At 47.7% G+C, this 57671-nt stretch carries 53 protein-coding genes, 1 pseudogene and 1 riboswitch (1 of these 55 running past the window's edge); of the genes and pseudogenes, 39 read left to right on the top strand and 15 right to left on the bottom strand.

The window, feature by feature from the left end; genetic code table 11:
• Positions 1–262 carry the 3' portion of a hypothetical protein gene (locus tag D829_RS0121630; RefSeq protein WP_017691024.1) on the top strand. Its footprint begins 11 nt before the window's first position, so only the last 262 of its 273 coding nucleotides appear in the window; its start codon lies off the left edge, out of view; the stop codon is at positions 260–262.
• Positions 263–488: 226 nt separating this feature from the next.
• On the opposite strand, the gene D829_RS0121625 is transcribed toward D829_RS0121630, so the two are convergent.
• The 4 genes from D829_RS0121625 to D829_RS0121610 all read right to left on the bottom strand — a co-directional run bounded on the left by D829_RS0121625 (position 489) and on the right by D829_RS0121610 (position 5181).
• Positions 489–1265: a YcnI family protein gene (locus D829_RS0121625; RefSeq protein WP_017691023.1), complete on the bottom strand. Its 777-nt coding sequence runs from the start codon at positions 1263–1265 to the stop codon at positions 489–491.
• Between the two features lie 503 nt (positions 1266–1768).
• Positions 1769–3484: a copper resistance protein CopC gene (locus tag D829_RS0121620; RefSeq protein ID WP_017691022.1), complete on the bottom strand. Its 1716-nt coding sequence runs from the start codon at positions 3482–3484 to the stop codon at positions 1769–1771.
• Between the two features lie 208 nt (positions 3485–3692).
• Positions 3693–4349, bottom strand: coding sequence for a response regulator transcription factor (locus D829_RS0121615; protein ID WP_017691021.1), 657 nt, complete (start codon positions 4347–4349; stop codon positions 3693–3695).
• A gap of 1 nt (position 4350) precedes the next feature.
• Positions 4351–5181 (bottom strand): histidine kinase, encoded by an 831-nt coding sequence (locus D829_RS0121610; protein WP_017691020.1) that lies wholly within the window; start codon positions 5179–5181, stop codon positions 4351–4353.
• 305 nt (positions 5182–5486) lie between these two features.
• Between D829_RS0121610 and D829_RS33805 the strand changes: the two genes are divergently transcribed.
• On the top strand, positions 5487–5654 hold the full coding sequence (locus D829_RS33805) for a hypothetical protein (RefSeq protein ID WP_017691019.1): 168 nt from the start codon (positions 5487–5489) through the stop codon (positions 5652–5654).
• 137 nt (positions 5655–5791) lie between these two features.
• Here D829_RS33805 and D829_RS0121600 read toward each other — a convergent pair whose 3' ends face one another.
• The 3 genes from D829_RS0121600 to D829_RS0121585 form a co-directional block, all read right to left on the bottom strand.
• Complete coding sequence (locus D829_RS0121600) at positions 5792–7624, bottom strand: diguanylate cyclase (RefSeq protein ID WP_017691018.1); 1833 nt, start codon at positions 7622–7624, stop codon at positions 5792–5794.
• Between the two features lie 494 nt (positions 7625–8118).
• On the bottom strand, positions 8119–8709 hold the full coding sequence (locus D829_RS0121590) for a DUF5317 domain-containing protein (RefSeq protein ID WP_017691016.1): 591 nt from the start codon (positions 8707–8709) through the stop codon (positions 8119–8121).
• A gap of 243 nt (positions 8710–8952) precedes the next feature.
• On the bottom strand, positions 8953–10374 hold the full coding sequence (locus D829_RS0121585; RefSeq protein ID WP_017691015.1) for a hypothetical protein: 1422 nt from the start codon (positions 10372–10374) through the stop codon (positions 8953–8955).
• A 277-nt stretch (positions 10375–10651) separates the two neighbouring features.
• On the opposite strand from D829_RS0121585, the gene D829_RS0121580 reads away from it, so the two are divergent.
• From D829_RS0121580 to nfsA, 14 genes are all read left to right on the top strand, one after another.
• Positions 10652–11683, top strand: a complete 1032-nt coding sequence (locus D829_RS0121580) for a BMP family protein (RefSeq protein WP_017691014.1) — start codon at positions 10652–10654, stop codon at positions 11681–11683.
• A 114-nt stretch (positions 11684–11797) separates the two neighbouring features.
• Positions 11798–13297 carry an ABC transporter ATP-binding protein gene (locus tag D829_RS0121575; RefSeq protein WP_017691013.1) on the top strand — a complete coding sequence of 500 codons (1500 nt, stop codon included), beginning with the start codon at positions 11798–11800 and terminating at the stop codon, positions 13295–13297.
• The gene (locus tag D829_RS0121570) at positions 13294–14361 is read left to right on the top strand and encodes an ABC transporter permease (RefSeq protein WP_017691012.1); all 1068 of its coding nucleotides are present in this window, start codon (positions 13294–13296) and stop codon (positions 14359–14361) included. Before D829_RS0121575 ends, D829_RS0121570 begins: the two co-directional genes overlap by 4 nt.
• Entirely contained in the window at positions 14345–15268 is a 924-nt protein-coding gene (locus tag D829_RS0121565) for an ABC transporter permease (RefSeq protein ID WP_017691011.1), read from the top strand. The genes D829_RS0121570 and D829_RS0121565 overlap by 17 nt, the downstream gene beginning before the upstream one ends.
• Positions 15269–15315: 47 nt before the next feature.
• The gene (locus D829_RS0121560) at positions 15316–15987 is read left to right on the top strand and encodes a sulfite oxidase-like oxidoreductase (RefSeq protein ID WP_017691010.1); all 672 of its coding nucleotides are present in this window, start codon (positions 15316–15318) and stop codon (positions 15985–15987) included.
• Between the two features lies 1 nt (position 15988).
• Positions 15989–16747 (top strand): nucleoside phosphorylase, encoded by a 759-nt coding sequence (locus tag D829_RS0121555; protein ID WP_017691009.1) that lies wholly within the window; start codon positions 15989–15991, stop codon positions 16745–16747.
• A 580-nt stretch (positions 16748–17327) separates the two neighbouring features.
• A complete protein-coding gene (locus D829_RS0121545; protein ID WP_017691007.1) occupies positions 17328–17513 on the top strand; it encodes a hypothetical protein in 186 nt (61 codons plus the stop codon).
• 123 nt (positions 17514–17636) lie between these two features.
• A complete protein-coding gene (locus D829_RS0121540) occupies positions 17637–18125 on the top strand; it encodes a GNAT family N-acetyltransferase (protein WP_017691006.1) in 489 nt (162 codons plus the stop codon).
• A 120-nt stretch (positions 18126–18245) separates the two neighbouring features.
• Positions 18246–18647 (top strand): metal-sensitive transcriptional regulator, encoded by a 402-nt coding sequence (locus D829_RS34300; protein WP_277422761.1) that lies wholly within the window; start codon positions 18246–18248, stop codon positions 18645–18647.
• Positions 18648–18706: 59 nt separating this feature from the next.
• Entirely contained in the window at positions 18707–18907 is a 201-nt protein-coding gene (locus D829_RS0121530) for a copper ion binding protein (protein WP_017691004.1), read from the top strand.
• A gap of 236 nt (positions 18908–19143) precedes the next feature.
• Positions 19144–21621, top strand: coding sequence for a heavy metal translocating P-type ATPase (locus D829_RS0121525; protein WP_026081333.1), 2478 nt, complete (start codon positions 19144–19146; stop codon positions 21619–21621).
• A gap of 351 nt (positions 21622–21972) precedes the next feature.
• Entirely contained in the window at positions 21973–23142 is a 1170-nt protein-coding gene (locus D829_RS0121520) for an ABC transporter permease (RefSeq protein WP_017691002.1), read from the top strand.
• 164 nt (positions 23143–23306) lie between these two features.
• Positions 23307–23906: a TetR family transcriptional regulator gene (locus D829_RS0121515; protein WP_017691001.1), complete on the top strand. Its 600-nt coding sequence runs from the start codon at positions 23307–23309 to the stop codon at positions 23904–23906.
• Positions 23899–24642, top strand: coding sequence for an oxygen-insensitive NADPH nitroreductase (gene nfsA, locus D829_RS0121510; protein WP_017691000.1), 744 nt, complete (start codon positions 23899–23901; stop codon positions 24640–24642). Before D829_RS0121515 ends, nfsA begins: the two co-directional genes overlap by 8 nt.
• Positions 24643–24759: 117 nt before the next feature.
• Here nfsA and D829_RS0121505 read toward each other — a convergent pair whose 3' ends face one another.
• The 7 genes from D829_RS0121505 to D829_RS0121475 all read right to left on the bottom strand — a co-directional run bounded on the left by D829_RS0121505 (position 24760) and on the right by D829_RS0121475 (position 30691).
• On the bottom strand, positions 24760–25590 hold the full coding sequence (locus D829_RS0121505) for a TatD family hydrolase (RefSeq protein ID WP_026081332.1): 831 nt from the start codon (positions 25588–25590) through the stop codon (positions 24760–24762).
• 81 nt (positions 25591–25671) lie between these two features.
• Positions 25672–26580 (bottom strand): ABC transporter ATP-binding protein, encoded by a 909-nt coding sequence (locus D829_RS0121500; RefSeq protein WP_017690998.1) that lies wholly within the window; start codon positions 26578–26580, stop codon positions 25672–25674.
• A gap of 38 nt (positions 26581–26618) precedes the next feature.
• The gene (locus tag D829_RS0121495) at positions 26619–27377 is read right to left on the bottom strand and encodes an ABC transporter permease (protein WP_017690997.1); all 759 of its coding nucleotides are present in this window, start codon (positions 27375–27377) and stop codon (positions 26619–26621) included.
• Positions 27377–27667: a thiamine-binding protein gene (locus tag D829_RS0121490; RefSeq protein ID WP_017690996.1), complete on the bottom strand. Its 291-nt coding sequence runs from the start codon at positions 27665–27667 to the stop codon at positions 27377–27379. Before D829_RS0121490 ends, D829_RS0121495 begins: the two co-directional genes overlap by 1 nt.
• Positions 27668–27927: 260 nt before the next feature.
• Positions 27928–28968: an ABC transporter substrate-binding protein gene (locus D829_RS0121485; protein ID WP_017690995.1), complete on the bottom strand. Its 1041-nt coding sequence runs from the start codon at positions 28966–28968 to the stop codon at positions 27928–27930.
• Positions 28969–29275: 307 nt separating this feature from the next.
• Positions 29276–29388, bottom strand: a riboswitch (TPP riboswitch).
• A 144-nt stretch (positions 29389–29532) separates the two neighbouring features.
• Entirely contained in the window at positions 29533–30288 is a 756-nt protein-coding gene (locus tag D829_RS0121480; protein WP_017690994.1) for an NAD(P)-dependent oxidoreductase, read from the bottom strand.
• Between the two features lie 16 nt (positions 30289–30304).
• Positions 30305–30691, bottom strand: coding sequence for a VOC family protein (locus D829_RS0121475; RefSeq protein WP_017690993.1), 387 nt, complete (start codon positions 30689–30691; stop codon positions 30305–30307).
• Between the two features lie 173 nt (positions 30692–30864).
• Here D829_RS0121475 and D829_RS0121470 point away from each other — a divergent pair, with 173 nt between their 5' ends.
• Positions 30865–31374, top strand: coding sequence for a hypothetical protein (locus D829_RS0121470; protein ID WP_346773284.1), 510 nt, complete (start codon positions 30865–30867; stop codon positions 31372–31374).
• Between the two features lie 423 nt (positions 31375–31797).
• Here the strand turns inward: D829_RS0121470 and D829_RS0121465 are convergent, their stop codons facing one another.
• Entirely contained in the window at positions 31798–33033 is a 1236-nt protein-coding gene (locus D829_RS0121465) for an MFS transporter (RefSeq protein WP_017690991.1), read from the bottom strand.
• A gap of 388 nt (positions 33034–33421) precedes the next feature.
• Here D829_RS0121465 and serS point away from each other — a divergent pair, with 388 nt between their 5' ends.
• The 22 genes and pseudogenes from serS to D829_RS31680 all read left to right on the top strand — a co-directional run.
• Positions 33422–34720: a serine--tRNA ligase gene (serS, locus tag D829_RS0121460; RefSeq protein ID WP_017690990.1), complete on the top strand. Its 1299-nt coding sequence runs from the start codon at positions 33422–33424 to the stop codon at positions 34718–34720.
• 419 nt (positions 34721–35139) lie between these two features.
• A complete protein-coding gene (locus D829_RS0121455) occupies positions 35140–36246 on the top strand; it encodes an Ig-like domain-containing protein (RefSeq protein ID WP_017690989.1) in 1107 nt (368 codons plus the stop codon).
• Between the two features lie 329 nt (positions 36247–36575).
• A complete protein-coding gene (locus D829_RS0121450; RefSeq protein ID WP_017690988.1) occupies positions 36576–37127 on the top strand; it encodes a GrpB family protein in 552 nt (183 codons plus the stop codon).
• A 4-nt stretch (positions 37128–37131) separates the two neighbouring features.
• Entirely contained in the window at positions 37132–37539 is a 408-nt protein-coding gene (locus D829_RS0121445; RefSeq protein WP_017690987.1) for a DUF2809 domain-containing protein, read from the top strand.
• Between the two features lie 28 nt (positions 37540–37567).
• Positions 37568–38125, top strand: a complete 558-nt coding sequence (locus D829_RS0121440) for a GNAT family N-acetyltransferase (RefSeq protein ID WP_017690986.1) — start codon at positions 37568–37570, stop codon at positions 38123–38125.
• Positions 38126–38176: 51 nt separating this feature from the next.
• On the top strand, positions 38177–38506 hold the full coding sequence (locus D829_RS0121435) for a DUF952 domain-containing protein (protein ID WP_017690985.1): 330 nt from the start codon (positions 38177–38179) through the stop codon (positions 38504–38506).
• A 71-nt stretch (positions 38507–38577) separates the two neighbouring features.
• A complete protein-coding gene (locus tag D829_RS0121430) occupies positions 38578–39168 on the top strand; it encodes a DUF1572 family protein (protein WP_017690984.1) in 591 nt (196 codons plus the stop codon).
• On the top strand, positions 39165–39755 hold the full coding sequence (locus D829_RS0121425) for a histidine phosphatase family protein (RefSeq protein WP_017690983.1): 591 nt from the start codon (positions 39165–39167) through the stop codon (positions 39753–39755). Before D829_RS0121430 ends, D829_RS0121425 begins: the two co-directional genes overlap by 4 nt.
• Positions 39756–39816: 61 nt before the next feature.
• A complete protein-coding gene (gene pxpB, locus D829_RS0121420; RefSeq protein ID WP_017690982.1) occupies positions 39817–40533 on the top strand; it encodes a 5-oxoprolinase subunit PxpB in 717 nt (238 codons plus the stop codon).
• A complete protein-coding gene (locus D829_RS0121415; RefSeq protein ID WP_017690981.1) occupies positions 40530–41561 on the top strand; it encodes a biotin-dependent carboxyltransferase family protein in 1032 nt (343 codons plus the stop codon). The genes pxpB and D829_RS0121415 overlap by 4 nt, the downstream gene beginning before the upstream one ends.
• Entirely contained in the window at positions 41561–42334 is a 774-nt protein-coding gene (locus D829_RS0121410) for a 5-oxoprolinase subunit PxpA (protein WP_017690980.1), read from the top strand. Before D829_RS0121415 ends, D829_RS0121410 begins: the two co-directional genes overlap by 1 nt.
• 86 nt (positions 42335–42420) lie before the next feature.
• Entirely contained in the window at positions 42421–42879 is a 459-nt protein-coding gene (locus tag D829_RS0121405) for an NUDIX domain-containing protein (protein WP_017690979.1), read from the top strand.
• Between the two features lie 462 nt (positions 42880–43341).
• Complete coding sequence (locus tag D829_RS0121400) at positions 43342–43758, top strand: pyridoxamine 5'-phosphate oxidase family protein (protein WP_017690978.1); 417 nt, start codon at positions 43342–43344, stop codon at positions 43756–43758.
• Between the two features lie 483 nt (positions 43759–44241).
• Positions 44242–46509: a bifunctional 2',3'-cyclic-nucleotide 2'-phosphodiesterase/3'-nucleotidase gene (locus D829_RS0121395; protein ID WP_036661885.1), complete on the top strand. Its 2268-nt coding sequence runs from the start codon at positions 44242–44244 to the stop codon at positions 46507–46509.
• 216 nt (positions 46510–46725) lie between these two features.
• Positions 46726–47784, top strand: a complete 1059-nt coding sequence (locus D829_RS0121390) for an EAL domain-containing protein (RefSeq protein ID WP_017690976.1) — start codon at positions 46726–46728, stop codon at positions 47782–47784.
• 173 nt (positions 47785–47957) lie between these two features.
• Entirely contained in the window at positions 47958–50045 is a 2088-nt protein-coding gene (locus D829_RS0121385) for a methyl-accepting chemotaxis protein (protein WP_017690975.1), read from the top strand.
• A gap of 185 nt (positions 50046–50230) precedes the next feature.
• Positions 50231–51523 (top strand): arsenic transporter, encoded by a 1293-nt coding sequence (locus D829_RS0121380; protein WP_017690974.1) that lies wholly within the window; start codon positions 50231–50233, stop codon positions 51521–51523.
• A 560-nt stretch (positions 51524–52083) separates the two neighbouring features.
• A complete protein-coding gene (locus tag D829_RS0121375) occupies positions 52084–53010 on the top strand; it encodes a phosphate ABC transporter substrate-binding protein (RefSeq protein WP_017690973.1) in 927 nt (308 codons plus the stop codon).
• A gap of 142 nt (positions 53011–53152) precedes the next feature.
• Positions 53153–54061: a phosphate ABC transporter permease subunit PstC gene (gene pstC / locus D829_RS0121370; protein WP_100528178.1), complete on the top strand. Its 909-nt coding sequence runs from the start codon at positions 53153–53155 to the stop codon at positions 54059–54061.
• A gap of 2 nt (positions 54062–54063) precedes the next feature.
• Positions 54064–54951: a phosphate ABC transporter permease PstA gene (gene pstA, locus D829_RS0121365; RefSeq protein ID WP_026081329.1), complete on the top strand. Its 888-nt coding sequence runs from the start codon at positions 54064–54066 to the stop codon at positions 54949–54951.
• Between the two features lie 12 nt (positions 54952–54963).
• Positions 54964–55719, top strand: a complete 756-nt coding sequence (gene pstB / locus D829_RS0121360; RefSeq protein WP_017690970.1) for a phosphate ABC transporter ATP-binding protein PstB — start codon at positions 54964–54966, stop codon at positions 55717–55719.
• Positions 55720–56061: 342 nt separating this feature from the next.
• Positions 56062–57671: pseudogene (locus D829_RS31680) on the top strand (collagen-like triple helix repeat-containing protein); the annotation flags it as partial.

The following is a 57671-nucleotide window of genomic DNA, read 5'->3' as shown; positions in this document are numbered from 1 at the left end:
ATTGCTGGTGGAATTGAATGATCTTCGGATTGCTGAAAAAGAACTTACACAGCTTCTTGCCCGTCTGCAAGCCGATGAGCAAGAAGCGCGGGCGCTATACAGTCGCCTGAACGATTGGAAAGGGCAGTCCGCAGATCATACAAGACAGCAGATTGAAGAGTTTTTTGCGGGCCTGTCTAGACGTATTCAATCCATTGAACAGCAGAAGAAAAGCTTGCTGCAATATATTGAGATCATGATCCAGACGGATCAGGAACGCTAAAGAGTGGTAAGGCTGATGCCATATTGCGGATGGCAATCAGCGTTAATATGAGTGTGACCGTGGAGCGGCATGATTAGTCCTAAACCACGGATTGTAAAGAACATGGGTAGCCAATCAAAATGATGATAGCTAAAAAGCCTACGGCACATCGGGTTTGAACCCGTATGCCATAGGCTTTTTGTTATCTGAATTTTCCTCAGGTTTTCGTAGAACTGTAAGTTAGTTCTTAACGTTTTTTGCGACGTGTAGCCAATGCAATCCCCAAGAAGGACAGGATCAGGGCCAGAATGGATACGATCAATGTTGCTTGTTGAAGTTTCAGCGTACCCGGGTCTGTATCCGTGTTGTTTGGTTCACCTGTAACGGTGTCATTGAGTGCATCACCCAACGTGGTGTCATCGTTTGCTTTGCTATCGTCGGTAGCTGCATTATCCCCAGTGGCTCCTTCTGTACCTGCACTATCATGTCCATCGTTGGCATGACCTCCACCTGCCGCAGCATTACCAGCAGCAGCCGGATCTTCGCTAATCGTTGTGATACTGTGCGGGTTGGCATCACTTGGTTGGCCTGTCCATTCTACGATGCTGCCATCACTGTAGTATTGGAACGCATCCCAAGCTACTTCAGCTTCCGCCTTAGGATTCTGTACAACGAAGTTGAACTGCTGGAATTGTCCTGCGATAATACCCTCGTTATCGCCGTCAATTTCCCATGTGATCGATGTTACTTCATTGGAATCGTTCTTCTCTGTGGTGATTTTCCAGCCTGCCAGTGGTTGATATTGCTTGAATGCAACACCTTCTGGAACTTTCATTGTGATTTTGGTTGTAGGCAGTTCTTTCTCAGATGGAACCTTAATCGTGTACGTCTGCCATGCGCTTGTCTGTGCAACGGATGGGCTAACGGTAACGTGAGCGCTCGCGAATCCGGCGAATAACATGAAGGCTGCGGTACCTGTTGCGATAGTGGATGTTAGTTTGGAAATCCATGATGTTTTCTTCAAAATAAATAACCCCTCTCAGTTCTTATCATATATGATGCGGCCCATTTTCTTAAATGAGTGTCTACGTTCTGCAAAGGCCGTTTCGGTTACGAATGGTTCTTTCGATCACCGTTATTCCCGGATTTTTTTGATTCAACTATATAAATTGAACTAAAGATGGTTTACACATGCACTCCGATGACAGAATAACCTTCCAATCGCTGTTATCCCCAGATTTTTCGATTCCCTTTTCTCAAAGGGGAAAATCCGGTGATAGCATATGCTTCCGAAGCAGCTTTCTTTCAGAAAGCTTTTAGGCCAACGCTTCGCTTCTTCACGCTATTTCTGTCCTCTCCGTTTCAGTGTAAATAATAGTTCAATTTATATAGTAATGAGTTGAAATCCGGGAATAAAGGCGAGTGCTTCGCTTCTCCAGAATCAATTTCATTCCCTTCACTACATTTGCAGTTTGTAGAAACACTAATTTTAGATTGGGTCACTTTTCAATATAAATCGTTGTGTAACTATGGCTTGGCGGTGTCGATCTCGAATTCGGCATCCAGTGCATCCAACGTTTTGGTCAGAAGATGTACCTTGATATTCCATCGTCCAGGCATGGAGATATAATCTTCAGCCTTGTACACACCGGTGTCATTTTTCGGAATGGTGATCTCATAGATCCCCATATCCATGTCCAGATGTGTAAGTGACAGGGTGATCTGTTCCAGATCATTGACGATACTTCCATCTGCACGTTTGACATCGACTTCGAAATGGTTCTCTCCCGTCACATTAGGACTCACCTGAAGTGTGATCGCCGAGCCATCGTCCGTAGTCTTTGTCTCCTGATACGGTCCGGCCGCAGCGGGTTGTCCCGGAGACAGATGTGTCAGCACGGCAGCCAGAGCGAGAATCACAGCGCCAGTAGCAAGCTCGGCTTTCAGGCTGCCGGATAATCTGCTTCCCGTTGCTGCTCTTGCCAATCTGGCATGACGCCACGCGAAGACAAGCATCACAATAAGCAGGACGATCTTGCCGATCAGGACAAGGCCATAGGCTGTAGTGAACAAGGAAGTCAGCACAGGTGCTGGTAGAATAAGCAGACTGCTGTATATCCCTGTAGCGACCAGAGCGGCTACGGCGCCAATCCCCCAAGCGGTAAACCTGCGAATGGCAGTCCAGTAGACTTCTCCTCGTACCTTCGAAGGCAGCTTATCTGCCAGTGGGGGCAGACATATCGCCATGGCAGTCAATGCACCAATCCAGAAAGCAGCACCGATCAGATGCACGAAGTCCATGGCAATCGCGAGAGCACGTTGATCCGCCGCAGCTGGATGTCCCGTCATGGCATGAGTGAACAGCCATCCAAGCACGAGCATGAGTGACCCGTAAGAAGACCAGATGCGAGCACGGATGGATCGATCGCGATCATATCCGGAGAGAATCGTGACGGCCAGCAGCATTACAATGAGTATCTGTAACATCCAGATCTGGCCAAAAGACGTCAGCTTGAGCGCACTTCCGATTAGTGCCCAGCTTAGTTCGCTCAGAGCCACACCAGATTCATATAACGTATTCAGTGGCAGGCTGACCAGAGCGGCAAAGGAAGCAGCAGCATAGCTGATCCATAACAATCTGTAGCTACCCGGAACGTCCATAGGTTCTCTTGTCATGGATGTCGGTGCGATTCGCAGCAGCAAGAATGCAAGTGTCCCCAGAATGACAGACAATCCGAGATACTGAATCCAGTCTGTCAAGGATACAATCCATTTCAGCGGCCCACCTGTTGAACCCGAACCAGATGTAAGATCACTTAGTCCGGCAGGAGAACCGGATGGTTCACCGATATGGAAAACATAAGTCCCTTGAATCGGATGCCCATCGGCAGATACAGCTTTCCAGTTGACGGCATATGTTCCGTTGCCAAGTCCGGCCTGCAGGCCAGTCTCCAGAATATGAGGGCGATCCGCATCAACATGCACATTTCCGTCGTCTATCTGAGTGCCGTCAGGCCTGGTAATTTTGATATCATAAAAGGCCGTTTGCAAGGATTCGTTGAACTCCAGCGTCAGCCGCTCCGGAGCAGCTACGAGGATCTCATTTTCTCCTGGCGAAGCCTTAACAATATAAGCATGGGCAGATGCCCACTGTGGCATAACAAGGCAACATACGAGCAACAGACAGGTGACCAATGCCCAGTGCCGTTTGCCCCATTTCATGGTAAAGCTTGTCAAAATCAAAAAATCATCACCCTCAGGTTATAGATTTGTAGTCATTCATGGTCCTTTAAACACAATCTAACCCATTATAACTTTGTCCAAAATGTCTGCGTATGACTACATTGGGCTATAAAAAAACGATTTGGTCTACATAATTGTGACAAAAGCATGAATGCTATGTCATTTCTCACCTATGTCTGACGCATCCGTGAATCCGAAGCAACAATGTTTATTTGCGAAGTTTACGTCCTGCAAGCCCGCTCTCTAACGCGTAGCGGGTGAGTTGTACCCGGTTTTCAAGCTGGAGTTTCTGTAAAATGTTTTTCAGATGATTCTTCACCGTCTGGTCTGAAATACCGAGTTGATCGGCGATCTCCCGATTGGTATATCCCGCGGATACCCATTGTAATATCTCAAGCTCCCGCGCGGTTAGCGGGTTATCTTGCACATCTTCACTGCGTGGTGCGGGAAACTCCTGCAAAATCCGGTAGGCCAGTTCCTTACTGAGCGGTGCGTCGTCACTGACGATAGCGCGGAGGTATTCAAGCCAGGTGGAAGGCGTTAGATTTTTGAGCAAATAGCCTTGAGCGCCTTGTTTCAATGCTTCGAACAGAAACGTCACATCATCCGATACCGTGACCATAACAACAATAACATAAGGGAATCGCAGCTTGATCTGACGGGTGGCTTCCAACCCATCCATGTCCGGCATCTGCACGTCCATCAGGATTAGGTCAGGCATCCATTGTCCGGTGAGCTCCAGCGCTTCCTGTCCATTCGAAGCTGTACCAATCACTTCAAACAGGCTGTCCTCGGATAAAATGCTACAGATCGCTTCCCGCGCATGCGCATGATCATCAACAACCAATACACGTACATGTTCCATATTAAGTATGCTCCTTTCCAATCGTCATTCGTGTATGCTCAGGTCTTGAATCGAGGGTAAAAGACCACCCCATCTCGGTAGCACGCTCCTTCGTAATTCGCAGTCCGTACCGATCCTTCAGATGAAGAGGATCTCCACGTAGTCCAATCCCATTATCCTGAATATAAATGAACCAGGCAATTGGGTTACCCTCCGCGTGAACCTGAACTTGGGTAGCCTGCGCATGTTTGCGTACATTCAATAGACCCTCCCGGATACAGGCGAGCAGTTCCACTTGTTCCTTGGCAGAGAACGTTACACCCCTGAGGTCCCAATGAATCTGTGCACCAGGTACCGTTTCCTTGACGAGCACTTCGACCTGCGCATGCAGTGAAATAATTTCTGATGTTACCGTAGACGAGGGAACATAACGCAACTGGGCAATAGCTTGCCTTACATATGTATTGACTTCATGCACGGTTTTTTGAATCTCCTGGATCTCATGCTCATGTCCGCTTCCTGCCAGACTACGGCCCGCTTTATCCGTCTTCACTGAGAGCAGGAAAAGAGACTGAGATATGCCATCGTGAAGTTCACGGGCCAATTGGTCACGAGCTTCCAGAGCTGCTTTTGCTGCACGTTCCTGCTCCAGAGCAGCCCTGGCACCTTCAAGCATGTGGAACAATCTGCTGAGCAGTGTCACGCTGACGAGGTAAACGATGACCGGTGTTAACCAGTTACCAGCATCCATCGAAAGGTACGGCATCAGAAACTGATGGCGAATATATTCCCAGATGCCAACCGTGAATGTGGGGATCAGCAGAATCATCCATTTAATTTGTTTATAGGACATGAATGCAGAACTCCTTTGATCTAGGATTAGCTTAATTAGGTACTTTATTTATACAGGGATGGGACCATTATAACGCAAGTTTGTCCAAGACCCTATTCTGTGTCTTTAGAGAAAGCTGGGGAGGATCAGGGAGTATTTAGAAGGATATCTAAGAACAACAAGGGGTGAAATGTTGTCACGCTAGGTGAGGGTTGGTGTGACCAGCTGAGGAAGGCTGAGTCCGTTTTCCCTATCGGAGAAGGTCCTCTATACTTAATATAGAAAGTGAATTCATTACAAAACATGTTAAGGAGTGACGCAACAACATGAGTCAAGAAGTATTGGAACGTCGCAGTGAATTGCTCAAAAAGAACATTCATCAAATGCTTGTTCAAGACAATCAGCACGGTATCAGTCGCCAAGACAACATGTTTTTGCAGCAGATGATTAAAGAGCTGCATCAGACTTCACATGAGCTGAATACCAAATCTTAATGTAGAATCTGCACGAGAATGAAGTTGTCTGGTGTACGATTCATTCCATGATGAAAATGAAAAATGGCGCTATCTCCGATCAGACCGGGGATAGCGCTTTGACTTTTTAAGAGAATATAGAAGAAGCTCCGTTCATCTTACTGCAACTGTTGCTGAGCGGTTCTTTTCTCAATATATTGAATGAACAACTCGGCAAGCTCCGGATCGAACTGTGAACCCGAACATGCGCGTAGCTCCCGAATGGCTTCTTCCACGTTCTTGGTTTCCTGATACGGCCGCTCTGTTGTCATGGCATCAAAGGAGTCAATCACGGTCAGCATCCGGCAGAGCCGGGGAATCTCGTTACCCTTCAGGCCGTAAGGATAGCCCTTGCCATCATAGCGCTCGTGGTGCAGTTCAATATACGGAATCAGATCGGCGAAGCGATCGTTCGTGATCACCATTTTTTTGCCCCAGGTGACGTGTCCTTTGATCGTTTCCCATTCTTCTGCCGTGAGCTTATCCTTTTTGTTCAGAATGGACCAGGGAATCTCCAGTTTGCCGATGTCATGAATCAGTGCTCCCAGCACAAAACGACGTTTTTCCGCATTGTCCAGTGTGAGCAATTCACTGATATCGAGTGCATATTTGTAGACCCGTTTGGAATGTTTAAACGTATCCATATCCTTGTATCTGAACAGATTGAGCTGCTGCTCGATGTCACGAACATCCTGTACCAGATCAATCTCGTGTTCCATGCCATCATTGCTGCCGTGGCGGTGCACGTTGTTCTTGCCCTGTTTCTTCGCATAATACAGTGCTTTATCGGCCTGATCTACGAGCTGGGATTTGTTATACATATCCACCTGATAGGGGGCGACGCCACCCGAGAAGGAGAGACAACCGTGCGGAAACACTTCAACGCCTTCAAACGGCGTGTCGTTAAGTTGTTTGCGCAGTTTATTCATAAACTTGTAGGATTCGTCCAGTTCCATTCCTGGCATGAGCAGAGTGAACTCCTCCCCTCCATAACGAAAGGCGGTAACAGGTGTACCTTCCGTCTTTCGCATCAGAAAATCCCCCAGCAGGGACAACAGACTGTCACCTTGAAGGTGACCAAACCGGTCATTATACTTTTTGAAATCATCGATATCAATAAGTCCCAGACAGAGTGGGGTTCCCTGAGTACGTGCCACAGTAAGTTCACTTTCTAACATGCTTTCGAAATAGCTATGGTTAAACAGACCTGTACGTTGATCCGTGTTGGCCTTCTCTTCAATGGTCTGATACATGATAAACAACTGCCTGAAGGCATGAGAGAGCAGAATACTGAGACTCAGATATAGCAACAAGCCGAGTACGCCGTTGTGCACCACCAGAATCGTCAGGACAAGCGCGAGAATCAGCGTACATAAATAAACCAGCAGGGATTCGGTAACAAATGCCCGCTTCATCTGCTGTAATGCATCCTTCGTCGAGAAATGAAAGAATAAGCCAAGTGTGATCGTGTTGATGATGAAGTAGGCTGCGAGTGCTGCAAAATAAGGAATCAGGTTATAGTCGTCCAGAGTTCCCGATTGCCCACCAGTCCACTCAAACACGGCAGCTGCTCCCGTAATCATGATACTGTAGATGCTGAAATTGACAATGTGTTTCCACCAGGTGAGCTTGCGCTCTTTGATTAACAAGATGATGGAGACAGGTAGCAGTACAGATAAACTGAAAGCTCCGCCAAACATGAATATACAGGCAAGGTATACCGATGAATCCATGGATTGCTGATTACCTTTGGGCGGAATCTGGAACGTGAAATAATCCAGAATTAACGCCGCACCCAGCATGGTGTAGACCATAACCCAATCCGCCGTGGTTAGATGAAGGTAAGACCACTTATTCATGTATAGAAAAACACCGATCCCGGTACAACTAAGCAAAATAACATACATACTGCTTCGATCTGCCTTATGGATAAGGTTACGAATAAAGTTCATAAAAAATCTCCTGCTTGGGTTTAGTCTAATCTTGATGTGTATATAAATTGAGCTGATGGGTATTAACACTTACACTTCGATGACAGAACAACCTTCCGATCGCTGTTATCCCCAGATTTTTTGATTTCTTTTCCAAAAGGGAAAATCCCGGGATAAAGGCGAACACTTCGCTTCTTCAGGTTATTTCTGTCCTCTCCGTTCTCGTGTAAATGTTCAGTTCAATATATGATTGGTGTTCTTGTAAAGGGATATACTATATGGATATATAACATACCAAGTTGCCTGGCAAAAATCCAGAAAGAAAAAACAGGCCGCTGGCAGCCTGTTTGTCTTGTTGGGTGGTATGGATACTAGCCGCCCAGCTTGTATCCCGAAGTTAATGCTACAACGACAGAAGCCACGATGATTGCGTTGATGACAATGCGGGAATATTTCACACCTTCAAATTTTTTCATGGAGAAGACCTCCCTTCCTTGGAGTCTACCTACTTCTCTTCAAGCCTGATGAGTTTTAGCAGGTTGCACAGCCTTGTTGTCCCGATTCACCATCATGTACTGGATAAAAAGGAATATGCCAACGTTCATGACCACATCACCGATGCTGATGACCTGAGTCCGTGGATAAGGGCTGGAGAGTGGGATGATATCACCGAGAAAAGGCAAACGTGTAGATGCATCCATCATAAAATGCTTCGATACGGCGCCGCCTTCCCGGAGCATGTCTACATAGTAGGGTCCCAGTACAGCAGAAGCTTCCACAGAAACTGGCATGCGCCCACCGTTGACAGCCATCACGGCAAAATTGAGAAACACCCCAATCCAGATGAGCATGAAACCGGTGTGGTGTCTGTTGAGCCACAAAAATGCGAGTCCTGTAATGTAGACGGCAGCAAAGAGGTAACCATTAATGGATGCCACCCATTCGAATCGTTCCTGGAGATAGAAAATAAAGAACTGGATTAGCAGCAATACAGGGAAAATCCAGCCACTTCGTAGCCTGAGTGCTGCAAACTGGTTGAGCCCATATCGCAACCCGCCCCGAAAAAATCCAACGATCAAGCCGAGTAGAATACCGTCATATACCATGGAGTAGCTCCTGTTCGTGCGGAGATGCGCAATGAAATTGCGTGTTTGTGTACATAGAAGGATTCGACCTTATATTGGTAATTCCTGCATGAGAAAAATGATTTTTTAGAAGAAATTTGCAAAATGCTGAACAAAAAACCGCCCTTACGAATCTAGGGGTCGAAACCCTTGTAAGATTCGCTAAAGACGGTTACTTATAATGGCAAAATACGAGCTTTAATTCGGTTGGAGACGGAATTTATTTTATTCAGATCCACCGTTCAGATAGTTGAAGAAAGGCTGGTCCACCCAGAAGTCATACGTCGTAATGTCCGCATCAGGTGCCAGTTTCAGGAAACCTTCCCGAATGGCTTTGGCATTCTCTTTCAGAGAGAAGGACTGAGCATAGTAATTACCAAGCGCGATCTTATTATTGGAAATGACAGGGTAGTTCGCCAATGCGGTTGGTGAATAATACAGCGGTTGCCACCAGGAATTGAGAATCAATGGAGATGTATTGTCACTGTTCTTTTTGGCATATTTCAGCACAATATCATTGAAGCGGACTTTGTCTGCCACATTGTTGAACTCGAACTGAATATCATATTCCTTCGCAGAAGCAATATAGTTACCGTTCTCGATCTGTGTCACTTTATAGTCTGGTGTTTCCTTCGGCTCGCCCCATTCCTTCAAATAAATGAAGGCAGATGTCTTGGGTTGGAATTGCACATCAGCATCAATACCTTCGCTACGCAACAAACCAACCAATTGCACAGCATGTTGAATATTATCGTGGCCGTAGGTAAGTGTCAGTTCATCGATAAAGTTGGAATCAAAGCGGCTATCCTTCAGATTGTAACCTGTTACGAGATCATCTCGCAGGGCCTGATCCACAATCTTTCTCAGCTCAGGTGATTCGATCAGATCCGCTGTGCGATATGCAGCATATAGTTTGGAATAGATGTCCGCATCGCCGGAACGCCCAATCTCATGTTTGTATTTCCCTTGACTGACCAGTACGCGTCCAAGCAAAGTATTAGCGAAATCTTTACTTGCTACGCCACCCTTAAGGAGAGCAGGGTATAGGCTTTCAGGAATCAGGCCTGTATCGATCGCAGCAGCCAGCTCCTGTGCGGCTTGTCCCTGAACACGGTTTGGGTTAATGCCAACTTTGGCAAGCGCTTTGGCTGTTTTCTCTGCAGGATAAGTATAAGCCAGTTCCTTGAATCCGGCTGCTTTTACCGCGATGAAGACCGCTGCATAAGTGCTCAGTTGATCCTTGGCACGTACTTCTGTACCCGTAAGAACCCCATTATTGTATAAGGATACGGCAGCATCATAAGAAGAATCACCAGAGGATAGATCGGTAAAGACAGGAGCTTTGGCTTCACTGTCACTTGCTTGAGTTGCTTCCGTGATGGCTGCAATGGCTTGAATGAAATCACCTTTGGTAATCTGTTGCGGCAATTGAATGTTGTATTTCGCTTGCAAGAATTGAGCAAAATCCGCTGCGCTTTCCGTGTAAGCAACTGGAGCCTGAGCTACCGGTCCTTTGACACTTTGTGAGGTGGTTGGTTTAGCCGGAGTTGCAGATGCTGCAGAAGCAGAAGCGGGCAAGCTAAGGCTGCCGAGTGTTACCGGAGCGGCGAGTAGGGCCGCCAACGTGATCTGGGTGATTTTTTTCAAATGAATAGCCTCCTTAAAAATGGGTTGGAAAATAATGAGCTTTGGGTCATAATTCTGACAATTCCTATCAGAATATAATAATTGGATTGACTTTAGCACGGAGACGCGCTGGATGTCAACGAAAAAAAGCTTGATACAGAACGGTTTCCAAAGCTTGGTAGAAAGCGAATCGTCAATTATATTCTATTTGAGTGTATACGCTCAAAGATTTATTGACAAGGATCGACAGTATCCGCTAGGATAAGAAAAAAGAATGTTGAAAAGGGGTATTTTCAAAATGAAAAGAGGTTTATCGTTCGTCTTATCGATCATCATGTTGGCTATTTTGTTGGCAGCTTGTGGGAATTCGGCTTCCAAAGACGAACAATCCGCCCAAGGCAGTGATTCGGAGAAATCTCTTCGGATGGCCCTCGTACTTCCCGAAAAAATAGGGGTTAACCCTTTCTTTGTACAGATGGATGAAGGTTTCAAAAAAGCAGGCGAAGAATTCAAAGTAGATACCAAGACGATTGAATCGACAGATCCGGCAGCATTTGAACAAAATCTGCGTGCTGCGGTTGCCGAGAATTATGATCTGATTATTACAGCCACTTTCCAGGCAGAAGATGCATTGAAGAAAGTCGCTGCAGAAAATCCGGACAAGTCCTTTGCGATTGTAGATACAACCGTTGATCTGCCTAACGTACGTAGCGTTGGTTTCCGTGAATATGAAGGGGCGTACCTGCTCGGTGCAGCTGCTGGATTGTCCACCAAAACAGATAAAGTCGGCATGATCGCAGCAATGGATGTACCATTGATCAAGAAATATACGGAAGGTTTCAAAGCTGGATTGGAATCCGTGAATCCGGATGCAGAATTCCTCGTGAACTATGTAGGTGGATTTAACGACCCGGCCAAAGCAAAAGAATTGGCGCTGGTACAATTCGGCAAAGGCGCTGACTTCATCGCTGGCGCATCAGCTGTAGGTGATCTTGGCGTGTTCGAAGCAGCCAAAGAAAAAGGCTTCTACACTTCCGGTCAGGATACGGACCGTACTGTTGAAGACCCGGAACATATCGTATTGTCTCAATTGAAGTCAACCGATACGGTTGCTTATGAGACCGTGAAAGATTTCGTAGAAGGCAACTTCAAAGCAGGTGCAGTAAACTACGGCCTGAAAGAAGACGGTGTAGGCCTGACTTACGTTACACGTGATAGCGAATCTCCGCTGAATGCTTTTGTTGGACAAGAAGTGATCGACAAGGTTAAAGCAATCAAAGATGATATCGTATCTGGCAAAATCGTAGTCAAAGATCCATTGCAACAATAGTTTTGAATGTTCTTTTCAATGAATGAGTGATGGAATGGATCAGCCGGCTGCCCGATCAGGCAGCCGGTTTTGCTGCTATTAAATGACCGAGACCGAGAGGAGCGAACGCGAGATATGCTGTTGGAGATGGAGCACATTACGAAGAAGTACGGCGGCTTCACCGCTAACCGTGACATCCGTTTTAATTTGCGTGAGGGAGAGATTCATGCCCTGGTAGGTGAGAATGGAGCCGGTAAAACAACCTTGATGCGTATGCTGTACGGTATGGAACAGCCTACGTCAGGCACAATCAAAGTCCGTGGACGCGAGGTGAGCTTTGCCACACCGTCCCAGGCGATGGCAAGCGGCATCGGTATGGTGCACCAGCATTTCATGCTGTTCCCTTCCTTTACGGTAGCGGAGAACATCGTGATCGGACGCGAACCGGCTAAGGCAGGCGCATTTGACCGCAAAAAAGCAGCGGCTCAGGTGAACGAGCTTGGCAGACAATACGGCATGCCGGTTGACCCGTGGAAAAAAGTGTCCGAGTGCCCACTGGGCATGCAACAGCGTGTTGAAATTCTCAAGGTGCTGCATCAGGGCGCAGACATCATTATATTGGATGAACCTTCGGCGGTACTGACACCGCTTGAAGTGAAGGAATTGCTGGCGAACATGAAATCGCTCGCCAAGCTGGGCAAAACCTTTGTACTGATTACACACAAGCTGCAAGAAGTTATGGATGTAGCCGACCGGATCACGGTGCTTCGGGATGGTCAGGTGACAGGTACGTTGGAAGCCAAAGATACACATGTGGAGGAATTGTCTCGTCTGATGGTTGGTCGTGAACTTGTGCGTATAGACAAGCAACCATCGGTTCCGGCCGAAGCCGTGCTTGAGGTCGAAGGGGTCAATCTGTCCGGAGCTAAGGATCGTTCGCCGCTCAAGGACATTCATATGGAGGTTCGAAAAGGCGAGGTCGTTGGCATAGCGGGTATCTCCGGTAACGGACAGTCGGAACTGATTCAGGTGATTGCAGGACTGCGTAAGGCGGACAGTGGTCGTGTCTTGCTGTCCGGGCAGGATACAACGAACTGGCCTGTACGGCGCATCCGGGAGTATGGACTTGCTCATATCCCGGAAGATCGCTACATGTGGGGAGCGGCCAAGGACGCGAGTGTTCGTGAGAATGGACTGATGGGACATCATCATCGCTTGCAATCACGCGGTATTATCAAAGCCAAAGCAGCAAGAACGATGGTTGAGAGCTGGATCAAACAGTTCAGCATCAAGACAGGTTCTGCGGAGACCAAGGCACAGTTTCTGTCCGGAGGAAACTTGCAGAAGCTGATTGCTGCCCGTGAATTTGCACAGGATACACCGTTTCTAATTGCAGCCGAACCGACTCGTGGTGTGGATATCGGAGCGATGGAGACGATTCATGCTGAATTGCTGCGCAAACGTAGCGAGGGTGCGGGTATTCTGCTCATTTCATCGGAGTTGTCCGAGATCTTGCAATTATCTGATCGGATTATTGTCATGTATGAAGGTGAGATTGCCGGAGAATTGAGAGCAGAGGAAGCGACTGAGGAACAGATCAGCTTGTTAATGGCAGGAGGGAAAGAGCGGATATGAATCGGGTAAAAGAAACACTTCGCGGACTCGTACAGCCGCTGCTTGCCGTATTCATCGGTCTGATTGCAGGGGCTGTGGCGATTCTGATCGTTGGCGGTAATGTGGTGGATACGTATGCGGAGATGTGGAAAGGGGCCTTCGGCAACTTCTACTTCTTCACCAATACGTTGGCTCGTTCCACACCAATCATCTTGGCGGGGCTTGGCGTAGCATTGGCATTCCGTGCCGGATTCTTCAACATGGGAGCCGAAGGCCAGATGATTCTTGGCGGGCTCAGTGCTGCGCTCACGGCGCTCTATCTGCCAGGCCCAGGCTGGTTTGTGTGTATTGCTGCGATTGTGGCAGGTATTGTTGCCGGGGGAATCTGGTCCCTGTTTGCAGGCTGGCTGGATGCACGCTTCGGGATGAACCTGTTGATCACAACCTTACTACTTAACTATATTGCCATTTATTTTGGCGGCTACATGGTCTCCTATCCATTCAAGGATCGGACTGGATCAGCAGCGATGGCCCAGACACCCATGATTGACCAGAGTATCTGGTTACCGAAGTTGTTCCAAGGCATGGGGCTGCATGCCGGCTTCATTATTGCCATTGTAGCGGCCATTCTGATCTACTGGTTCACACATAAAACGGTGACCGGTTACGAGATCCGCATGCTCGGCAGCAACCCGTCTTTTGCAACCTACGGCGGTGTTCGTCGCATTCGCATGATGATGCTGTCCATGGTCATCAGTGGTGGACTTGCTGGACTCGCGGGTGCGGGGGAAGTGCTCGGTACACAGTACCGTTTCCTTGATGGCTCATTGTCATCGGCGAGTTACGCATGGAGTGGCATTATGGCAACGTTGCTTGCCCGCTCGCATCCACTGGGTACAGCTGTGGCAGCTATTTTGCTGGCTGCGTTACAGACAGGTGCCATGGGGATGGAACGGAACACGGATGTACCGCTGGAAGTTGGCAGTGTCATCCAGGCTGTATTGACGTTATTTGTATCAGCTCAGATCGGTTATTCATTCCTGAAGCGGAGAAAGGAGAAAAAGTCCAATGCAACAACTGTTTGATGCAGCCATGTTTGGCTCAACCTTGCGGATTATGACTCCAATCCTGCTTGCAGCGCTCGGTGGGGCTTTATGTTCTCGTGTCGGTCTGTTTAACGTGGGTCTTGAAGGACTGGTTCTGATCGGTGCGTTCTCCGCCATTGTCGGCAATTATTTGTTTGGCAATGTGCTGCTGGCTGTACTCTTTTCCATTATTATTGTGATGTTATTCTCGGCGCTCTTTGCCTTTATAAGCATTAATCTCAAGGCCAACGCCATCGTGGTCGGGATCTCGCTCAACTTCCTGGCTGCGGGGGTGACGACCTTTGCACTACGTGCGATTTTTGATGTAAAAGGTGCATACTACGACAAAGACATGGTGGGACTTCCCAAGTGGGATATTCCGCTGATTAAGGACATTCCGTGGGTCGGCGATGTAATATCTGGACATAGTCCCCTGGTCTATCTCGGCATTGTGCTCGTGATTGCATTACAATTTTATCTGTTCAAAAGTGTATCCGGCTTCCGTCTGCGCTCCGTCGGTGAGAACCCGATTGCAGCACAGAGCATCGGGATCAAGGTACGTGGCATCCAGTATGGTGCCGTTCTGATGTGCGGTGTGTTGTGTGCTCTGGCTGGAGCACAGTTGTCTCTCGGTCAGGTGACGATGTTTACCGAAGGCATGACTGCTGGTCGTGGTTTTATCGCTCTAGTCGCAACGATGCTGGGACAAGCGAATCCGCTTGGCGTCATGGGGTCCAGTGTTCTGTTTGGCTTCATGGAAGCATTGAGTATTCGTCTGCAAGGATTCTCACTGCCAACGCATTTCACGTTGATGCTGCCGTATATTGTGACGCTGGTCGCAATGTTCTTTTTCAAAGACCGTACCTATGCACAGGATGCACTGAAAGCGGGCGGAAGCTCGCGTTAATTCCTGAATGTCTATGTTAGAGACAGTAAAAGAAGGAGGAATTCCACTTGCATAACAAGGCTGAACGTTTGAAAAAAAGTAAAACCCCGGCACCCAAAACAGGTAACGATCACGGAGATCGGCTGCCGCCAGGACAGATGCTGACGGAGAAATTCCCGATTCTGCATGAAGGGGAAGTGCCGGAATATGACCTGTCCACCTGGGACTTGAAGGTATTCGGCGAAGTGGAAGAAGAGAAGGTGTTCTCCCTAGCTGAGTTGCAGGCGATGCCTCAGGTGAACACGGTGAGTGATATTCACTGTGTTACACGCTGGTCGAAATTTGATACGCCGTGGGAAGGTATTCGCTTCTCTGATTTTGTGAAACTTCTGGGGGTTAAGCCGGAGGCAAAATACGTCATGATCCATGCGGATCATGATTATGAGACAAATGTACCGCTCGAAGAATTGATGCATGATGATGTACTGCTTGCATTCAAATATAACGGTGAGCCACTAACACCCAAGCATGGTTTTCCACTGCGTATGGTTGTGCCACAACTTTACTTCTGGAAGAGTGCGAAGTGGATACGTGGACTGGAGTTTATGACAGAAGATCGGAACGGATTCTGGGAAGTGAATGGTTTCCACCATTTTGCCGATCCGTTCAAGGAACAACGTTTCTCGGGTGAAGATCTGCCGATTCCGGAAGACGAGTGGACGAAGAAGGAGTTTGATTGATATGTTGATGCCTATTTTGCAGATTCATTCGGAAGACATGCCGGCATATGCCATCGTCTGTGGTGATCCGGCACGTGCGGAGAAGATTTCCCGTAAGCTGGAGCATGCGAGAGAACTGGCGTTCAGTCGGGAGTATCGCACATTTGTTGGCTTGTATGAAGGGGTACAGATCGCTGTGGTCAGCCATGGTGTAGGTTCACCTGGAGCAGCTGTGTGTTTCGAGGAATTGATTCGCGCGGGTGTAACAACTCTGATTCGTGTAGGTACAGCGGGATCATATACAGCCGATTATCCGGCAGGCAGCGTGATTGTGAGTACAGCCGCTGTTCGTACGGACGGGTTGACTCGCCAACTGGTGCCGGATGGTTTCCCAGCGGTAGCGGACATTGGGGTGACACAAGCGTTGATCGAAGCTGCTCGTGAGCAAGAAAGCGCGGATGCTGCAACCTTTGCAGGCAAAGTGGGCGTTGGTATCACCGTAACGCTGGATGCGTTCTTTGCAGGCGTGGAAGAGATTCCACACCGCAAGTACAAGCAGGCTGGAGCACTTGCGGCCGAGATGGAAATTGCGGCGCTCTACATCGTCAGCACCTTGCGTGGTGCTCGCGCCGGAGCGATTGTCGCGATCGATGGATTCGCGGACAGCGACCTGGCAGCCGAGTATGATCCGCATACGGATGCGGTTGGACAAGCGGTGGAGCGCGAGATTAATGCAGCGCTACGTGCGCTAGCCGCGCTTGCTCGTCAGGATCAGGCTTAATACGAAAACCGAAATAAATCGAAATCGGTTAAGCGTCCACCTGAGTTGGACTATAAGGAAAGAGGGCATCCCGTAAGGTCAGGAAAATGACCAGTGGGATGCCTTTTTTTGACCGTAGGAGTGCTTGGAACATTACAGTTAAGGTTTTTAGGTGGATATGGAATTTCCTGAAAAAGCGAGAGTTTAAGGAAGAGTGGGACATAAATGATGTGTTGTATCCACTTGGTTATGATGAACTGATAAACAGTGTCAAACAAGCGATACAGCTATCTGTATTTTATATTTTCTAACGAACTCAGCACGTCTTATTCGGGCGGAAATCGCAAGTGTGAAATTCTAACGAATCGTAGGCACGCTAATGACTGTAAAGGTCCCTTTTTTCCACCCATTTAGATGAATTACTGTGATATAACGTGTCTGAGATTCATTACATTTTCATTCCCCCTATATTTGCCCTTATAAGGTGTGTACGATTCGTTAGATCTCCCGGCCTGATCCTCGAAGGGAATGATAATGCAGAAAGTGGGCACGTTATATAAAGGAACATCAACATGAATACGAAAAAAGGGAGGACTCTACGATGACACAGAACAATCAACCTCAGGATGAGGCGGAAATTCGTAACAAGCTGGATGAAGACGGGGATTCCTTAATGGAGAAAAAGAAGATTCTAAGCGGAGTAGACATTGAGCCGCAGGCGGACGAATGGGCAGCGAAGCCATCACCTGTTGCTTTTAATGAAGGAAATGCTTCTTCGAAAAAATAAACAACATGAGCATCCTATGGGATTGATGGAATGAAGATAAATTTAGCGAAGCAGGTACCCTTATGGTATCTGTTTTTTGGTTGTATAATAATTTAAAATTCAGTAGACGAAAGAGTGATGGGGATGAGTACAGGTACGATTAACATCCGAAAGGCAGAAATGAGGGACTACTCTGGCGTGTCATTGTTGATGGATGAGCTGCACCAGATGCATGTCGAGGCGCGGCCGGATCTATACAGAGCGTTAGAGACCAGAATGGAGGAAAAGGAGTTCACCGAACTGCTGGAAACGGACAAGCGTTACCTGTATGTTGCCGAGTCTTCCGAAACGGGCTTGATTCTGGGTTACGGGAGCGCGCAGTTAAGTGTAATTCAGGATAACCCATTGATGGTGGATCGCAAGATGCTGTACATCCATGAACTTGTAGTGGATACCAAGCATCGGGGCCAAGGAACAGGTAAACAGGTACTACAAGCATTCATCGAGCTAGGGAGAGAACTTCAGGCAGACAGCTTGGAATTATCCGTGTCGACGTTTAACTCTGGTGCACAGGCTTTCTATGAACAGATGAGTCTGGTCGTCCGCAGCAGCAGGATGGAGTATACCTTGTAAGATACATCGCCCTATTTAATTAGCAGGGATTCATCCATTTTTATCAAAATATCAGAATACTCTTGAATACCCCCATGGGGTATGTTACTCTTAGAAAAGAACGAAAGAAAAGGGGTGTTCATGATGGATCATCAGAGCCATCCCGAGGAACCTTTGCAATCCTCCAAGTCAGATTCAACGGAAGCTTTGGCTACAGTCCAAGAAGCAGTATCCTGTCATGCCGAGGGCAGTGATGGGAAGCATGTGCGCAAGAGTCACCATTCGCAGGAGATGAAGAGTAACCTGGTTTCTCGTTTGAACCGTGTGGAAGGTCAGATTCGCGGGATCAAGGGATTGATCGAGAAGGATACGTATTGTGATGATGTGCTGACGCAGATTGCGGCGGCTCAGTCTGCTCTTAATTCAGTAGGCAAACTTTTGCTTGAAGGCCATATGAAGAGCTGTATCGTTGAGCGCATTCAGGCTGGTGAACATGAGGTTGTGGATGAACTGTTGGTTACGATGCGGAAGTTAATGAAGTAAGCTGAATCAATTCACCTATTTAATTTATCATTTTAATATACTCCAAGGAGGAATTTACAATGTCTAATGTTACGTTGAACGTTACAGGAATGTCTTGCAATCACTGTGTGAAATCAGTTGAAGAAGCTGTGAAGAATACCGGTGCGAGTGGTAAGGTTGATCTGGCAGCGGGAACAGTAGCAGTGGAATATGATGAGCAGACGGTGAACGTGGATCAGATCAAAGCTGCCATTGAAGATCAGGGATACGATGTAGTCTAACTGCATCACAGGCTTAAACCCAACATGCTCATGGGTGAAAAAGAGGTCAAACCCTTTTCCCACGAGTCAGGTTTAAGCCTAATTTTCTGTCTGATATATACCCCTTGGGGGTATGCTGAGTGATGTAATATACAATAAATTGAATCGATATGAAAGGAGCTGACATGATGGATAACTCAATGAACTCAACGAATAAACCAATGGATAGATCATCCGAACCAACCCCAATACCACCTATGGCAGACGCACCAGGACTGAAGGCAACACTGCACATCACGGGAATGACCTGTGCTGCATGTTCGATACGAGTGGAGAAGGGCTTGTCTCGCATGGAAGGGGTGCATCAGGCCAATGTGAACCTTGCCATCGAACAGGCAACCGTATCTTATGATCCAAAGACAACTAACGTGAACGCGTTGCGGGATAAAGTAGAGGCACTTGGCTACGGTACGGTGTCCGAATCGGTTGATCTGAACATCACGGGTATGACGTGTGCTGCCTGTTCTGCCCGGATTGAAAAGGGTCTTTCCCGACTACCTGGGGTATCTCAGGCGAATGTGAATCTGGCGCTGGAAACAGGGCATATCGAATATGCGGCTGGCACATTGAAACCTTCTGATATTACCGCCAAGATCAAGCAGATGGGCTACGGTGCCGAACTGCAATTGACGCAAGAAGAGACCACATCGGTTCGTGAACGTGAGCTGCAACGCAAAAAGTGGAAATGGATGATATCTGCGTTGTTATCGATTCCTTTGCTGTGGGCAATGGTCGGGCATTTCTCGTTCACATCCGGAATCTATGTCCCAGATCTGTTCATGAACCCGTGGTTCCAGCTGATTCTGGCAACGCCAGTACAGTTCGTGATTGGATGGCAATTCTATGTGGGGGCATACAAAGCCCTACGTAACCGCAGTGCCAATATGGACGTTCTCGTCGCACTGGGTACCAGTGCAGCGTTTTTCTACAGTCTCTATCTGACGTTATCCAGTGGGTACTTACCTTCTACAACCATGGATCACGGGGCAATGGGAACGAGCACAGCCGCCATGCCTTCGGTAGAACTCTATTATGAGACAAGTGCAATTCTGATTACGTTAATTTTACTGGGAAAATGGTTCGAAGCTGTGGCGAAAGGTCGCTCTTCACAGGCAATCAAAAGCCTGATTGAACTGGCTCCACGTGAAGCCCGTGTCATTCGTGATGGACAGGAAGTTATGGTTCCTGCCGCATATGTTGCGGTGGGTGATCTGATCCTGGTGAAGCCGGGGGACAGCATCCCGGTGGATGGTATCGTTGAAGAGGGGCAATCCTCTGTGGATGAATCCATGCTGAGCGGGGAGAGTCTTCCCGTGGATAAAAAGCCAGGAGATCCCGTTACAGGTGCTACGCTGAACAAAAACGGGGTATTACGACTGCGTGCGACCCGAGTGGGCTCGGACACGGCTTTGTCCCAGATTATTAAAGTAGTCGAGCAAGCTCAGGGCTCCAAAGCACCGATCCAGCGGATCGCAGATGTCATTTCAGGCATTTTTGTTCCGATTGTTGTCGGCATAGCTGCGCTGACATTCCTGATCTGGTATCTGTTTGCAAGTCCAGGTGACTTCGCTGGTTCCCTTGAAAAAGCGATTGCCGTGCTTGTCATTGCTTGTCCATGTGCACTAGGGCTGGCAACGCCGACTTCTGTCATGGCTGGATCAGGACGTGCGGCTGAATATGGCATTCTGTTCAAGGGCGGCGAACATCTGGAATCGGCACAACAGATTCAGACCGTAGTGCTCGACAAAACAGGTACAGTAACCCAAGGTAAACCGGTCCTTACCGATGTTATCACGGCTCCGAATTGGACGGAATCTGATCTGCTTGAGCGAGTGGGAGCGGCCGAACAGAGTTCCGAGCATCCGCTGGCAGAGGCGATTGTTGCAGGTATTCGTGGCAAGGGTCTGGAGCTGACCCCAACAGAGAAGTTCGAGAACATACCGGGATACGGCGTGCGAGCTTCAGCAAAAGGGCAGGAAATTCTGGTTGGCACGCGGCGTTTGCTTGCGGATGAACAGGTGAATGTCTCTGAGGAAACCGTTCAGCAGATGAACCGTCTGGAGGAACAAGGGCGTACAGCGATGCTGGTAGCGGTGGATGGTCAGTGGGCAGGGATCGTGGCTGTGGCTGACACCATCAAGGATACCTCTCGAGAAGCCATTGGTCGTCTTCAGGCGATGGGGATTGATGTCATCATGATCACGGGAGACAATGAGCGAACAGCTCGCGCTGTAGCAGAACAGGCAGGGATCGGTAAAGTTCTGGCTGAGGTTCTGCCGGAGGGTAAAGCTGCGGAAGTGAAGAAACTTCAGGAGAGTGGCCTGAAAGTTGCGATGGTAGGTGACGGCATTAATGATGCTCCGGCACTTGCTACTGCTGATATTGGGATGGCCATCGGAACAGGAACGGATGTAGCGATGGAAGCGGCGGATATTACCTTGATGCGTGGTGATCTGAACAGCATTGCAGATGCGATTGAGATGAGCCGGCGCACGATGGGGAACATCAAACAAAACTTGTTCTGGGCACTCGGATACAACGTTATTGGTATTCCCATTGCGGCAGTTGGCTTCTTGGCTCCATGGCTGGCAGGGGCGGCGATGGCGTTCAGCTCCGTGTCGGTTGTACTGAATTCGTTGCGTCTGCAACGCATGAAGCTGAAGAGAAATGACTGACCGACCCAAGTTTAGAGATATATTCAACGTCTCATTGTAATCAAGTGAGGATTAATAAATGCGCGGTTCGCTGCGGCGGACCGTGTTTTTTGTTGAGAAAAATACAGTTGAGATGCCAGAAAGTAAGCCCTGAATCGTTGGTATAGATGTTCTTTTCTAGGGAGAAAGGATAGCATAATGCTCTTTTGTGAAAATGGATCAATTGTATTCATGAATAAAGCTTACGTTTTCTGAATTTTTCAAAAATAAGTTGACAATATGAACATATTCACATAAAATTTAAACGATCGTTTGATTCAAACAACTGTTTAAATCAAATTAGAACTATTTGAGTAATGGAGGACACCTTTGATGTTACAGGCTTTACGTACATTGTTTAAAAAACCGCCAGTGATTGTAGGGATCGTAACAGCACTTATGTTCCAAGTGATCTTTAGCGTGATCTGGATGACCGCATATTCTGGAGTAAATGACCGTGCGAAAGAATTGACGGTTGCGATTGTGAACGAGGACGGCGAAATGTCCAAAGGAATCGCAGATTCGCTCGCAGGAACACTGCCTTTCCATACCGTATCCAATCTAAGTGCGGCTGAAGCGCTGGATCAGCTGAATCATCACCAAGTACACATGGTGCTGGATATCCCGGCTGGGTTTAACGAATTGCTTCAGACGGCTGGCTCAACCGCCGAGATTAAATACACCATTAATGAAGCGAACCCGGTTACGATTAAAAGTATGATGCAAGGTGTATCACAAAGTGTGACAAACACGATTAACAAACAAGCTACAGCACAAGGGATACAGACGGTGTTAACCGCTTCAGGTGCGCCTGCCGATCAGGCTGCTGAAGCCGCTGAAGCCGCTACAAACCTGACTACCCGAGTGGAAGGAACGACAACGTCCATCAACCCGGTTAACGGGATGAATAATCAGATGGTGCCGATGATGATGGTACTGGCTTCCTATGTAGGTGCCATGATCATGGGGATGAACCTCCAGACAGCCATGGGTATGCTGTCATCTACCTATTCCCGATTGACTTTGTTTGGCGCGAGAGTAGTCATTAACGTGGGTTCTGCATTGGTCGTTTCCTTGCTGGGATCATCATTGATCGTGGCACTGGGAGGACAGATTGCACAAGGATTCGTTGCATTCTGGTTGTTCCAGGCGCTCTTCCTGTGCACGTTCATGTTCTTCTCCCAGTTCTTCCTGATCTGCTTCGGACCTGCAGGAAGTCTGTTCAACATCATCTCACTGTCCTTGCAGCTGGTATCTTCCGGTGCAATGGTACCGCGTGAATTGCTGAACAGCTTCTATAGCGGCATTGGGCAGTACCTGCCTGCAACATACGCCGTTCAGGGTATTCTGAGCGTGCAGTTGGGAGGCCCAGGAGTTCAGTCTGCTGCGGGCTCTATCGTGATTGTACTGTTGGTTGCCGTTGCGTTGTCACTGGTCGTGACGTTGTTGAAAAAACAACGCATGCCAGCTGGGGCACCAAGCCCGGCTCAAGCACAGAACTAATACAGCAGTTGTATAAGATGCATATCATTGCTTCATAGGATAGGACAAGCACCCCGATGATTTTCATCGGGGTGCTTGGTGTAATATAATAGACAGATGATTCGCTGGCTGCAGTCCTTGAGCTGGAGCGAATGAGATGAACGGACAAGAGGGAGCGGGACGGAATGACGGAACCGGAGTTGGATATCAAAACGAGGATATTGCTTGCAGCCAAGAAGCTTTTTGCACAGCAAGGGTATGACGGGACGAGTGTTCGTCAAATATGTGATGAGGCAGGTGCCAATGTGTCGCTGGTGTCTTATCATTTTGGCGGCAAAGAAAAGGTGTTCGAAGCATTATTTGAGCATTTTTTCCCTGGGCATATAATGAACTCGCTGGCGGAAGAGCCCATGTCCTCGCCTGTGGAAGGTATCCGCCGAATTATCGGTGAAGTTGTGAAGTTCACGATGACGGACCGGGAGATGAGCGATATTGTACAGCTTGAAATTACACTGCGTACACATCGAACAGCTACTGTATTTCGTTTTCTAGACCCTGTATGGACCCGTGTGAGGGAACTGCTGCAAGAAGGAAAAGACCAGGGATTGTTCCAGATCGAGTCCGTATCTTATGCGATGCTTCAGGTTATGGGTGTGGCTTTAGCGCACAAACGGGCCAAGAATTCACGATTTGGCTTTGATTATCAGGATATGAATACAGACGAGCTTGCTGAGCAGACAATTGAGTTCGTACTACGAGGATTGGGAGTGAACAGCCATGAATGAAACCATTGATTTGATGATGAAACACCGCTCTGTACGCAAATTCAAGCCAGACCCGGTAAGTGATGAGCAGCTTGCAGCCATTGTATCTGCAGGGCAGATGGCTTCCTCTTCAAGTAGTGTGCAAGCATATACCGTAATTGCTGTGACTGAATCGGAGCAAAAAGCCAAACTGGCTGAATTGGCAGGCAATCAGGCCTATGTCAATGAATGTCCGGTATTTCTCGTATGGTGTGCTGATCTGTATCGACTGAGTGATGCTGCGAAACGTCATCTTCCTGAGAAGCAATCGTATGCCGATTCAACCGAAAATTTCATGGTAGCCACGATTGATGCTGCACTGGCTTCCCAGAACGCCGCTCTTGCAGCGGAGTCACTTGGTTTCGGAATCGTATATATCGGCGGGCTTCGTACCCGGATTGAGGAAGTTGCTGAGCTGTTGGGATTGCCGGAAGGGGTATATCCGGTGTATGGCATGTGTATTGGAGTTGCAGATCAGGAAACGGGAATTCGGCCACGTCTGCCACTGGCTGCAGTCTTGCATCATAATCGTTATAATGCCGAGCAGAGCATCAAAGGTGTTGAGCAGTATGATGAGACAACGACGGCGTACATGAAAGAACGGACCAATGGTGAACGAACGACCCCATGGTCCGAACTGATGGCAAAGCGCCTGACTGAGCCGACACGGTTGCAGGTGAGACCGTTCCTGGAAGGCAAAGGATTCTTGAAGCGATAAATTATATATGTAAATTAGAAGTCAGCCGGGGGCGAAACCGACTGACTTCTTTGTGCTTTGTTATAAAGTGCTGTGTTGGCAGGGCAAGTGAGAATGCTTGCTGCTACAAGATTGTAATCAAGTTAAGCCATAGAAACGCTTTGTGTTCTGATAAAAAAGACGGGCGGCCCGCTCGGTTCCCATGCCAGTGATCTCACTCCATGCCTGGATGACCTGTCTGGTCATGGCAGGGTGTGTCATTCGTCCCTGAAATGGTCCTTCGAAGGGCCAAGGTCCATCGGTCTCGGCCATCACTTGTTCTGATGGATATTGCCGGGCGAGTTCACGAATCTCTTCTTCATACCGAATATCCGGCGTGAAGGAAATGAAATAACCGTTGTCCGCCATACGCCTTACGGTTTGGCGAGATCCTTTGAACCAGTGGAAATGAGCACGTCGGAATTGATATTGCTCCAGTAGATCACAGACGATATCGGCATCATCGTATACCGCATGAAGTACAAGTGGTTTGTTGTGCTTTTTGGCAAGTTGGATGAAACGTTCAAGCAGTTCAATGTACCCGCTCTGATCGAAGCGCTGCCCTGCCTGCTCCGCTTCCTGACGATTGTAATAGGGAAGACCGACCTCTCCGATGGCAGTAGCTTGTCCCATATGCTTCTCAATCCATTGGAAGAACAGGTCTAGTTCTGCAACGGACGGCAGTTCCTGTTCCGGATGGAAACCGAAGGCCGGATAGATATTGCGTGGATGTTGCTTTGCAAGCTCCAGGTTGGCCTGGGCAGAAGCGAGATTCATGGACACGGCAATGACTGCCTCGACCTGCTGAGACGGGAAAGATAGCAGCATCTCGCGTTGTTCGTCAGGGGTATACTGATCGAAGTGAATATGAGCATCAATTAATGGTGCAAAAGCTTGAGAATGCACGAGGGAATTCCTCCTTGTGTTCATTTATATTCTAACTATGTTACGCAGAATTTCTTATGGTGGATCACCCATTAAAGGGAAATAATAACTTAAAAACCCGCGCTATTATGATAGGCGGGCTTTTTGCTGTTCTTCTCTCATCCACTGTGCAATCTGCCGTTTACGCTCCAGAAAAGCGGATTCCTCCGTAATTTCTTCTCGTCTTGGGCGATCAAAAGGAACATGTACCTCGTGCAACACCGTTGCAGGTCGGTTGGATAACACATAGACCCGATCCGCAAGCAGCAATGCTTCTTCGATATTATGGGTGATGAACAGCACCGAGCGGCGGTTCTGTTCCCAGATATCGAGCAGCCAGCGCTGCATGTCGCTACGTGTCAGTGCATCCAGCGCGCTGAAAGGTTCATCCAGCAGCATGAGTTCCTGCGGACTGAGCAGGGCGCGCAGAAATGCAGCACGCTGCTGCATTCCGCCTGACAGCATATGAGGGTATGCCTGCTCGAACCCGGCAAGACCTACGCTGCTTAACCACTTTCGAGCCTCAGCAAGTGCTTCGGCCCGAGGAGGAGCGCTTGAAGCTACTTCACCAGCAAGCAGTACATTGTCTTCAATGGTGCGCCAAGGGAAAAGGGCAGGCTGTTGTGGCATATAACTGATCTTGCCACGTTGGCCCGTCACATCATGACCGTTCATAAGCACTTGGCCTTCCTGTGGCTTCAGCAGACCGCCGATAATATGGAACAGGGTGCTTTTGCCACAGCCGGATGGACCAACGATAGCGACAAACTCGCCTTGCTCCACAGTCAGGGACAGGCCGTTCAGAACCGGTAGCTTGCTGCGCCGTTCACGGAATGATGCATGAACATCAACGACGTCCAGTGCAGGTGGAACCGGAGCAGGAGTCGTATTGGCAGGTCGATCAGGCGTAGCGGAGTTAACCTTTTCACCGTGCGTTGGCTCCATTACACTTGCTCCTCGTCCAGGCTGGACTTGTTCATCCTGTTGCCGATTCATATGGTCATCACTTCCTAATATACAGATTACTTGCTTTATTACCGCTTCTGTGGCCGCCAGCGCACGAGAAGCTTCTCCAGTAGGGCAATGAACAGGAAGAGCAGCAAGCTGAGCGCGACAATAATCATGATCGCCACGAATAGGCGGTCCGTACGATAAGCCGACTTTTGCAGCATCATATAATAACCAATACCCTTGTCTGCACCAATCCATTCGGCGATGATGGCACCCATCACGCTATAGGTAGCGGCGATTTTGACACCGGAGAACACGGATGGCAGCGCATGGGGAAGCTCTAGCTTCCAGAAGATATGATGACGTTTCGCACCAGCCATGCGCATATAGTTCATCATCGCCGCGTCCGTACGGGTCAAGCCATCCATGGCCGCCACTGCAACGGGGAAGAAGCAGACGAGGATGATCGTAATCAGCTTGGGCAACAGCCCGAATCCGAACCAGATTAACAGGAGCGGCGCGAGCGCGATGGTTGGGATATTTTGACTAAGAATAAGTAAAGGATACAAGGCTGACTTAAGAAAAGGGACCAAATGCAGCACCATTGCAATCAGTAATCCAACCGCTGTGCCAGCGGCGAATCCAATCAGCGTTAACTGAATGGTTGCGGAAGCGTGCATGCCAAGCCGTTCGGCCTGGGTTGCCGCTTCGCGGGCGATGTCGGATGGTGCAGGCAGCATCCATTTCTCAATATGGAAGAGGGAGACGGCTCCCTGCCATATCGCTATAAAGAGAATAACCGCCACAATGGGCGGCCATACACTTTTGAAATAGGCAGGCATTAGCGATACTTCTCCGTCAGGGTATCCATGCTGAAGCCGGTAGGGCTATGGGCGATCTTGATCTGGGAGATGATGCTTGGGCTGCCAGCCTCCACGAGTACCTCGTGCATCTTGCGGACAACTTCCAGCAGTTCCTCCAGTTCTCCCTCCATCGTGGTGTCAAGTGCGTTCACCTGATATTTCAGGCCGGATTGCTGAATAACTTCAATGGCGCGATCTACGTAAGGATAAGAGTTCTCGCCATTTGGCGTTTTCGGGATAACCTGAATACTAAGTAGTGTGCTTGCCATGAGAGATCACGGCTCCTTTCGTGATAAATTGCATGAATTGAACCAGGTTTACACTTATCACTCTGATTGCAGTACCCTCTTCCGATCACTGTTATCCCCGGATTTCTTTAATGAATTCTAATGGAGGAAATCCGGGGATAGCGTATGCTTCCGATGCAGCTTTCTTTCAGAAAGCTTTTAGGCGACCGCTTCGCTTTTTCACGTTATTTCTGTCCTCTCCGTCCTCGTGTAAATATTAAGTTCGTTTTATATGAGAAATTTTATTGGGGTAAAAACGCGTTCGTATATGCCTTACTCACATCGATTTGTTCATCCAGCAGTTTTTTGCTAAACATCCAGTCGGTGTAATTTTGCCATACTTCCTGTTTTTGCTCACCCCAGCGCGGGGCGTCATCTGTGTACTTTGGACTAAGCCATTTCTGGCTTGCCAGTACGAGGTCTTTATCCAGATCCGGTACAGCTTTGATCAGAATGTTCGCCGCGTCTTCGGGATGATCAATCGCATATTGATATCCTTCGGAAGTGGCTTTCAGGAATGCTTTGACCAACTCAGGATCGTTCTGAATCGTCTGCTCGTTCGTTACGAGGACAGGCGTGTAATAATCCAGTGCATCTGAATAATCCTTCACATATAACATGTCGATCGGTTCCCCGCGCAGTTCGGCTTCAATCCCCGTCCAGGCGTAGAAAATCCACGCGAAATCAATATCCCGTTTCACTGCGGTGAAAAAGTCGGCATCACCCATGTTAATGTTTTTCACTTTGGATACATCGGCTCCGTCGCCTTCCATAATGGATTGCATCACGGCTTCTTCCACAGGGGAACCCCAACCGCCATAGGTTTTACCTTCAAAATCTTTCGGTGATTTAATATTCCGATCCGCCGGAGCAGCGAAACCAGATGTATTATGCTGAATAACTGCTGCTATGGAGACGAGAGGAACACCCTGTGTGCGGGCTTGAGTTACACTCTCCTGATAACTTACGCCAAAAGGCACTTCATTCGATGCAACCATCGTATCTGCGCCACCGGCACCTGGTTGTACAATCTCCACGTTCAAGCCTTCGGCCTTATAAAAACCTTGATCTACAGCTGCATACAGGCCTGTATGATTCGTATTCGGTGTCCAGTCGAGCACCACTTTAATATCTTTCAGGGCGGCAGTGTCACCTTCGTTGCTGCTTTCCGTATTTGTGTTGCCGTTCTGCCCAGCTGGGGCAGCTTCTTTGCCACCACATGCGGCTACAGTCACCATAAGCACGCATAAGAGCAACAATCCCATCGTTTTACGCCATTTCATCTGTGGTTCTCTCCTTCGGTATGTCCGGCCGATTGGCACGGGGTACTCCTTGGCTTCATATCCAATCATCTTGCATAAATCGACAGATTTATACCAGTTGAGATCTGGATGACGTTATTTTATAACATAAGAAAACGTCTATCGATGTCATTCGAAGAAGCCAGACCGCGTTTAGCGGAAGTTTTCCTTGCAATATCAGGAAGGTGATGCTTCCAAACTTATACTTTCTGATATAACAAAAAAAGCGTCCCGTATTCCGGGACGCGTGCAGGCGTTAGAGAGGTGGCGTTCAGCCATAGGGCTGTGCCATTTCGATATACTCCGATTCCTACGCTGGCATGATCCAGATCAGGTCTAAGGGTTAGTATCTTGGTGGGATACACTCTCAGCCGGCCAATTCCGACTCCCCTGGGAAACTATGAAGTTACGGGCATTACTAGGTGTAATTATAGGCCAGCGGGTAGAACGTGTCCAGTCAGGAACTGGATGGGGACACTTATAAGTTATCAAACAGGCCGTTATACATATGTATAACAGCCTGTTTGGATGTGTTATTTTCAATAATTATCGTGGCGAATCATATAAGAAAATCTGACTGAGTGCAAAAGCATCGGATTTCGGGTCATAACCTACCTGTTTCTGAGTGCTTTCCAGATTCAATCGTTTAAACCGATTATTCGAGATCCCATGCAGTATGGTGAAGGGCTCCAGATCGGTAGCTGTAATTGCTTTGAACATCAAATCACACAAGTCAGCCGGACTAATATACGCGCTCATATCCCTTGCCTCCAGCACTGGTCCGTCCGGTTGAAAATCATCATATGCACCTATACGTATTGCTACACTTTGTAAACCTTCGGTATACGCAAAATAGGAAGCGAGTGATTCTCCAAAACATTTGCTAACCCCGTACAAATTCCGTGGACGTGTCGGCATGTCTGGATAGACTTGCGCATCAATGGGATACCCCTCGATCGTCTGTGCACTGCTTGCCAGAATGACTCTTCGTACACCTTGGTCTTTGGCTGCACGGAATACATTAAATGTACCTTTGATATTGATGTCCAACAATGATTCATAGAATCCGGAATTCGGGGAAGGATCTCCCGCCAGATGTACAACCACATCCATGCCTTCGCAAGCATGCTGACAGGCTTCGGGATCTGTCACATCCAGTGTCATGATCTCATGGCCTGTCCCTTGATACGGATACAGTCTGTCGATATTCAAATCCGTAAGCCGCAGGTGAAATGCTTCTGACAAGTGTTGGGACAAGTCACGTCCAATTTTTCCGGCTGCGCCGGTAATTAAAATGTTCATAATTCAACTCCAATTCTTAGCGCTGGAAGAACTCAATCCATTCCTTTTCAGGTCCATATATGAAGAAATAACGGTAACCGTTAGGCAGTGTAATGATCTCTCCATCGATAAATTCGGCTTCGGTGGCTTGGATGCGTTTGTACTCAGAATCAAGATCATGCACGTGGATGGCAAAATGGTGCACGGTTCCTTCGGAAGGCAGCTTGTCGCTGTACCCTTGAATTAACTCTATTTCAGTCTCATTGCTTCCATTGAAGCCGAGAAAGGCGAGCTGAATGATACCGTTGGTATGGGTTACCCGGTCTTTCAATTCAAGACCAACAATCTCCGTATAGAAACGTAACGTGGTCTCCAGATCACGCACAGCAATGCCGACGTGGTCAATACGCTTTTGAAAACTCATAATCAAATCCTCCTTATGTAGTGAATATTTCTACCATTTTAAGGGATATCATAGGGCTGTATTACATGGTTGTCAAATCCAATTTTAAATTGGAAAAATCATCATTGTTCACAGAATGTTCACTTATGTGGAGGGGTTCGTCATCTCTATAATTACGAAGGTAAACGGAGAGGATGAGAGATTTGCCAACAAGCAAGAAGGAACAAATTATTTTCGGATTAATGATGTGTACAGGGATGATTGTGGTCATGATGTTCTTCAATCTATGGCACAGTGGGTTACTAGGCAAGATGTCCCCGCTTGAGATACTGCTTCAATTCATATTATGTTTTGTCATCGCGTTTCTGGTGGAGTCTTTCATTGTTGGCCCTGTGGCGAGAAAGATTGCTTTCTCCTTGCCCTTTGACAAGTCCAACAAGATTCTGGGTGTGCTCGTCATGTCATTTTTCATGGTGATTGGCATGGTTCTGATCATGTCCTTGTATGGAATGATCTCGGCATATCTCGCCGATCAATTAAATGGGGTATCCGTACTCCGTACGTATCTCCATACAATTGCTCGTAACTTCAGCTTGGCGCTTCCATATCAGTTGATCATTTTGGGACCACTCGTCCGATATGTATTCAGTAAATTCATCAAGGATAACGGGCTCGTAATGCCTGTCGTTAAGAAAAGTGTGTGATTCGGCTGGCCCAGAGTATTTCCTGGGCAATCTTGTGCAAATGAATAGATCGTATTCTCACCTTTAATGAAAGGTGATCAGAGAGGCAAAGATAGGGCACTTGCCACCATGATTACAGCGCTAACGAATCGAGGACAGCTTATTAGGCCGGTTCTTAGGAAATGAAAAATCTAACGAATCTCAGCGGCGTTATTATGCTAAGAATCTGCAACGAGACCTTGAATTTGAGATAATTATCTATAATAACGTCTCTAGGATTCGTTAGATTTCAAACATGCGGAAATGGATGGGAATAGCGTGTGTTAGGTTCGTTAGAACAGAGTAACGCCACAAAAAGATGTCCACCGTCAGGTCATGACAGTAGACATCTCGATTTCTTTAATAGGTATTTCTAATCCTCAGGACTAGACCAACACAGAACTGTTAAGTTGCAGAATTCACTATATGTTTGTTCTGCCATTGATATGTAATCACGCTAATGACAAGCAGGCCAACTGCAAAGATGGCAAGCATCCATGCAGACTGATTAACCGCCAGATGATCAAGACTCCATCCCGTGATCAAAGGCAGAATGGCACCGCCAACTCCACCTGAAGCAATCAAAATGCTGGGTGTGGATTCTTCTGTTCCAGGCAGCAGTTTACTGGCGAAGACAAGGGCAATGGAGAAAATGCCTGACATCGCAAGTCCAAGTAGCAAGATGATGGAAAACGCAGACCAGATCTGGTTTGTGAATGGAAATACCATTAACAAAAGAACAGATGCTAGACAACTGTACAGGACATAGACGCGGTATTGGAATTTCTCTGCGATATACCCTGCGAACAGTCGTCCTACGGACATAGCAATCCAGAAACAGGTGACGCTAAGCGCTGCTCCGGCTTCCTTCATGTTCATTTTCTCAATCAGGATCGCTGGCATAAAGTTTGCAAGACTCATCTCCGTGCCGACATAAAGGAAGAAGAACAGGACGAATAGTACCAGAAGAGTCAGGTTACGACCACGATAGGTCGGACCAGATGTACTGGTTGCTGCGGAATGCAGTTCACCTGATGCCCCGGCAGTGTGAGTATGTCTCGAAGCATCCACTGGCTTCCGTCGATCCAGTACCTGATCTAGTTCACCGAATGATCCTTTCGCCCAGAAAACAAAGGTCAGCGCTGCGCAAATCGCAACAACGAGAAAGGAAAGACGCCAGTATCCGGCAGCAATCAGACCGCTGGCCATGAGCGGCATGACCATCGCCCCGATCCCGAATAATACTTCCAGTCGACTCATGGCAACGGCCGTATTGTCTTTGATTGCAGCGATGATAATGGTGCCAATCACAGCTTCAACCATTCCGAATCCGAAGCCGGCAGCGGGTGCGATGACGAACATCCAGCCCCATGGTGGCAACAGCATGTAGGATAATTCTGCAATACAGAGCAACGCTGTGGCGATTAACAGGCCTCCCCTTTTACCAAAGCGTCTGTTCAGCCATGGAGATAACAATACACCACCCAGGAATCCGGCAAATTGAGCGAAGATCAGCGTTCCGCCTTGGCTATAATCTTTGCCGTAATGTTCAAGTGCAACCGGCAGAATGGAACCGAGCACAACGTGGGCAAGTCCAATCAGGAAATAGGACAGACATCCGATCCAAAGTAATTTTTTCATAAAGAACTCCTTCTACATATATACATAAATTGAGGATCACAATAAAGCGCCATCTTGGAGACAAAGTCTATCATAACAGGACATGTTAAGTTGTGCCATGCATTCCTAATCGATCCAAAAGGTTGCAATTTGGTCCGGCGTTCATATATACTGAGACACAACAATTACAGATCGGACCATGCCGTTGAAGAGAATCCAACTCGGAGGCGTTTTCGCCAGGGGAGCGATATTTTCCCAAGTTAACCGGAACCGCCCGTTATCGCGGACCAAGAGGCTGGAAGCAGGTTATCCTGATTCAGCAAGTTGGGTGGCACCGCGAGCAGAGCGCTCCTCGTCCCAAGGGATGAGGGCGCTCTTTGTATTTTTACAGCCAAAGGAGACGGTGACCATGTTGGAAATGAAGTGGATTCGTGCACATGAAGAAGAGGTTCAGGCCGCAGCAGACGGGAAAAAAATCAAGATCAACATTCGCACATTGTTAGAGCGGGATGAAGAACGTAGAACACTTTTGCAGGAATCGGAAGAAGGACGCAGATTGCGCAATACGTTATCCGCTGACATTGGCAGACTCATGCAAGCCGGGAATCGGGAACAGGCTGAGGGCTTGCGGGCTCAGGTGAAACAGCTCAATGAACAGTTGGAACAGGTGGAAGCGAAGCTTGCCCCTGTGCAGGAGGAAGTAACCAAGCTGCAATGGCTGGTACCCAATATCGTATCCCCGGATACCCCGAAAGGCATGTCGGATGCGGATAATGTAGAGCTGCGACGTGTGGGAGAGGTACCAACGTTCGAGTATAACACCAAAGATCACGTGGAACTTGGCGAGTTGCATGATCTGATCGATATTCCTCGTGGAGTTAAGATTGGCGGTACGCGAAGCTATGTATTAAAAGGCGCTGGCCTGTTATTACATCGGGCAGTACAGCAACTTGCGCTTGATCTGCTGTTGAAGCACGGATTTACACCAATGGAGGTTCCGCTGATGGTCAGGGAGGATGCGCTGGTGAACACCGGATTCTTCCCAACTGGTCGAGATCAGGTCTACGAACTTGAAGGGGAGAACAAGTGGCTTGTGGGAACTTCTGAAGTGCCGCTCGTCTCGTATTATGCGGATGAGATTGTCGATGTTCAAGAGCCGGTGAAGCTTGCCGCGGTATCGACGTGTTTCCGCAGTGAGGTTGGCTCTGGCGGACGTGATGTACGCGGATTGTACCGTGTGCATCAGTTTGCCAAAGTTGAGCAGGTCATTCTCTGTGCCCCTGATGCAGAAGAATCGGAGCGCATGTTGCAAGAGATTACGGGACACGCCGAAGAATTGCTGCAATTACTGGAACTGCCGTATCGTGTTGTCGCTGTATGTACCGGAGATATGTCGCAGAAAACGTACAAACAGTATGACATCGAGACCTGGATGCCGAGCCGCGGTGCATATGGAGAAACGCATTCGTCGTCGAATCTGCATGATTTTCAGGCGCGCCGTTCGAATATTCGTTGCCTCGATGCCGAAGGCAAGTTGGCGTACTGTCACACGCTGAATAATACGGCGGTGGCATCGCCGCGTATCCTGATTCCTTTGCTTGAGAATCATCAGCAGGAGGATGGAAGCATTCGCATTCCGGTAGCCCTGCGGCCCTATATGGGCGGGGCCGAGAGCTTGATTTTGCCAGAGCAGGATGAAGTGAAGTAGAGAGGTTAGGTAACGCTTTAGGAAGTCAAAAAGGGGGATGTTCCACACGTCATGTTGCATGTGACGAGGGACATCCCCTTTTAAAACGGTAACACTATTTAACGAACCGATCTCCTAATATTTTGTGCTGAACTGATCTGGTAAGTGCTTGGACCTAAGATATAGCTTACTTCTTTGATTAAAATTTCTTCGTTTATGTAAGTAAATAAAATTATTTCTTAAATGTCAACGCAGCTTCCATTCACGCTCGTTAATGATTTCAATTTGTCCAGATTCAAGGGCGCGGCCTTCCCATATTATACAATGAAAATCATGAATTGTTCCAAGACTCTCACTTACGACATTCAACTTTATGCAATTCGTATCCGATATAATATAATAGAAGTAAAATATTGGATTATGGGAGTTGGGAATTAAAAATGAATAGAATCAAACTGGCGCTTCGAGGCACGCTTGCTCTAATTATGGCATTAACAATTCTGGTCCCTTCGTTGGCCTTGGCGGCTACCGGTGACGTGAAATCGATTGAAATAACCAATAGTAGCCCGCAGAAGATGAGTGTTTCCGAAACAGCTGCGCTTCAGGTGATGGCAACGGTAGAAGGTTTTGATAACAAGCAGGATGTTACCGAAGGCGTGACTTGGTCCACCAGTAATGCAGCAGTTGCGACGATGGTGAAAGGCAAAGTCAAGGCTGTGGCTGCGGGCGAAGCAACCATTTTTGCAGAAGTAGACGGGTCTAAAGCCCAGTTGGTTGTCCAAGTGCAGGAGAAGATCAAAAGCATCAAAGCTTCACCAAACTCCTATAATTTCGTTAAAGGCAGTGAAAGCACCCTTCCGAAAGTAAGCATTACCCGTGCGAATGGTAAGGAAGAGGATGTGACGTCTGAGATTGTGTGGTCCGTATCCACTTCTTCGGCTGTGCTGGAAAACGGTAAAATCAAAGGCGTTACACCTGGCAGAGTATTGCTGCAAGGCAAATATGGAACAACGATCGTGAAAGTCCCCGTTGCTGTGACGGACGAGATTACCAAAGTTGAAGTCACTCCTGCCACAATGCAGCTGAACATCAAGAAGTCCAAGGCGTTGAAGGTCATCGGGACCTACGCAAATGGCAAAACGATCAACCTTTCGAAACAAATCATATGGACCTCTTCCAACACAAATGTAGCTATCGTGAAAAATGGAGCCGTTAAGACGCTGACCGAGGGACAAGCAACCTTGACAGGAACTTATCAAAATCAGACAATAAAGGCAGAGGTTACCGTTGTACCTTTGCTCAAAAAGTTGATTACAGGCCAGAAAAAACTGGTTTTGTCCCCACAGGGAAGTACAACGCTGAGTGTGATGGCACAGTATGATACGGGCAAAACCACTGTTGTGACCAACAGTGCGGTGTGGAGCAGCACAAAGCCGGGCGTAGCGACAGTAACAAATGGCAAGATCGTGGCTGTAGGCAAAGGGAAAACGTCCATAACGGCCAAGTGGGGCAACAAAAAAGTGACGATCCCTGTTACGGTAAAATAAATCTTCATATAATGAAGCATCTTGCATGAATCAAAAGTTAGTTTCAGTACATGACACGTTAAAATCATCAATATCATCAAGGTAACAGACAACCAAGGGGCGTAGACATACGCTCCTTTTTTGGATATATAGAAATATGTATCTGAAATGCCTTCTGCTTTAACAACTATATAAGGAATTGGATGGGATGAATATGAAAGCTTCGATTATAAGCTCAGACGCTAACTCTAGTGATCTGGCTTACCTGATAAGCGCATGAAGCAACGCACCTATGAAAAATACAGAGAAGGTTACCATTTAAAATGTCTTGGTGAAGAGGAGATACCTGAATGACAGATCCATTGCAACCGGAAAACTGGCCTGCCTGGGCGACAGAGTCGGTAGAGATTGCTCCGGCCAACCCCGATTGGGATGCGCAGGCTCAGGATGAAATCCGGCAACTGAAACACCTTCTACAGCAGTTTAATATCCATCAATTCGAACATATCGGCAGCACGTCCATTCCAGGGTTACCCGCCAAGCCCATTATTGATCTGATGGCAGAGGTACAGTCATGGGATGACATGGATCTGATTGCGGATCAGCTGAATCCGTTGGGCTGGAACTACGTTCCGCCTGAACTGGATGGACGGGAGTACAGACGATTCTGGGTCAGGGTTAAGGATGGCAAGAGAGCTGTACACCTTCATCTTATGCGCCCGGGAGAAGAACGCTGGGATCGTCAAATTCGGTTTCGGGATGTACTGAGAAAACGCCCAGATCTGGTGGAAGCTTACGCCGTCCTGAAGGCGAAGCTTGCTGATGAGAATAAAGAAGACAGGGAATCGTATACCGTTGCCAAAACGCAATTTATTTTACAAGTGCTTGATGAAGGCTTGTGATCAATTGAAAAGCGTACATATCAGAGACAGGCTGATCTATTTCGTCGCAGTCATGATGACCATGGCGGCAGGGCTTGCATCCAGACACTATGGTGAACGATTGCCGGATTGGGTGCATGAACATTTCGGAGACGCATTGTGGGCAGGTATGATTTATTTCGGAGTACGCATGGTTTGGCCTCGTCGCAGCTTGGTATGGGCGATCTGTTTGAGCTGTGTATTCAGCTGGCTGATTGAGTTCTCACAGTTGATTCAGACGCCTTGGCTAATTGAGATACGCTCAACCGTATGGGGTGCTCTTATTTTGGGACATGGATTTCTGGTGATCGATCTGATTCGATATACGGTGGGAATTCTGTGCATGGTGATGATAGATCGTTATTTCCTGAGAAATAAGATGGCTGGATCATGAACTCAAGTGAATCATGGAGGTGTGCTGAATGAATGTAGAAAAACTTTTTGCTGAATCACCACAATTCGAAACACAGCGGTTAAAGCTGAGGCGGCTTACGATGGATGATCTTGATGAATATTATGCATTTGCCTCTGATCCGCGAGTGAGCCAGCAAAGCTTGTGGAACTGCCATGAGACGGTGGAGGATTCAATTCAATATATTCAGCGGGTACTGGATAATTATGAACGGAAAACGATACATATCTGGGCTTTTATCTTGAAGGAAACAGGGACCTTGATCGGGAGAGGTGGCATTTTTCATCTCAACGAACCCATGCAGAGTGCTGAACTAGGGTACGCGATAGCCAGCAGTCAATGGGGTAAGGGTCTCGCAGCAGAAGCGATGCAACCTATCGTGGATTATTGCTTTCGGGAACTGGACTGCAATCGGTTGGAGGGGAAATGTAATGCAGACAACATAGGCTCTGCACGCGTAATGGAGAAGCTGGGCATGTCGTACGAAGGTTTGCTACGCAAACAGTTGAAGATCAAAGGTGTATTTACGGATCAAAAAGTGTACTCTCGTATCCGGGATGATCTATAATACTTCCAATGACACATAGGGTACATCGCAGAAATTGAAGGAGGCGGAACCATGATCTATAGTATTATTTCCCGTTCGTTGTGGGAGCAAGTGTCAAAGGGGACTGAGTATGCACCAGATAGCCTGGAGACGGACGGATTCATTCATTGTTCCACCAAGGAACAGATTCCATGGGTAGCCGGGCAATATTATGCAGGCCGCACGGATCTGTTATTACTTAGTATTGATGAGAAGGCGTTAAAGCCAGAACTGGTGTATGAGGATCTCTACGAATTGAATGAACTATATCCACATATCTATGGAGAGCTCAATCTGGATGCGGTACGTAAAGCTATTCCATTTGAACCGAATGCAGACGGTACGTTCTCATTTCCTGAATAAAATAACATGTGACGTATCTGTCTGAACGTGATCAGGGGCCATATTACTTTTACGAAGGGTGGTTAACGGGGATGGATATGAATCAGGTTTTTCTGGAGACAGCGGAGAAACAGTTCCTGTATTACAAGCAGCTCGGGGAACAAGCGATGGCACAACTGGATTCCGAGCAATTGTTTCTATCCTGGAATGAAGACGCGAACAGCATTGCGGTTATCGTAAAACATCTATGGGGCAATATGCTGTCCCGTTGGACGGATGTACTGACAACAGATGGTGAGAAACCGTGGCGTGAACGAGATGCCGAATTCGTGAATGAACTTACATCCCGGGAAGAGTTGCTCGCCAAGTGGGAGGAAGGCTGGAATTGTCTACTTGAAGCCATTCGTTCGTTTACCCCGGAACAATTGTCTCATATCATCTACATTCGCAATGAAGGTCATACCATCATGGAGGCTATTATTCGGCAATTGGCGCATTATCCGTATCATGTCGGGCAGATTGTATTTGCCGCGAAAATGCTTAAAGAAACAGCTTGGGACAGTCTCTCGATTCCGAGAGACAGGTCTTCTCAATATAATGGCGGCAAATTTTCCAAGCCGAAGGCACGCAAACATTTTACAGAAGATGAACTTCATATCGAAAAAGGTGAGGAACAACAATGACTCAAATTGCATTGATTCGCCATGGAAGTACAGCGTGGAATAAGGAAAAACGTTCACAGGGACAGACGGATAATCCGCTGGATCAGGATGGCAGGGAACAGGCGGTATTACTTGCCGCGAGACTGGCCGAAGAATCCTGGGATGCCATCTATGCAAGTGACTTGGAGCGTGCAAGTGAGACGGCACGCATCATCGGTGATCGCTTGGGTATTCAGGAGATTCATCTGGACCCTAGACTTCGCGAGATGGGCGGAGGACAGGTCGAAGGAACGACGGAAGAGGAACGTATAGCCAAGTGGGGAGTGGACTGGAGTACTCTGGATCTGGGACGTGAGCTTGCAGATGCAGGGACTGTTCGAGGCAGTGCGGTGCTTGAAGATATTGTACAGCAGCACCCCGATGGAAGAGTGATTGTTGTCAGTCACGGAGCCGTCCTGCGGAATACACTGCGAGGTCTGGTGCCTGAACTGGATATCAGCGTGAAGCTGTCCAACACATCCATTACCCGGATCGCCAAGAATGAGAATGCGTGGCAATGCGAACTGTACAATTGCAGCGTGCATTTGGATTCGTCCAGAGAGTCTTAATAGATGAATGTTATGACGTTAAAACGCTAGCAAACTTTGTGGACAAAGGGGGAGATGGCGCATGACCAAACAGCCGTATTCATGGACGGAGGAGATTTTATCTCCGCTGGGTGAGGCAGCGGTTATCATCCATTGCGGGGATCAATTGTCTGACTCTGTGCAGCGCAGAGTGATGTCTGTATGTGCTTTGCTGGAAAAAAACACTTTGCCAGCCATGATCGAATGGGTGCCTTCATATACGTCGGTTACAGTATTTTATGATCCGTTCATCTCCTCTTACCCTCAGTTATGCAAGATTCTACTTCAACAGTTGCATCAAATGAAGGAATCCTTACAAAACAAGCCCAGAACTTTCACGATTCCCGTATGTTACGGTGGCGAGTGGGGCCCTGATCTGGACTACGTTGCCAGTGAACATGGACTAACCACAGAGGAAGTTATTACGATTCATACATCCGGGGACTATCTTGTGCACATGATTGGATTCGCACCGGGTTTTCCTTATCTCGGCGGGTTATCCGAACGGATTACTACGCCCAGAAGAGCGACGCCGAGGCTCCGGGTTGAGGCGGGGACAGTAGGTATCGGTGGCAAACAGACGGGAATCTATCCGGTGGAGACACCCGGAGGATGGCAATGTATTGGACGAACGCCACTCCGGTTGTTTCGGCCGGAAGAGAACGTACCGAGTTTGCTGGCAGCAGGTGATCGGGTTCGATTCAAACAGATTACGATGCAGGAGTATCTGGCGTTGAAGCGGATGGAGGGCGAACGATGAGTATTGAAGTGATTCGCCCTGGCCTGTTATCTACCGTTCAGGATGAAGGCAGAACCGGCTATCGCCGGTATGGTATTCATCCTGGGGGAGTCATGGACACCTTTGCAGCCAGAGCAGCCAATATGCTTGTGGGCAACTCCAGATATGTGGCAGTGCTGGAGATGACGATGATGGGTCCGGAGCTTCGATTTCAGGAGAGCCAGCTTATCTCACTATGTGGAGCTGACTTGACGGCAACGGTGGATCATCTGCCTGTACCTTTGTGGCGTCCTGTGCTGGTGCGGGCTGGAAGTGTACTGAAGTTTGGTCAATGTCGTCATGGCTTGCGTGGATATCTGGCGATTGCGGGTGGAATAGCTGTGCCTGAAGTGATGGGCAGCCGAAGTACAGACCTCAAGACAGGTCTTGGCGGTGTGGATGGGCGAGCCTTGCGCGTGGGGGATCTGTTATCCAATGGTGAACCATCTGCTGAAGCGCGAGTATGGATGCAGCGTATGGAGCAGCAGGTAAAGGAGAGTGAGCGGGACCACCGAATATTGGCGCCTGCGTGGTTTTTATCTGAACGTGAAAGACCTGACTATTATGGGCAACCTGTTATTCGTGTGATGGAGAGCACGGATAGTTCGCTGTTCAGTCAAGAAAGTCTTGGACAATTCTATGCCGAAAAATACGTGAATTCTTCGCAATCCGATCGGATGGGCTATCGCTTGCAAGGCTCCAAACTGGAGCTGGATCAGCCCTTGGATCGGTTGTCTGAAGCCGTTACCTATGGCACGGTGCAGGTGCCACCGGATGGTCAGCCCATCATCTTGATGGCAGATCATCAGACGATTGGAGGTTATCCTGTCATTGCACAGGTAGCTCGGGTGGATATGCCAATCCTAGCTCAGGCTTGGCCAGGAACCCGAATTTCTTTTAAAAAGATTACGCATGATCAAGCCGGACAGTTGTATATGGAACAGGAAATCAATATGCAGCTCATGGATAAGCTGATACGCAGAAGAATGGCAGGAATGGAGGGCACTTAATGAATACCTCGAAAACCTTGGATATCAATTGTGATCTGGGCGAAAGTTATGGTATATATCGCACTCTGTCGGACGAAGCCATTCTACCCTTGATTACATCAGCCAATATTGCCTGCGGGTTTCACGCAGGAGACCCGGCTACAATGCGGATGACGGTGGAGAGGGCATTGGAGCATCAGGTGGCAATTGGAGCCCACCCCGGGTTGCCGGATTTGCAAGGGTTTGGCAGAAGACGTATGGACATTACGCCACGGGAAGCATATGACATGGTGGTGTATCAGATCGGTGCGCTGGATGCCTTTGTCCGGGCAAGCGGAGGGCACATGCATCACGTGAAACCACATGGTGCCTTATACAATATGGCCGCAGATGATGCGAATCTTGCTGAAGCCATCGCGGAGGCGATCTATCAAGTGCAGCCTGAGCTGTATCTGTATGGTCTGGCGGGCAGTGAGCTGATTCACGCCGCGGATCGCATCGGTCTGCGCAGTGTGAGCGAGGTGTTTGCGGATCGAACCTATGGGGCGGATGGTAAGCTAACCCTTCGAAGTCAAGCGGGAGCTGTCATTGAAGAGTCGGGACAAGCGATTGCGCAAGTGCTTCGGATGGTGAAAGACGGCGTAGTTGTATCCACGGACGGTACGTTGGTTCCCATTAAGGCAGAGACGGTCTGTATCCACGGTGACGGAGCGAACGCTCTCGCATTTGCTCAAGAGATTCGTCGTGTGTTGGAATCGAAAGGCATTAAGTTATCCGCGCATACCACGGGATGATACGAATGTTCAGCAGAACAATAGTAGTATCAGGTTGTTCGGATTGAACTTTGAAATTTTAGAATGACAAGGAGTGGATCAACAGAATGAAACCCATACGCAACTCAGCGAAGGCTGTCATTGTGCAGAGTGGACGATTGCTGGTCATCCGGCTGGAAGACCAATATGGTACCGCTTATGTGTTCCCAGGTGGAGGACAGGAGAAAGGTGAAGAACTCAAAGATGCGGTCGCACGCGAATGTCTGGAGGAGATTGGTCAGCCCGTGAACGTGGGCGAACTGTTACATATCCGGGAATATATCGGAAAAAATCATGAATTCGCCGAGTGGGATGCAGATATCCACCAGGTTGAATTTTATTTTGCGTGCAGCCTGATAGATTCGGAGGCGACCGTTTTTGAAGGCTCCAATCCAGACGACCACCAAGTCGCCGTGGAATGGATTGCACTTGAAGAGCTATCCCAGATTCGTTTATATCCAAAAACAATTGGCGAATTGCTGCTTACATCAGACTCTTCATCAATCTATCTTGGAGATCTGAATTAAATCAGCCAAGAAGAAATATCGTGCTAACCCCGTTATGTAAACACTTTTATAAATAGCATTTCCAATTTTGTCACGTTAGCGTATCGGTTCATGGATTCACCATAGGTGAGGTGGGTACACTATAAGTACAGGCTTATTACACCTAACGTAAGTTGATTGTACTTATACACAGCAACGGAGCGGATAAAACCTAAAGAAACGAAACCTGCAAAGTTAAGTACAGGTTTCTGTTTGAACTTTAGCTTACCCACTCCTCAAATTGGGAGAACAGTAGACGTAGTGGAGGGGACGGAATCGATTCTGAGGAAGCAAAGCGTTCGCCTTTATCAACGGATTTTCCCTTTGAGAAAAGGGAATCAAAAAAATCCGGGGATAACAGCGATCCAAAGAACGATCCGTACCCGGAACGACCTTCTACAAGAGTCCTCCCAATATCCCCCCAAACCGAAAGGAGCACTTCCCATGAACCAGACTGAATTGGAACAAAACATTGTAAAAGCATTGGAAAACAACCCTTTTTGTAGCTTCTCGACTGTGGAGAATGGTAAACCGAAATCCCGCTATATGGCGCTTTTCAACGATGGACTGAACATTCATCTGGCAACGAACCGCCGTACACACAAAGTAGAGGAACTGGAGAATAATCCGAATGTTAGCCTGCTGCTTGGTTATGAGGCTGGTGGTTCCAAGGAAGTAGTTGAGATTGAAGGCACCTGCGAAGTGACAAAGAACGAAGGCTTGCGTGAGCAAGTGTGGAACGATGAATTGAAAGCATGGTTCGATGGACCTAATGATCCGAACTATGTCATTCTGGACATCACCCCGGCTCGTATTGAATACACGGGGAAAGATCATGAACATCATGTGTGGGAACAATAATCCGAATATGAAAATAACCTCTGCAAAGTAGCGTCCTTATGCGAAAATACGTGCAGAGTTTAATCCAACCGTGAAAGCCATTAAGGTTTCACGGTTTTTGGTATGGATGAATAACGCTGAATTGGATATACATGTAAGACACATGTAATATACGTATTTTGAAGATAACAAGCACTATATACCTACTAAAATGTTGAAAAAATTGTCGAAATCACGCATGATAACGTAAACTTGCCCAGGTATGTGCGGGTAATGTAAAAAATAATGCTTTTCAATGACTGAACATTGCGTTATGATTTGGAATGTAAACGACAAGCACAGACATAAATAGATGTTCATGTGAGATAAACTTACCTGAAATTCCGATGCATGTCATCAGAGCGTCAGTACGCACAACCCATGAAATCTATCTTTTTTCTGCGCTCTTCGTTTGCCCATTAATGCATGATTCAATGTACATAACCGGGAGGGGTTATTTTGAAAATGAGAAAAAAAGTATTATCAAGCCTGACTGCCGCTTTGGTTGCATTAAACGTGCTTGCGGTGTTTCCGGTACCTGTATCGGCTGCGGATGCTGCCAAAGTTAAACTGCGGATCATGGAGACAACAGACATTCATGACAATCTGATTAACTACGACTATTATTCCGACAAAGAGACAGACCAGTATGGACTCGCCAAAACAGCTACACTGATCAAGAAAGCGCGTGACGAAGCCAAGAACAGCCTGCTGTTTGACAATGGTGATCTGATTCAGGGTAACCCGCTGGGAGACTATGTTGCGAAGATTGATCCACTGAAAAAGGGTGAGACTCACCCTGTATATAAAGCGATGAATCTGCTCGATTATGATGCAGGTAACATCGGTAACCATGAGTTCAACTATGGTCTGGACTTCCTGGACATGACGCTGGAGGGAGCGAACTTCCCTTACATTAACGCCAATGTCTATGTAGACGACGGTGATGATGATGAGACAAATGACAAGAACTATTTCACACCGTATGAGATTTTGGATAAAAAGGTAACGGATGAGACTGGCAAAGAACATACGATCAAAGTGGGTGTGATCGGATTTGTACCGCCTCAAATCATGCAGTGGGATAGCGCTAACCTTGAAGGGAAAGTAATCGCCAAGGATATTATTGCTACTGCGAAAAAATTCATTCCTGAAATGAAAGCTAAAGGTGCCGACATTATTGTAGCCATCCCTCACTCCGGATTTGAGGATATCCCTCAAACGGATCTGATGGAGAACTCCGTACTTTACCTGAGCCAGGTAGAAGGCATTAATGCCATTCTGTTTGGACATGCCCACAAAGTATTCCCAAGTGCTGATTTTGCCGGCAAAAAAGGGGTAGACCTGGAGAAGGGCACCATTAACGGCGTTCCTGCTGTAGAGCCAGGGTTCTGGGGTGATCATCTTGGTATCATCGACCTGGATCTGGAGTTGGTAGATGGCAAATGGAAAGTGGTGGATTCCAAAACGGAAGCACGCCCAATCTATGACACAGCCAACAAAAAACCATTGGTAGACGCTGATCAGTCGATCATTGATGCGGTTCATGAAGAGCATGAAGGCACGCTTGAGTATGTTCGTGGTCCGGTGGGCGAAACGACTGCACCTATCAACAGCTTCTTCGCTCTGGTTCAGGATGATCCATCCATTCAGATTGTAACGAATGCACAGAAATGGTATGTCGAAAAACATATGCAAGGTACGGAATATGAGAAAATCCCTGTATTGTCCGCAGGTGCACCATTCAAAGCCGGTGGGCGTTCAGGCGCTTCGTATTACACGAATATCCCTAAAGGCACCATTGCGATTAAAAACGTTGCTGACCTGTACGTGTATCCAAATACGGTACATGCTGTAATGGTGAACGGCGCAGAACTGAAAGAATGGCTGGAATGGTCCGCAGGCCAATTCAACCAGATCGACCCGGCTAAAGGTGGACAACAACAACTGATCAACAACGACTTCCCAACGTACAACTTCGATGTTATCGATGGTGTGACGTATCAGATCGATGTGACACAACCAGCCAAATATGACGGCAAAGCAACCGTTGTAAATGCATCCGCAAGCCGGATCAAGGATCTGAGCTTTAACGGCAAACCGGTTGACCCAGCGCAAAAATTCATTGTAGCGACAAATAACTACCGTGCTTCTTCGTCCAAGCTGGCTAACCCGGACGGTAAACGTATCGTTCTGGCTGCACCGGATGAGAACCGTCAAGTGATTATCGACTACATCCGTGAGAATAAAACGATTAATCCGGCAGCGGACGGCAACTGGTCCCTGGCACCAATCAAACCATCTGCTGGGTTAACCGCAGCAGCGCTGAACGATCTTGAAGTTGTGTTTGCTTCTTCCCCGGATGCGAAAGGTCTGGTTGAAGCGAATCCGGCGATGTCGTTCATCGGTACGAACAAAGAAGGTTTTGCAGAGTATGGCTTGAAACTGACTGGAGAAGCAACAACAACTCCGAAACCAGGTACGGAGCCTGCTCCTACGCCTACAAAGCCAACTAAACCTACGGAGCCGACTACTCCAACCAAACCAACGACCAAGCCACAGCCTGAGAAACCAGCGGGCGGCAAAGTGGTATATGTGGTGAAAAAAGGCGATAACTTGTACCGTATCGGCTTAAAATATGGTGTGGACTGGCGCAAGATTGTCACATTTAACGTAATTCCAGATGTACACAACCTGAAAGTTGGACAGAAAATCGTGATTCCCGCTTCTTAAAGTTTAATAAGCGGTGAGGAGGAGACCGACAGTCATCAGACTGTTGGTCTTTTTTTCTGCAAATTTGAATATATTTGTTCCAAGAACCGTCATACAGGAAGTCATCAAAACAGTAGAGATTAATTTTAAGACCCATGATATAATATTTACAAACTTTGGGTATATACAAGTGAACATTAATGGACATGGAATCTAAATTGGCAAGGGGGGTCCTACATGAATTGCAGTGGCTGCAGTCCAATCTATCCTATAGAGGGCCAAGGTACCTTGTACTTGCGTCCCATTTCCCCCGCTTTGCTGGAAGCGCTACAAACGCCGGGAAGACTTATCGAGACGTCGGATGACATGATGTGGATACATTTTTCGAATCTGGAGACGGTTCAGAGCTTAATAGAAAAGATCGGCGAAATTGATCCGACATTACGTGATTCCCTAACTGTTCAGATTATGCCTATATACGAACAGGCTAATGAAGAAAGCTGGATTAGTCTAACCATGCAGGAGTCTCGTTTCAAACATGCGGAGCTTGTTTCCATTATTCTGGAGCATCAATTCAGCAGTCATATGCAACCCATCGTTGATGCATCGGAGCAGATTATCGGATATGAGTTTTTGCTTCGTCCTGCTGAGAATGGAAAATCCTTCAGTTCCTATGAATTATTTGAAGTTGCGCATGAGACTGGACTACATTCTTTTCTGGATCGATTGGCGCGTATTACTGCTATTGAGACCAGTGCCCTTTTTCTGCCGCATGGTGTCAAACGCTTCGTAAATTTCCTGCCTTCCTCCATATATAATCCCGAATATTGTCTGACACATACGTTTGAAGCGATTGAACGTCTTTCGCTGGACCCTAAAGATTTTGTGTTTGAAGTCGTGGAAACAGAGCAGATTCAGCATATGTCCATCTTGCAGCATATATTTGAGGTGTATCGTTCCCGTGGAATGTCGGTTGCACTGGATGATGTGGGTGCCGGATATTCGACAATAGAGTTGATGAATCGGTTAGAACCGGATTTTGTCAAAATAGATCGAAGTCTTATTGACCGTTGTGATCAGGATTCGACCAAACAACAGAAAATTCTTCATATTGTTGAGATGTCGAGTCGATTTGGAGGGCAAGTCCTTGCCGAGGGGATCGAACGGATGGAAGAGTTTGAGTTCTGTCGTTCCATAGGTATTGAGCTTGCACAGGGCTACTATTTTGGTAAACCCTCGGCACAACCCCCAGGCGGTCCGTACGCCAATACTTCATCTAATTCATGGAATAATTAGTAACCTGTACCTTGTACAAGTCGCTTCTGATCAGAGGTGGCTTGTTTGGCGTGCCTGCACATTTTTCTCTCAAATAAATACCCTCATTTAGCCGATATATAAGATAAGCCTTTTAGATTGATCCATACATACAAAGAAAGAGGACATTTTTACATTTTGAGGGGGAGAAAGACATGAGTGAAACTCAGGGTAATAAACTAGTGAAAGCAGCGAAACCTGCCAAATCAAAACATAGTAAAAATAAAAAGAAGAAAAAGAAAGGTTTCGTCTGGAATATAAGGAACAAACTATTGGTCTCCTTCCTGGCCGTTCTGCTCCTGCCAAGCTTGGCAATCGGCTTGATCACACTAACGATGGCTGAAGATGGCATACAAGAACAATTAGTGGATAGTGCCATGCAAAGTGTGAGCACTGCCAATACCATTGTAGAAAGCCAAGTGAATTACAAGATTAATGACATTAACTATTTCGCGGATGCTCTTGATCCGAGCCTTATCAAAGGGGAGAACGATAGTCCCGAGCTTCAGGTGAAGCTGGAGCAATATCTGGGCTTGCATCCCGATGCCATGAATATTTTTGTAGGAACAACAGATGGAGTCATGGTTCGAGGGAAACCAACAGCGAGCAGTACGCGTGGAGATGCATATGATCCTAGGGAGCGGGAGTGGTACAAACTAGCGATGGAAAAGCCAGGTACAGCCGTTGTATCAGCTGTGTCTGTTAATACCGATGGCGTTGCAGTTGTATTTATCTCCAAAACATTAAAGGATCAATCCGGTGTAATCGGTTTGTCTCTGGATCTGACAGACCTGCGAGAACAGGCATCCATTAAGGTGGGCAAAGAAGGCTACGTCATTATTATGGATGCAAACAAAAACTATGTTGTTTCCCCTATAGCAGATGCAGGTACACAGGAAACTAGCGGCACCCTTGATGAGATGTATCAGAGTCAAGAAGGTCATTTCGATTACGTGTACAACAATCAGCCGAAAATGATGATTTTCTCAACGAATGAAGCAACGGGCTGGAAAATTGCCGGCACGATGTTCAAGAGTGAAATAACCAATGCGAGTAAGGATATTCGCATGGTCACATTTATTGTTATTCTGGCGGCTACGTTCCTTACGCTCATCTTTATTATCTGGTTTACACGCTCCATGCTGCGTCCAATCAAGCGTCTGCAGGAATCTGCAAGAGCCGTGAGTAAAGGTGACTTGACCGTGAAAATGGAAACAGGACGTAAAGATGAAGTCGGAGAACTTGCGAAGTATTTTGAACGTATGGTCGATAACCTTCGAATGATGATTCTTGGTGTACAGGAAACGACAGAGCAGGTATCTGCTTCTTCTCAAGAGTTGTCTGCCAGTGCAGAACAAACCACCAAAGCGATTGAACATTCAACACAGGCCATTCAGGAACTGGCTGAAGGTGCAGAGCAGCAGGTAAACAGCGTGAAAGACGGATCTGGACAGATGAGCCGAATGGCAGAAGATGTTCGAATGATGTCGGAGCGTGTACAATCGATTACGGCAAATATGCGGCATACGTCCGGAGCGGCTTCTTCCGGGAATGAGGCAGCAGGACAGGCTGTGGAGCAGATGAACAGTATCCAGGAAACGGTGGAGCAGCTGGGGACGGTGGTTCAATCTCTGAATGCCCGTTCCGTTGAGATTGGTAGCATGGTTGATGTCATTGCATCCATCTCCAAACAAACGAACTTGCTTGCATTAAATGCTTCTATTGAAGCGGCAAGAGCGGGTGATGCGGGTCGTGGGTTTGCAGTTGTAGCGGGTGAGGTACGCAAACTGGCAGAAGAATCCGGAAGCTCGGCAGCGCAGATCGGTGAGGTGGTTCATAATATCCGTCAGGACATGGATGCCGCTCTGATCGCCATGAATGCGGCTCAGACTCGGGTAGGAGAAGGAATTCAGGCCGTGAATACGTCAGGGCAATCCTTTGCCCAGATTCGGGAGGCGGTGGAAGGTGCTGTTCATACATTGGATGACTTGTCCGCAACAACGAAGCAACTGGAGAGCGGTGCATCCCACGTTGCCAAGGCGATGAGTGATATTTCGAATGTGACCCAGGAATCGGCTGCGAATACAGAATCCGTGTCTGCATCTTCGCAAGAACAACTGGCATCGGTAGAAGAGATTGCATCCTCCTCGGCACATCTGAATAGCATGGCGGAACAATTACAAGGATTGCTCGGCATGTTCAAGATGGTGGAGGATACACCGAAGGATAAGGGTAAAGAATAATTCCTGGGATTGAACACCATAACTCACCACACATTTTATATTAAAAGAAAATAAAGATAGACAATGTTCCTGTTGCCCTGTATAAATATATCGTCTGGTCATTCCGCGCATAGGCGGTGTAATCTTACAGTATAAGATTGAATTAACGAAATAATATATTGATACAGGGTACAGCAGGAGGCTCTATGGTATACGTAGCAATACTGATTTTTGTAGTGACAATCACCTTGGTGATCTGGCAACCTCGTGGATTGGGTATCGGTTGGACTGCCTCTGGTGGGGCATTAATTGCCCTGTTGTGTGGAGTTGTCAGCTTAAACGATGCCTCGGATGTGGCATCCATTGTATGGAATGCAACGCTGGCCTTTGTCGGCATTATTATGATTTCTCTCATTCTCGACGAGACGGGTTTCTTCGAATGGGCTGCCCTTCATATGGCAAGGCTGGCTGGAGGAGACGGTCGCAGACTGTTTTTCTACTCCATTCTGCTGGGAGCCGCGGTGTCTGCCTTGTTCGCGAATGACGGTGCCGCGCTCATTCTGACGCCAATTGTGCTGGCAATGGTGCGTGCATTGAGGTTTGATGAGCGAATGGTGCTGGCTTTTGTGATGGCGAGTGGATTTATCGCCGATACCACGTCGTTACCGTTAGTCGTCAGCAATCTGGTTAACATTGTATCGGCCGATTTCTTTGGTATTACATTTGTGGAGTATGCGGTACGCATGGTTGTGCCCAATCTGTTCTCAATCGTAGCGAGTACAGGGATGTTGTTCTTGTTCTATCGCAAAAGCATACCTCGTCGCTACGACATCTCCGCGGCACGTGACCCGAAAGAAGCGATACGCGATCCCCGGATGTTCCGAATCGCCTGGTTCATGCTTGGGCTGTTACTGGTGGCCTATGCATCCAGTGAGTTTCTGCCGATTCCAGTGTCGGTTATCGTTGGCTCCGTTGCGCTGCTGTTCGCTTTACTGGCACGGAAGAGCGAGGCTGTTGATCTGAAACGGGTAATCAAGGAAGCGCCATGGTCGATTGTGGTGTTCTCCGTGGGTATGTATATCGTCGTATATGGACTGCGTAATGCAGGGTTAACGGATCATCTGAGTCGCTGGCTGGATGCCATAGCAGAGCATGGTCTGCTGGCTGCTTCGCTCGGGATGGGCATCATCGCTGCTGTATTATCATCAGTGATGAACAACCTGCCTACCGTGTTGATTAACCTGCTAGCCATCCAGGGTGCACATACCGAAGGTATTATTCAAGAAGCGTTGATCTATGCCAATGTCATTGGTTCCGATTTGGGTCCCAAAATGACCCCGATTGGATCACTAGCCACATTGCTGTGGCTGCACGTATTATCCCGCAAAGGTATGAAGATCACATGGGGGTATTATTTCAAGGCAGGTATTATCCTGACGATCCCGACACTGTTGATCACGTTGGCCGGATTGGCATTGTGGCTCTGGATTTTAGGTTAGTAAAATTTGATTTTACATTGAGTATCAATAAGATAATCTGTTGTAATGTAAAAGGCTGCTCTCACAGCTGGTGCTACGCACTGGCAGTGGGGCAGTTTTTTTATTTCCTGCTTTTGTTTCTTCTATAGAAGAAATGAACTATTTCAATTAAGTATCTAAGCATTTCATAAGGCCAGCCCATTGTAGGCTGGCCTTCTTTGGCCTACTCCCAGGCAGGAGATTTGAAATGCCTGAGATCCAACGAGCGCTAACACAGCGCAGGGAACGGAACGATTGTGGAAAAGCGAAGCGTTCGCCTTTATCCCCGGATGTATTCCATAGAAAAAGTAAATCATATAAATCCGGGGATAACAGCGATTGAAACAACGCCCGTTCCCGAAGCGGCCACTTCAGCGCAATTGGTCTCAGATGATTTTCAATATACAACCGATATTTTTAACATTGCGTTTACAAAACACTGATTTTAAGATGACATACCGAAACTACAATAAGTAAAGAGTTGATGGTGAACAAACAAATTCACAAAACGCCATCACCACATTGGGGGAGGAAAACAAAACATGTTTAAAAAGTTGCCGTTTATTTTGATGACCTTAACGTTCGTACTGGTGCTCGCTGCATGCGGATCGAAAAATGACGCTGGTACAGAGGGTGCCGCAAGCAATGGATCAGGAGAAGCTGCTACTGAGCTTAGCGGTAACATTCTGGCAGTCGGATCGACAGCATTGCTACCTCTGGTAGAACAAGCTGGACAGAAATTTATGGCAGTTGATGAATATAAGAACGTAACGGTTCAAGTTCAAGGTGGCGGTAGTGGTACTGGTTTGACACAAGTATCTGACGGACAAGCTACAATCGGTAACTCTGATGTATTTGCAGAAGAGAAACTGGAGGACGAAGCCAAAGTAAAAGAACTGGTTGACCATCAAGTAGCCGTAGTAGCTATGGCTCCAGTTAGCAACAAAGATGCAGGCGTAGAAGGTTTGACGAAGCAACAACTGATCGATATTTTCTCCGGTAAAGTGAAGAACTGGAAAGACGTTGGTGGTGCGGATCAAGCAATCGTTATTGTAAACCGTCCGAGTAGTTCCGGTACTCGTGCAACTTTTGAGAAGTATGCATTGGGTGCGAAAATGGATGATATCCAAGGTTCGATTCAAGAAGATTCTTCTGGTAACGTAAAAAAATTGGTATCTGAAACGCCAGGTGCTATTGGTTACCTTGCCCTGTCTTACTTGGATGACAGCTTGCAAGTGTTGAAATACGAAGGTGTAGAAGCAACAGTTGAGAACGTAGAAGCAGGAACTTATCCAGTGTGGGCTTACGAGCACATGTACACAAAAGGTGAGCCAGATGCAGCTACAAAAGCGTTCCTCGACTACATCCTGAGTGATGAAATTCAACAAAGCGACGTGACAGAACTTGGATACATTCCAATGTCAGGTATGAAAGTAAAACGCGATGCAGCAGGTAATGTGGTTCAGTAATCATTGAACTTGCGCATACAGCGAAAGAGGCGGACTTAGGTCCCGCCTCTTTACGCGGTTTGCTCTGAAATAATCCCATATTTTGCATTAATTCTACTATAGAAGGATGGTTGTTATGGAACAGACCGAAGGGGGAACGGTAATGAATAACAAGTTGAAACCGCGCCGGCCCTTAAAAGAGAAACATTATTGGGAAGAGTGGACGGGACGGATCTATACGTCGATTTGTGTCGTTTTCCTGATCGTTGTCATGTTTTCCATTGTTTATTTTGTAGCGTCCAAGGGACTATCGACATTTTTCCAAAATGGGATAAGCATAAGCGAATTCCTTGGTGGGAAAACGTGGAATCCAACTGGGGAACCTGCTTTCTACGGGGCATTGCCGTTCATCACAGGTTCTTTCATTACAACCTTGCTTGCAGCATTGATCGCAAGTCCGCTTGGACTGTGTGCAGCGCTATTCATGACAGAGATTGTCCCGGGTAAAGGGAAAAAGATCTTGCAGCCTGCGATTGAGCTCTTGTCCGGAATTCCATCCGTTGTGTACGGATTTATTGGTCTGAGTGTCATCGTACCCTTGCTTCGCAGTATCTTTGGTGGAACAGGCGTCGGGATTGCAGCCGGATGTCTTGTTCTCGCCGTAATGATTCTTCCTACGGTGACAAGTATTATGGCCGATGCATTGTCCGCGTTACCAAAAGGATTGCGTGAATCCTCCTACGCACTGGGTGCCACTCGCTGGCAAACCATCTACCGTGTCATTATCCCAACGACTTTGCCAGCTTTGTTGACAGGTGTCGTTTTGGGTATGGCCCGTGCTTTTGGTGAGGCACTTGCTGTGCAGATGGTTATCGGTAATGCACCGCATGTTCCAACATCCTTGCTTGAATCAGCTTCAACATTAACAAGTGTAATTACACTCAGCATGGGTAACACCACGATGGGTTCTGTTCATAACAATGCACTGTGGAGTATGGCGCTTGTCCTGTTGGTGATGACCTTTGTCTTCGTCATTCTGGTTCGCCTGCTTGAAAGGAGAAACCGGGTATGAAAATGAAGGCAAAGACGGTAGATAAAATTGCAACATCCGTTATCGTTGTACTGGCCCTGTTCATTGTTATTCTATTGCTCGGTCTGCTTGGCTTCATCATGTATAGAGGTATTGGGCATATTAGCTGGAACTTCCTGACAAGCGCACCACAGTTGCTTAAGGGTGGCGGCGGGATTGGTCCACAACTCTTCAACTCCGTATTCTTGCTTGTTCTGACCTTGATTGTTACCATTCCACTCGGATGGGGCGGCGGAATTTACATGGCGGAATACGCCAAGCCAGGTAAGATTACCAGCTTCATTCGTCTGGTCGTTGAAGTATTGTCATCATTCCCTTCCATTGTTATCGGTTTGTTTGGCCTCTTGCTGCTAGTAAATCAATTTGGTCTTGGTTTCTCCCTGATCTCGGGTGCCTTGGCTCTGGCGATCTTTAACTTGCCACTGATGGTACGGACAACGGAGCAGGCCTTCCGGGCTGTTCCGAAGGAGCAGAAGGAAGCAGGTCTGGCGCTTGGGCTGTCCAAGTGGAAAATCATTACTTCCATTCTGTTGCCGGTGGCATTGCCGAGTTTGATTACGGGTACGATCCTGGCATCGGGCCGGATCTTCGGTGAAGCAGCCGCGCTGATGTTCACCGCAGGTATGAGTAGTCCACCATTGGACTTTACAGATTGGAATCCGACGAGTCCAAGATCACCGCTTAATCCTTTCCGTCCGGCAGAGACACTTGCTGTCCATATCTGGAAAGTGAATAGTGAAGGCATTGGGCCAGATTCCAAAGAAGTGGCAGCAGGGGCGTCCGCCGTGCTTGTCATTCTCGTGCTGGCGTTCAATCTAAGTGCACGCTGGATCGGTAGGGTTGTATTCCGCCGTATGACAGCTTCGAAATAAGGAGGAACCAACATGGCCATACCTTTTGGTACGGAACAGTTAAGCATATATTATGGACATTTCCAGGCGGTCAAGCAGATTAGCCTGACATTTCCTGAAGCAAGCGTAACGGCTCTTATTGGGCCATCTGGTTGCGGTAAATCCACGTTCCTCCGGTCGCTGAACCGGATGAACGACGAGATTGCCGGTTCCCGTACAGAGGGACATATCTGGATGGACGGTAACGATCTGAATGAGCCTGGAACCGATGTAATCAAGCTTCGCCAGAAGATTGGCATGGTGTGGCAGAAGCCAAATCCTTTTCACAAGTCCATCTACAACAATATCGCGTTTGGCCCCCGCTACCGTGGTACGAAGAGTAAGAAGGCACTGGATGAAATTGTGGAAAAAAGCTTGCGTCGTGCTGCGCTCTGGGACGAAGTGAAAGACAGACTGCATGAGTCAGCTCTGTCTCTCTCTGGCGGACAACAGCAGCGTCTATGTATCGCCCGCGCCTTGTCTGTTGATCCGCAGATTCTGCTGCTTGATGAGCCGGCATCTGCACTTGACCCGGTATCTTCGGGTAAGGTTGAAGAATTGATTACTGAGCTCAAGAGGGATCTGCGGATCGTCATTGTTACCCATAATATGCAGCAGGCGGCACGCATCTCGGATTATACGGCTTATTTCTATCTGGGGAACATGATTGAACACGGGGATACGGAGCATATTTTCACGAACCCGGACAATCGTCTGACGCAAGAATACATTATGGGTCGTTTCGGTTAATTGTTACATTAGATGGAGTATGAGATAGAGATAGATTTATAGAATCAGAAGGAAGCATAACACTCGAGTGAGGTAGCTCGGGGGGTTATGCTTTTTTAATGAATATTTATGGGAGAGCAGTGCTGCTGATTTATTTGTCTCCGGCGACAGGCATTTATGCCAATGTGGTTTCCTTTGCCGCCTTCCAAACAATCATTTTATGAGGAACATGAGTCTTGAGCCCGGTCATGATGATGGCCTAAAAAGGGCGATTTATACATCACGATGAACTCGTAGTATGCATATCCATATAAGATGATCTCGATCAGGTGAATGTATACTGACAAAGGAGGCATCTAAAGAATGGCTGTTCTATCAACAGGTCCTATAGAGAATAATATCGTTGCGGGAAGTGGTGTGCGTCCCACCCAGAGAGTTACGGTAAAGCTGGATAATCGGAATGAAAGTAGTATCTACACGGTTTTGGTTCAAGGCTATCATTTAGATGGTGTTCGTACATTGTATATTCAAGATTTGTTCAGTGTTATGCCGAACAAAGTGATAACCAAAGATTATTATGCTAACTTTAATGGGTTTGAAATGGTCTTTACAACGAGTGATGTTGCCGTGGCAGAAGTACAAATTTCGGTATGGGGAAAAAATCAGAATGGAGAATTGGTAGCTGCGCATCGTCTGGTATCTCAGGAGTTGTTAGGTGAGGTGACCGGAATCACCGGTGATACGGGTACAACCGGCGTAACAGGGGCAACTGGAGTTACTGGCGATACGGGTGCGACAGGTGTGACGGGAGCCACCGGAATTACTGGAGATACAGGTGCACCGGGAGCAACTGGAACTACTGGCGATACGGGTGCAACAGGCGTGACAGGAGCAACTGGAATCACTGGAGATACAGGTGCAACAGGAGTAACCGGAACGACTGGAATTACTGGAGATACGGGTACAACAGGCGTGACAGGAGCAACTGGAATCACTGGAGATACGGGTACGACAGGTGTAACGGGAGCGACCGGAGTTACTGGCGATACAGGTGCGACAGGTGTAACGGGAGCGACCGGAGTCACTGGCGATACGGGTGCGACAGGAGTAACAGGAACGATTGGAATCACTGGAGATACAGGCGTGACTGGAACAACCGGAATCACAGGAGATACGGGTGCAACAGGCGTAACGGGAACGACTGGAGTTACTGGAGATACGGGTGCAACAGGCGTGACAGGAGCAACTGGAATCACTGGAGATACAGGTGTGACAGGGGTAACGGGAGCGACCGGAGCAACGGGCACGACTGGGATTACTGGAGATACAGGTGCGCCGGGAGCAACTGGAACTACTGGCGATACAGGAGCAACAGGCGTAACGGGCACGACCGGAATTATTGGGGACACAGGTTCGATTGGAGTTACTGGTGATACAGGAGCCACCGGAGTAACGGGAACGACAGGATCTACTGGTGGACCAGGATCTACTGGGTTAACTGGCGCAACCGGCGCAACCGGAATGGGAACAACCGGATCCACGGGAGCAACTGGAGTAACCGGTGTCACAGGTGCGACGGGAACAGGGGCTACTGGCGCCACAGGTGCAACCGGAACGACTGGAGCTACTGGTGGAACAGGATCTACTGGGTTAACCGGAGCGACAGGTGCAACCGGAACGGGAACAACCGGATCCACGGGAGCGACGGGTTCAACTGGAGTAACCGGTGTGACAGGATCTACTGGTGGAACAGGGGCTACTGGGGTAACCGGAACGACAGGATCTACTGGTGGAACAGGACCTACTGGGGTAACCGGCGCAACAGGTGCAACTCCTACGTTTGTAGACTCATTCTTTAATGGTAATATTCAACCGCAGACAATTGCTTCTGGATCAAATATTCTAAATATTACTCCAAACCAATTTACATCACTAACTTATAATGCAACAACAAGTGTTTTCACAATACAAAA

This window comes from Paenibacillus sp. PAMC 26794 (genome assembly GCF_000316035.1).
Classification (GTDB): domain Bacteria; phylum Bacillota; class Bacilli; order Paenibacillales; family Paenibacillaceae; genus Paenibacillus.
The sequence above is the reverse complement of the archived record's forward strand: the minus strand, read 5'-3'. Positions and strand labels throughout refer to the sequence as shown.

What these genes read in the sequence shown, in the direction of transcription:
- D829_RS0121615 (WP_017691021.1), bottom strand. Translation starts at nt 4,349, where the DNA reads ATGGAACATGTACGTGTATTGGTTGTTGATGATCATGCGCATGCGCGG.
- D829_RS0121610 (WP_017691020.1), bottom strand. Translation starts at nt 5,181, where the DNA reads ATGTCCTATAAACAAATTAAATGGATGATTCTGCTGATCCCCACATTC.
- D829_RS33805 (WP_017691019.1), top strand. Translation starts at nt 5,487, where the DNA reads ATGAGTCAAGAAGTATTGGAACGTCGCAGTGAATTGCTCAAAAAGAAC.
- D829_RS0121600 (WP_017691018.1), bottom strand. Translation starts at nt 7,624, where the DNA reads ATGAACTTTATTCGTAACCTTATCCATAAGGCAGATCGAAGCAGTATG.
- D829_RS0121590 (WP_017691016.1), bottom strand. Translation starts at nt 8,709, where the DNA reads ATGGTATATGACGGTATTCTACTCGGCTTGATCGTTGGATTTTTTCGG.
- D829_RS0121580 (WP_017691014.1), top strand. Translation starts at nt 10,652, where the DNA reads ATGAAAAGAGGTTTATCGTTCGTCTTATCGATCATCATGTTGGCTATT.
- D829_RS0121575 (WP_017691013.1), top strand. Translation starts at nt 11,798, where the DNA reads ATGCTGTTGGAGATGGAGCACATTACGAAGAAGTACGGCGGCTTCACC.
- D829_RS0121570 (WP_017691012.1), top strand. Translation starts at nt 13,294, where the DNA reads ATGAATCGGGTAAAAGAAACACTTCGCGGACTCGTACAGCCGCTGCTT.
- D829_RS0121565 (WP_017691011.1), top strand. Translation starts at nt 14,345, where the DNA reads ATGCAACAACTGTTTGATGCAGCCATGTTTGGCTCAACCTTGCGGATT.
- D829_RS0121555 (WP_017691009.1), top strand. Translation starts at nt 15,989, where the DNA reads ATGTTGATGCCTATTTTGCAGATTCATTCGGAAGACATGCCGGCATAT.
- D829_RS0121545 (WP_017691007.1), top strand. Translation starts at nt 17,328, where the DNA reads ATGACACAGAACAATCAACCTCAGGATGAGGCGGAAATTCGTAACAAG.
- D829_RS0121540 (WP_017691006.1), top strand. Translation starts at nt 17,637, where the DNA reads ATGAGTACAGGTACGATTAACATCCGAAAGGCAGAAATGAGGGACTAC.
- D829_RS34300 (WP_277422761.1), top strand. Translation starts at nt 18,246, where the DNA reads ATGATGGATCATCAGAGCCATCCCGAGGAACCTTTGCAATCCTCCAAG.
- D829_RS0121530 (WP_017691004.1), top strand. Translation starts at nt 18,707, where the DNA reads ATGTCTAATGTTACGTTGAACGTTACAGGAATGTCTTGCAATCACTGT.
- D829_RS0121525 (WP_026081333.1), top strand. Translation starts at nt 19,144, where the DNA reads ATGGCAGACGCACCAGGACTGAAGGCAACACTGCACATCACGGGAATG.
- D829_RS0121520 (WP_017691002.1), top strand. Translation starts at nt 21,973, where the DNA reads ATGTTACAGGCTTTACGTACATTGTTTAAAAAACCGCCAGTGATTGTA.
- D829_RS0121515 (WP_017691001.1), top strand. Translation starts at nt 23,307, where the DNA reads ATGACGGAACCGGAGTTGGATATCAAAACGAGGATATTGCTTGCAGCC.
- nfsA (WP_017691000.1), top strand. Translation starts at nt 23,899, where the DNA reads ATGAATGAAACCATTGATTTGATGATGAAACACCGCTCTGTACGCAAA.
- D829_RS0121505 (WP_026081332.1), bottom strand. Translation starts at nt 25,590, where the DNA reads ATGAACACAAGGAGGAATTCCCTCGTGCATTCTCAAGCTTTTGCACCA.
- D829_RS0121500 (WP_017690998.1), bottom strand. Translation starts at nt 26,580, where the DNA reads ATGAATCGGCAACAGGATGAACAAGTCCAGCCTGGACGAGGAGCAAGT.
- D829_RS0121495 (WP_017690997.1), bottom strand. Translation starts at nt 27,377, where the DNA reads ATGCCTGCCTATTTCAAAAGTGTATGGCCGCCCATTGTGGCGGTTATT.
- D829_RS0121490 (WP_017690996.1), bottom strand. Translation starts at nt 27,667, where the DNA reads ATGGCAAGCACACTACTTAGTATTCAGGTTATCCCGAAAACGCCAAAT.
- D829_RS0121485 (WP_017690995.1), bottom strand. Translation starts at nt 28,968, where the DNA reads ATGAAATGGCGTAAAACGATGGGATTGTTGCTCTTATGCGTGCTTATG.
- D829_RS0121480 (WP_017690994.1), bottom strand. Translation starts at nt 30,288, where the DNA reads ATGAACATTTTAATTACCGGCGCAGCCGGAAAAATTGGACGTGACTTG.
- D829_RS0121475 (WP_017690993.1), bottom strand. Translation starts at nt 30,691, where the DNA reads ATGAGTTTTCAAAAGCGTATTGACCACGTCGGCATTGCTGTGCGTGAT.
- D829_RS0121470 (WP_346773284.1), top strand. Translation starts at nt 30,865, where the DNA reads ATGAGAGATTTGCCAACAAGCAAGAAGGAACAAATTATTTTCGGATTA.
- D829_RS0121465 (WP_017690991.1), bottom strand. Translation starts at nt 33,033, where the DNA reads ATGAAAAAATTACTTTGGATCGGATGTCTGTCCTATTTCCTGATTGGA.
- serS (WP_017690990.1), top strand. Translation starts at nt 33,422, where the DNA reads ATGTTGGAAATGAAGTGGATTCGTGCACATGAAGAAGAGGTTCAGGCC.
- D829_RS0121455 (WP_017690989.1), top strand. Translation starts at nt 35,140, where the DNA reads ATGAATAGAATCAAACTGGCGCTTCGAGGCACGCTTGCTCTAATTATG.
- D829_RS0121450 (WP_017690988.1), top strand. Translation starts at nt 36,576, where the DNA reads ATGACAGATCCATTGCAACCGGAAAACTGGCCTGCCTGGGCGACAGAG.
- D829_RS0121440 (WP_017690986.1), top strand. Translation starts at nt 37,568, where the DNA reads ATGAATGTAGAAAAACTTTTTGCTGAATCACCACAATTCGAAACACAG.
- D829_RS0121435 (WP_017690985.1), top strand. Translation starts at nt 38,177, where the DNA reads ATGATCTATAGTATTATTTCCCGTTCGTTGTGGGAGCAAGTGTCAAAG.
- D829_RS0121430 (WP_017690984.1), top strand. Translation starts at nt 38,578, where the DNA reads ATGGATATGAATCAGGTTTTTCTGGAGACAGCGGAGAAACAGTTCCTG.
- D829_RS0121425 (WP_017690983.1), top strand. Translation starts at nt 39,165, where the DNA reads ATGACTCAAATTGCATTGATTCGCCATGGAAGTACAGCGTGGAATAAG.
- pxpB (WP_017690982.1), top strand. Translation starts at nt 39,817, where the DNA reads ATGACCAAACAGCCGTATTCATGGACGGAGGAGATTTTATCTCCGCTG.
- D829_RS0121415 (WP_017690981.1), top strand. Translation starts at nt 40,530, where the DNA reads ATGAGTATTGAAGTGATTCGCCCTGGCCTGTTATCTACCGTTCAGGAT.
- D829_RS0121410 (WP_017690980.1), top strand. Translation starts at nt 41,561, where the DNA reads ATGAATACCTCGAAAACCTTGGATATCAATTGTGATCTGGGCGAAAGT.
- D829_RS0121405 (WP_017690979.1), top strand. Translation starts at nt 42,421, where the DNA reads ATGAAACCCATACGCAACTCAGCGAAGGCTGTCATTGTGCAGAGTGGA.
- D829_RS0121400 (WP_017690978.1), top strand. Translation starts at nt 43,342, where the DNA reads ATGAACCAGACTGAATTGGAACAAAACATTGTAAAAGCATTGGAAAAC.
- D829_RS0121395 (WP_036661885.1), top strand. Translation starts at nt 44,242, where the DNA reads ATGAGAAAAAAAGTATTATCAAGCCTGACTGCCGCTTTGGTTGCATTA.
- D829_RS0121390 (WP_017690976.1), top strand. Translation starts at nt 46,726, where the DNA reads ATGAATTGCAGTGGCTGCAGTCCAATCTATCCTATAGAGGGCCAAGGT.
- D829_RS0121385 (WP_017690975.1), top strand. Translation starts at nt 47,958, where the DNA reads ATGAGTGAAACTCAGGGTAATAAACTAGTGAAAGCAGCGAAACCTGCC.
- D829_RS0121380 (WP_017690974.1), top strand. Translation starts at nt 50,231, where the DNA reads ATGGTATACGTAGCAATACTGATTTTTGTAGTGACAATCACCTTGGTG.
- D829_RS0121375 (WP_017690973.1), top strand. Translation starts at nt 52,084, where the DNA reads ATGTTTAAAAAGTTGCCGTTTATTTTGATGACCTTAACGTTCGTACTG.
- pstC (WP_100528178.1), top strand. Translation starts at nt 53,153, where the DNA reads ATGAATAACAAGTTGAAACCGCGCCGGCCCTTAAAAGAGAAACATTAT.
- pstA (WP_026081329.1), top strand. Translation starts at nt 54,064, where the DNA reads ATGAAGGCAAAGACGGTAGATAAAATTGCAACATCCGTTATCGTTGTA.
- pstB (WP_017690970.1), top strand. Translation starts at nt 54,964, where the DNA reads ATGGCCATACCTTTTGGTACGGAACAGTTAAGCATATATTATGGACAT.